The following is a 56,975-nucleotide window of genomic DNA, read 5'->3' as shown; positions in this document are numbered from 1 at the left end:
GCACCGAGACCAGGCCCAGGAACGACGACTCCTGCGGGGCCAGCACGGCGACGACGCCCGTCGGCTCGGGGGAGGACAGGTTGAAGAACGGGCCCGCGACCGGGTTGCCGCCGCCGACCACCTGGGCGATCTTGTCGGTCCAGCCCGCGTACCAGACCCAGCGGTCGATCGTCGCCTCGACCTGGTCGGCCGCCTTGGACTTCGACAGGCCCTCGGCGTCGGCGACCTCGTGCACGAACTGGCTCTTGCGGCCCTCCAGCATCTCCGCCACGCGGTAGAGGACCTGGCCGCGGTTGTACGCCGTCGCGCCCGACCAGGCGCCGAACGCCTTGCGCGCGGCCACCACCGCGTCACGGGCGTCCTTGCGGGACGACTGCGGCGCGTTGGCCAGCCACTTGCCCTTGTGGTCCGTCACCTCGTACACCCGGCCGCTCTCGGAACGCGGGAACTTCCCGCCGACGTACAGCTTGTAGGTCTTCAGTACGGAAAGCCGATCAGACATCGAGGTACGCCTCCAGGCCGTGGCGGCCGCCCTCGCGGCCGAAGCCCGACTCCTTGTAGCCGCCGAACGGCGAGGTCGGGTCGAACTTGTTGAACGTGTTGGACCAGACGACGCCCGCGCGCAGCTTGTTCGCCACGGCGAGGATCCGGGAGCCCTTCTCGGTCCAGATGCCCGCCGACAGGCCGTACGGCGTGTTGTTGGCCTTCGCGACCGCCTCGTCCGGCGTGCGGAAGGTCAGCACCGACAGCACCGGGCCGAAGATCTCGTCGCGGGCGACGGTGTGCGCCTGGGTGACGTTCGTGAACAGCGTCGGGGCGAACCAGTAGCCGGACGAGGGCAGTTCGCAGGCCGGCGACCAGCGCTCGGCGCCCTCCGCCTCGCCCTGCTCGACGAGCGTGGTGATGCGGGCGAGCTGCTCCTCGGAGTTGATCGCGCCGATGTCGGTGTTCTTGTCCAGCGGGTCGCCGAGGCGCAGCGTCGACAGGCGCCGCTTGAGCGAGTCCAGCAGCTCGTCCTGGATCGACTCCTGGACCAGCAGGCGGCTGCCCGCGCAGCAGACCTGTCCCTGGTTGAAGAAGATGCCGCTCACGATGCCCTCGACGGCCTGGTCGATCGGGGCGTCGTCGAAGACGATGTTGGCGCCCTTGCCGCCCAGCTCCAGAGTGAGCTTCTTGCGGGAGCCCGCGACCGTGCGGGCGATCTGCTTGCCGACGGCGGTGGAGCCGGTGAAGGCGACCTTGTTCACGTCCGGGTGTGCGACGAGCGCGGCGCCCGTGTCGCCGTAGCCCGGGAGGATGTTGACGACGCCCTTCGGCAGGCCCGCCTGGCGGCAGATGTCCGCGAAGAACAGCGCGGACAGCGGGGTCGTCTCGGCCGGCTTCAGCACGACCGTGTTGCCGGTGGCCAGCGCCGGGGCGATCTTCCACGCCAGCATGAGCAGCGGGAAGTTCCACGGGATGACCTGGCCGGCCACGCCCAGCGGCTTCGGCGAGGGCCCGAAACCGGCGTGGTCGAGCTTGTCGGCCCAGCCCGCGTAGTAGAAGAAGTGCGCCGCCACCAGGGGCAGGTCGGCGTCCCTCGTCTCCTTGATCGGCTTGCCGTTGTCCAGCGTCTCCAGGACGGCCAGCTCACGGCTGCGCTCCTGGATGATCCGCGCGATGCGGAACAGGTACTTGGCGCGCTCGGAGCCCGGCAGCGCCGACCACTTCTCGAACGCCTTGCGGGCGGCCTTCACCGCGCGGTCCACGTCCTCGGCGCCCGCCTGGGCGACCTCGGAGAGGACCTCCTCCGTGCTCGGGCTGACCGTCTTGAAGACCCTGCCGTCGGCGGCCTCGACGAACTCGCCGTCGATGAACAGGCCGTAGGAGGGGGCGATGTCGACGATCGAGCGGGACTCGGGCGCCGGTGCGTACTCGAATGCGGAAGACCGCTTCTCGATGCTCATGGTGATCAGTCCACCGTCACGTAGTCAGGGCCGGAGTAGCGGCCGGTGGCCAGCTTCTGACGCTGCATCAGCAGATCGTTCAGGAGCGAGGAGGCGCCGAAGCGGAACCAGTGGTTGTCCAGCCAGTCCTCGCCGGCGGTCTCGTTGACCAGGACGAGGAACTTGATCGCGTCCTTGCTGGTGCGGATGCCGCCGGCCGGCTTCACGCCGACCTGGATCCCGGTCTGCGCGCGGAAGTCCCGCACGGCCTCCAGCATCAGCAGGGTGTTCGCGGGGGTCGCGTTGACGGCGACCTTGCCGGTCGAGGTCTTGATGAAGTCGGCCCCGGCCAGCATGCCGAGCCAGCTGGCGCGGCGGATGTTGTCGTACGTCGACAGCTCGCCGGTCTCGAAGATGACCTTCAGCCGGGCCGAGGTGCCGCAGGCCTCCCTCACGGCGACGATCTCGTCGTACACCTTCAGGTACCTGCCCGCGAGGAACGCCCCGCGGTCGATGACCATGTCGATCTCGTCCGCGCCCGCCGCGACGGCGTCCTTCACGTCCGCGAGCTTCACCTCCAGCGCGGCCCGGCCGGCCGGGAAGGCGGTGGCGACGGAGGCGACCTTCACGCCGGAGCCGGCGACGGCCTCCTTGGCGACGGCCACCATGTCCGGGTAGACGCAGACCGCCGCGGTGGCGGGCGTGGTGCGGTCGGTCGGGTCGGGACGGACCGCCTTGGCGCCGAGCGCCCGGACCTTGCCCGGGGTGTCCGCGCCTTCCAGCGTCGTCAGGTCGACCATCGAGATGGCGAGGTCGATCGCGTACGCCTTGGCGGTCGTCTTGATGGAACGGGTGCCCAGCGCCGCGGCACGCGCCTCCAGGCCGACCGCGTCGACGCCGGGCAGCCCGTGGAGGAAGCGGCGCAGCGTGCTGTCGGACGACGTCACGTCCGAGAGGCTGTGGGCTGCGGTGGGTGCATTGGTGGGCATGGTCACCAGACGAGCATATCTACGCGCGTAGCGGCTGTACACCCCTGGCAGAAGGGCACGGACAAATGCCGGGCCGGGCGAGACACCTCAGAGGCCCGGGGAAGGCGTTTCTGCCACTGGAAGCGCCGGGCAGGGCGAGGCACCTAAGGGGCGCGGGGAACTGCGCGAGCAACCGCAGACGACCCGCACCCGCGTACGGCCGCCCGCGCTACGGCGCTGTGGCGTTACGCAGGGCGGCGACGGGGAAGCGCCGGCCAGGGCGAGGCACCTGAGGGGCGCGGGGAACTGCGCGAGCAACCGCAGACGACCCGCACCCGCACACGGCGACCCGCCGTCCGCGGCGACAAGGCGCCCGGCATCCCCGCGGAGCGGTACGGCACAATCGGCCTCATGAGCACCCCGCGCCCGTCCTCCCCCGCGCCGCAGGCCCCCGCGTCCCCGGACCGGATCTACCGGTCGCCCTCCGGCATCGCCGCAGGCGTCCTGCTGCTGGCCATCGCCGGCTGGCTCGGTATCGACGCGATCGTCGTCGGGCACGGCCGGACCCCCTGGCTGGCGCTCGCCGTGCTGATCCTCGTCGTGCCGGCGGTCACCGCCTTCACCCTGCGGCCCGCCGTCCTCGCCAACGAGCACCGGCTGCGCGTACGCAACCCGCTGCGGGTCATCACGCTGCCCTGGGGCCAGATCGAGATGTTCCGCTCCGGCTACACCAACGAGGTCTTCGACAAGTCCGGCACCAAGTACCAGCTGTGGGCCGTGCCGGTCTCGCTGCGCGCCCGCAAGCGCGCCGCGAGCAAGCAGGCCCGCATCGAGGCCGGGGAGCGCGGCGGCCGGGGCCGCGGCCGGGGCCTGTTCGGCCCGGGCCCGGTGGGCGTGCCCGGCGGCCCCGCGCCCGAGCCGGAGGGCCCCGCGCGCGCCGAGGGCGACCGGATCATGGACGAGCTGAAGGACCTGCTGCAGTCGCGGGGCCCGGCGGCCACGTCCCAGGGCGACGTGACCGTGCGGTGGGCGTACGAGGTGATCGCGCCGGTGATCGTCGGCGCGGTCCTGCTGGCCATCCTGTCGGCGGTGGCCTGACCCCGCCCGGCCCGACCCCACCCCGAGGGCGTTTCAGGGTGCGCTCGGCCACACCAGCGCCATGTACGCGCTGAAGTAGACCCCCGCCGCCACCGCCGCCCCCAGCATCAGCACCCGGTAGCGCGGCGTGGCCCGGAGCAGGTGGCGGGCCAGCGGCAGGAGCAGCGGGAAGGCGGGCAGCAGGAAGCGGGCGCGGGGGAAGTAGACGCCGCCGCTGCCCAGCACGATCAGCAGCAGGACGCCGGAGAACACCAGCAGCGGCAGCGGCTGGCGGTCCCACAGCGACAGCGCGAACAGCACCGCCGACCCCAGCAGCGTCGCCGTCACCAGGACCAGGAACAGCTCGGGCGTCGAGTCGTACATCAGCAGCTGCCGCATCCGGCGCAGGGTCTCCACCCCGCCGTCCCACTCGTTGTGCCACAGCCGCTGTACGGCGAAGTAGCCGTCCCAGCGGTGCAGCCGCAGGCCCACCCAGCCCACGTACCCACACCAGCCCAGCGGCGCCAGCAGGGCCGCCGCCAGCGCGCGCCCCGCAAAGCCCCGGCGCAGCGAGAGCAGCGCCGCCACCGTCACCACCGCCGCCACCGCGACGCCCGTCGGGCGCGTCAGGCCCGCCGCCACCGCCAGGCCCGCCGCCCACAGCCAGCGGCCCGTCAGGACGGCGTACAGGGCCCAGGCCGCGCACGCCGTGAAGAGGGACTCGGTGTAGCCCATCCACTGCACCAGGCCCACCGGCAGCGCCGCCCACAGGGTCGCGAGGAGCACGCCGGTGCGCCGGTCGTGCAGGTGGGCGCCGACCGCGAACACCCCCCACGCCGCCACCACCGACGCCGCCACCGCCAGGCACAGGCCCGTCGTCGCCCGGGTGCCCGGCGTGACGGCGGCGACGGCCTTGACCAGCAGCGGGTACAGCGGGAAGAACGCGAGGTTGTTCGCGTCGTAGCGGGTGCCCAGCTCATGGGCGTAGCCGTGGTCGGCGATGCCGAGGTACCAGGCGGCGTCCCACTGCGTCGCGAGGATCGGCCAGACGCCGTGGCGCTGGCGGTGCGCCCACAGCGCGAGCAGCAGCAGGCTCGTCAGACGCACGGCCAGGTACGCCGTGAGGGCGGGGGCCGCCCGCAGCAGCGCGGCCCGCAGCGCGCCCGCTCGTGCCCCGGGCAGCGGGCCGGCGTGACGCCGGGCGGCGGGGACGCGCCCGCTCGGGGCGGTATCGGGGGCGGTCGGGGACACGGCGGCGGCCTCCAGCACTCGGGCGGGCGGTACCGGTACACCGTTGCCCGGGCGGGGGCGCCGCGGCCGCGGCAGCCGTCCGAAATCACCCGATGGGGCGCCCCCGGCCGGGGGCGCCCCATCGAGGCCCTGAGGGAAACGCGCGGCGGATCAGATGCCCGCGGCCGCCGACAGGTCCCGCTTGACGGCGTCCAGCAGTCCGGCCGCCTTCGCCCGCGCCTCCGGCAGCCCGGCGTGCGACGCGACCGGCACGACGACCTCCAGGTAGCACTTCAGCTTGGGCTCGGTGCCGCTCGGGCGGACGATGACCCGCGCGCCGTCCAGGGTGTAGCGCAGGCCGTCGGTGGGCGGCAGCTTGTCCGTGCCCCGGGTCAGGTCCTCGGCGCGGACGATCGCCAGGCCGGCCAGCTCGGTCGGCGGCTGCTCGCGCAGGCGGCGCATCGCGCTCGCGATGACCGACAGGTCCTCCACGCGCACCGACAGCTGGTCGGTGGCGTGCAGGCCGTGCTCCACGGCGAGGTCGTCGAGCAGGTCGAGGAGGGTGCGGCCCTCCTCCTTCAGCTGCGACGCCAGCTCCGTGATCAGCAGCGCGGCGGTGATGCCGTCCTTGTCGCGCACGCCCTCGGGGTCCACGCAGTAGCCGAGGGCCTCCTCGTAGCCGTAGCGCAGGCCGTCGACGCGGGCGATCCACTTGAAGCCGGTGAGGGTCTCCTCGTAGGGCAGGCCCGCCTTCTCGGCGATCCGGCCGAGCAGCGAGGAGGAGACGATCGACTCGGCGAAGGTGCCGGTCACGCCCCGGCGCACCAGGTGCGCGGCGAGCAGCGCGCCGACCTCGTCGCCGCGCAGCATCCGCCAGTCCGCGCCGTCCCGCACGGCGACGGCGCAGCGGTCGGCGTCCGGGTCGTTGGCGATCACCAGGTCGGGGCCGGTCTCGCGGGCCCTGGCGAACGCCAGGTCCATCGCGCCCGGCTCCTCCGGGTTGGGGAAGGCGACCGTCGGGAACTCCGGGTCCGGGTCCGCCTGCTCGGCGACCAGCACCGGCTCGGGGAAACCGGCCCGGGCGAACGCGGCCAGCAGGACGTCCTTCCCGACGCCGTGCATGGCCGTGTAGACCGTGCGGGCCGTGCGCGGGGAGCCGGCGGCGAGGACGGCGTCCGTGCGGGCCAGATAGGCCTCCAGGACGCTGTCGTCGAGCGTCTCCCAGCCCTCGGTGGGACGCGGGACGACCGTCAGGGACGGTACGGCCGCGATCTCGGCGGCGATCTCCGCGTCGGCCGGCGGCACGATCTGGGAGCCGTCGCCGAGGTAGACCTTGTAGCCGTTGTCGCGGGGCGGGTTGTGGCTGGCGGTGACCTCCACGCCCGCGACTGCGCCGAGGTGCCGTATGGCGAAGGCGAGGACGGGCGTCGGCAGCGGGCGGGGCAGGACCGCCGCGCGCAGGCCGGCGCCGGTCATCACGGCGGCCGTGTCGAGGGCGAAGTCGGCGGACTTGTGGCGGGCGTCGTAGCCGATGACGACCAGACCGCCCTCCTGGCCCTGCTTCTTCAGGTACGACGCGAGGCCCGCCGCCGCCCGGATGACGACCGTGCGGTTCATGCGCATCGGGCCGGCGCCCAGCTCACCACGGAGACCGGCGGTGCCGAACTGCAGGGTGCCGGAGAAACGGGCGGTCAGCTCCTTGACGTCGTCGGCCTCGATCAGCCGGGCGAGTTCCGCGCGGGTGTCCGGGTCGGGGTCCTCGGCCAGCCAGGCCTGGGCCCGGGCGATGACTTCGTCGTGCACGGTCGGTTCAGCCTCTCCTCGTCGGTATTCGGCGATGCGGTTTACAGCCGGTCCAGCACCTGCGCGAGCAGCGAGCCCATCCGGGCGGCGCTGTCGCGGCCGGCCTGGAGGACCTCCTCGTGGTTCAGCGGCTCGCCCGTCATGCCGGCGGCGAGGTTGGTCACCAGGGAGATGCCGAGCACCTCGGCGCCCGCCTCACGCGCGGCGATGGCCTCCAGCACGGTCGACATGCCGACCAGGTCGGCGCCGATCACGCGGGCCATGCGGATCTCGGCCGGGGTCTCGTAGTGCGGGCCGGGGAACTGGGCGTAGACGCCCTCCTCCAGCGTGGGGTCGACCTCCTTGCACAGCGCGCGCAGCCGCGGCGAGTACAGGTCGGTCAGGTCGACGAAGTTGGCGCCGACGATGGGGGAGGTGGCGGTGAGGTTGATGTGGTCGCTGATCAGCACCGGCTGGCCGGGGCGCATGCCCTCGCGCAGGCCGCCGCAGCCGTTGGTGAGCACCACGGTCTTGCAGCCGGCCGCGACCGCGGTGCGCACGCCGTGCGCGACGGCGGCGACGCCGCGACCCTCGTAGTAGTGGGTCCGGCCCAGGAAGACCAGGGCGCGCTTGGCGCCGATGCGGTACGAGCGGATCTTGCCGCCGTGGCCCTCGACCACCGGGGGCGGGAACCCGGGCAGCTCGGTGACCTGGAACTCGGCCTCGGGGGTGCCCAGCGCGTCCACGGCCGGGGCCCAGCCGGAGCCCATCACGAGGGCGACGTCGTGGGTCTCGGCGCCCGTCAGTTCGCGCAGGCGCGCGGCGGCGGCGTCGGCGGCGGCGTGCGGGTCGCCCTGGATGTCGTCCGGAAGAAGAGATGCGTTCACGGGGTCGAGGGTAGCCGAGCTTCGCCTACGCGCGTAGATGACAGAGCTGACGGGAACGGGATCGTTGTCTTGTCGTTTCCGACGAACCGCCCCCGCGCCCCGGCCGTGCGGCGCTCAGCAGGGCCGCTTGCGCAGCTCCATGACGTAGTCGTGCGGCGCCCCCGCCGACTCCGCCGCGTCGGCGATCTCGCCCAGGTAGCGCGCCGACGGAAGGCCGCCCTCGTAGCCGTTCAGGGCGTACGCCCAGGCCTGCTCCTCGCCGTCGAGCGTGTGCACCCGCAGCCGGACCCGGCGGTAGATGTCCAGTCCGACACCCTCCCAGCGGTCCAGCGCGTCCTCGTCCATCGGGGCGATGTCGTACAGCGCGACGAAGACCTGGGAGAGCGGGTCCTCGACGATCGTCGCCAGCGCGCCCTCCCAGCCCATGTGCTCGCCCCCGAAGGTCAGCCGCCACCCGTTCAGCCAGCCGGTGGCGCGCAGCGGCGAGTGCGGGGCGCGACGGGACATCAACCGCGCGTCGAGGTTGCCGGCGTACGCGGCGTAGAGCGACATGCCGGAAGGGTACGGCAGCCGGAACTCACGCCACCCCTGTCCCCGGTGGTCCCCTTTGTAACGGACACACCACGCCCGCGCCCCCGGGGCGGTACCACCTTGAACGGTGCGGGACAATGGAGTACGTGACTCGGATCGTGATCATCGGTGGCGGACCCGGCGGATACGAAGCGGCCCTGGTGGCCGCTCAGCTCGGCGCGGAGGTGACCGTCGTCGACTGCGACGGTCTGGGCGGAGCGTCGGTGCTGACCGACTGCGTGCCGTCGAAGACCCTTATCGCTACGGCCGAGGTGATGACCACCTTCGACTCCTCGTACGAGGAGCTGGGGATCATCGTCGCCGACGACACCCCGCCCCTGGAGCAGAGCGCCCGTGTGGTCGGCGTCGACCTCGGCAAGGTCAACCGGCGTGTCAAGCGCCTCGCGCTCGCCCAGTCGCACGACATCACCGCCTCCGTCACCCGGGCCGGCGCCCGCGTCCTGCGCGGCCGCGGCCGGCTGGAGGGCATGCAGGCCCTCGACGGCTCCCGCAAGGTCGTCGTCACCGCCGCCGACGGCACCGAGGAGACCCTCACCGCCGACGCCGTGCTCATCGCCACCGGCGGTCACCCCCGCGAGCTGCCCGACGCCCAGCCGGACGGCGAGCGCATCCTGAACTGGACCCAGGTCTACGACCTCACCGAGCTGCCCGAAGAGCTGATCGTGGTCGGTTCCGGCGTCACCGGCGCCGAGTTCGCCGGCGCCTACCAGGCCCTCGGCTCCCGCGTCACCCTCGTCTCCTCCCGCGACCGCGTGCTGCCCGGCGAGGACCCGGACGCCGCGGCCGTCCTGGAGGACGTCTTCCGCCGCCGCGGCATGAACGTCATGGCCCGCTCCCGCGCCTCCGCCGCCAAGCGGGTCGGCGACCGCGTCGAGGTCACCCTCGCCGACGGCCGGGTCATCACCGGCTCCCACTGCCTGATGGCGGTCGGCGCGATCCCGAACTCCGCGGGCCTCGGCCTGGAGGAGGCCGGCGTCAAGCTGCGCGAGTCCGGCCACATCTGGACCGACAAGGTCTCCCGCACGACCGCCCCGGGCGTGTACGCGGCCGGTGACGTGACCGGCGTCTTCGCCCTCGCGTCCGTCGCCGCCATGCAGGGACGTATCGCCATGTACCACTTCCTCGGCGACGCGGTGGCCCCCCTCAACCTCAAGACGGTCTCCTCCAACGTCTTCACCGACCCCGAGATCGCCACCGTCGGCTACACGCAGGCCGACGTGGACGCGGGGAAGATCGACGCCCGCGTGGTGAAGCTGCCGCTGCTGCGCAACCCGCGCGCCAAGATGCAGGGCATCCGGGACGGCTTCGTCAAGATCTTCTGCCGGCCGGGCACCGGGATCGTCGTCGGCGGTGTGGTCGTCGCGCCGCGCGCCTCGGAACTGATCCACCCCATCTCGATCGCGGTCGACAACAATCTGACGGTCGAGCAGATCGCCAACGCGTTCACGGTCTACCCGTCCCTCTCGGGCTCGATCGCCGAGGTGGCCCGGCAGCTGCACACCCGCAAGGCGGGCGCGGAGGCCTAGGTCAGCGCCCTCATGGACGCTCACGGACGCTCGCGGCCGGAATCGACTCCCCGTCCGTCACGGGGAGTCGCCGCCCATGCGATTGGCATAGGCGGCGGGGGTAGGCCTCTATACCACCTTCCGCCGCCTTGTGCGAACAACTTCGTTTAATCGGCGCATACTGCTGAAACCAGACGGTCGCCCGCGTTACTGTCAGTTTCGTGTTCGCTGCAGAACGTCGCCAATTGATCCTCGAAATGGTGCGAGCGAACGGTGCCGTGTCGCTCCGTGAGCTCGCCCGCGTCGTCCAGACCTCCGAAGTGACCGTACGGCGGGACGTGCGTGCACTGGAGGCCGAAGGACTCCTCGACCGCCGGCACGGCGGTGCGGTACTGCCGGGCGGTTTCACGCGGGAGTCCGGCTTTCCGCAGAAGTCCCATCTCGCGACCGCCGAGAAGACGGCCATCGCCGACCTCGCCGCCAGCTTCGTCGAAGAGGGCGAGGCCATCGTGGTCGGTGCGGGAACCACCACCCAAGAGCTGGCCCGCCGGCTCGCCCGGGTGCCCGGCCTCACCGTCGTCACCAACTCGCTGCTGGTGGCCCAGGCGCTGGCGCACGCCAACCGGGTGGAGGTGGTGATGACCGGCGGCACGCTGCGGGGCTCAAACTACGCCCTGGTCGGCAGCGGCGCCGAGCAGTCCCTGCAGGGGCTGCGCGTGTCGAGGGCCTTCCTGTCGGGCAGCGGACTGACCGCCGAACGCGGCCTGTCCACCTCCAACATGCTCTCGGCCTCCGTCGACCGCGCCCTGGTGCAGGCCGCCGCCGAGGTCGTGGTCCTCGCCGACCACACCAAGCTCGGCACGGACACCATGTTCCAGACCGTGCCGACGGACCTCATCACCCGCCTCGTCACCGACGAGCCGCCGGCCCACGACGACCGCGCCGCCACCGAACTCCAGGCCCTCGCCGACCAGGGGGTGCAGATCGCCGTGGCCGGGGCGAGCGGCAACCAGGGGGGTGACGACGTCCCGGCGCGCCGCCAGCAGCGCCGGGACGTACCGCTCCCCGCGCCGCGCCGGCAGATGCCCTTGCGCTCCGCGAACGCCTTCGGCGAGCAGGCGGGGACGCAGGAGCGGGCGGCGCGGGTGGCCGACCTGAGGCGGCGTTAGCCTGCCGGCTCGGGTTTGCTCTGCCTGCTCGGGGCGCCTGGTCGCCGTAGGGCTTCAGGCGTGTGCGCGGGGGCCGGCTCGTCGGGGCTGAACGCGCAGTTCCCCGCGCCCTTCGAGACGGGCACGGGGAACGGATGCTGCGAGGACTGTCGTCAGTCCTTGATCTCGCAGATGGCGGCGCCGGAGGTGAGGGAGGCGCCGACCTCGGCGGACAGGCCCTTGATGGTGCCGGACTTGTGCGCGTTGAGGGGCTGTTCCATCTTCATGGCCTCCAGGACGACGATCAGGTCGCCCTCCTTGACCTCCTGGCCCTCCTCCACCGCGATCTTCACGATGGTGCCCTGCATCGGCGAGGTCAGGGTGTCGCCCGAGGCGACCGGGCCGGACTTCTTCGCCGCGCGCCGCTTGGGCTTGGCGCCCGCGGCCAGGCCGGTACGGGCCAGGCTCATGCCCAGGCTGGAGGGCAGGGAGACCTCAAGACGCTTGCCGCCGACCTCGACGACGACGGTCTCACGGCCCGCCTCCTCCTCCGCCTCGGCATCGGCCGGGGCGGCGAAGGGCTTGATGTCGTTGACGAACTCCGTCTCGATCCACCGGGTGTGGACCGTGAACGGGTCGGCCGACCCGGTCAGCTCCGGCGCGAAGGCGGGGTCCTTCACGACCGCGCGGTGGAAGGGGATGGCGGTGGCCATGCCCTCGACCTGGAACTCCTCCAGCGCACGGGCGGCGCGCTGCAGGGCCTCCTTGCGGGTGCGGCCGGTCACGATCAGCTTGGCCAGCAGCGAGTCCCAGGCCGGGCCGATCACGCTGCCCGACTCCACACCGGCGTCCAGGCGCACACCCGGACCCGAGGGGGCGTCGAAGCGGGTGACCGTGCCGGGGGCGGGCAGGAAGTTGCGGCCGGGGTCCTCGCCGTTGATGCGGAACTCGAAGGAGTGCCCGCGCAGGACGGGGTCGTCGTAGCCGAGTTCCTCGCCGTCGGCGATGCGGAACATCTCCCGCACCAGGTCGATGCCGGCGACCTCCTCGGTGACCGGGTGCTCGACCTGCAGGCGGGTGTTGACCTCCAGGAAGGAGATCGTGCCGTCCAGGCCGACGAGGAACTCCACCGTGCCGGCGCCGACGTAGCCGGCCTCCTTCAGGATCGCCTTCGACGCCCGGTACAGCTCGGCGACCTGCTCCTCGTTCAAAAACGGCGCCGGCGCCTCCTCGACCAGCTTCTGGTGGCGGCGCTGCAGCGAGCAGTCACGGGTGGAGACGACGACGACGTTGCCGTGCTTGTCCGCCAGGCACTGCGTCTCCACGTGACGGGGCTTGTCGAGGTAGCGCTCGACGAAGCACTCCCCGCGCCCGAACGCGGCGACCGCCTCACGCACGGCGGAGTCGTACAGCTCGGGGACTTCCTCCAGGGTGCGGGCGACCTTCAGACCGCGGCCGCCGCCACCGAAGGCGGCCTTGATCGCGATGGGCAGGCCGTGCTCCTTGGCGAACGCGACGACCTCGTCGGCGCCGGAGACCGGGTCCGGGGTGCCGGCCACCAGGGGGGCGCCGGCACGCTGGGCGATGTGCCGGGCGGCGACCTTGTCCCCCAGGTCGCGGATGGCCTGCGGGGGCGGGCCGATCCAGATCAGACCCGCGTCGATGACCGCCTGCGCGAACTCCGCGTTCTCGGAGAGGAAGCCGTAACCGGGGTGGACGGCGTCCGCCCCCGACTCCCGGGCGGCATTCAGGATCTTGTCGATGACCAGATAACTGGTGGCCGGAGTGTCACCGCCCAGGGCGAACGCCTCATCCGCGGCGCGGACATGCAGAGCGTCCCGGTCCGGGTCGGCGTAGACGGCCACGCTCGCGATCCCGGCGTCCCGGCAGGCCCGGGCCACGCGGACAGCGATTTCGCCACGGTTGGCGATGAGCACCTTGCGCACGATTGAGGCTCCCTCCTTGAAACAAGCCGAGTTTAGGGACTGCCGACACGGCACTTCGACCCGTCCCCAATGGTGAGCTTGCCCACACGGAGCGTGATGCGGGGCTCGCTCGACCCGCGAAATCCCTTGTCGCACCTCGGTACGCAGGACTCCTCCGGGAAACCCTAGCCCTCCCGTGTGGTCAAGGTCTCTGTGAGAGCGTGCCGCGCGCCACTCGGATTCTTTGTCGAGTCCCTACGAATGGCCCAATGATTCTTTGCCGGCGACCCAGCTCTTGTCCCCTGGTTTACCCTCCCCCAAGCTCTGACGAGCAGGGGGCGCCCCCATGTAGCGTTCGCGCTGTCTCGAACGTACTTGGGGTAACGCGAGCCTCGCCGAGGCCGCGGTCGGAAGTGGGTGGAGAGCGTGGTGCGCAGACCGGTGGCGTGGGTCGTGACGGTGGTGCTCTTCGCCGAGGCCTTCGGGATCGCGGCCGTCAACTGGTTCCTCGGGGTGGTCGCCGACCGGCAGCAGATGTCCCTCGCCGGCATCGATCCGGATGTCATGGCCACGTCGTCAAAGATCGGCGGGGTCGTCTTCGGCCTGTACTTCGCCCTGTGCGGCCTGGTGGCCCTCCTGGTCGCCGTCCGCGACCGCGCCCCGGCCGGCCTCGGCCGCATCCTGCTGATCAGCGCGGCGGTCGTGCACGGCCTGCTGGGCGCCTTCGCCTGGGGGCTGGTGGGCTGGACCGCCTTCCTGTTCATGATGGCGGTCCTGGGGCTGATCGTGCTGCTGCTGATGACGTACGACGGCCAGGGCGCCGCCGCCGCTTCCGGGCCGGCCGCCCCGCACGAGGACCCGGCGAACGGCACGTCGGCGGGCGGTGCCGAGCCGCAGGCGGCCGGGGGCGCCTGAGGCCCCCCGCGCCGCCCTGGGAAGGGGCCTCAGGCCTCTTCCGCCGGGGTCCACAACTCCGTGATGCCGATGCCCAGTTCGGCCAGCAGACGGCGCAGCAGGGGCAGGCTCAGGCCGATCACGTTGCCGTGGTCGCCGTCGATGCCGTCGATGAACGGGGCCGAGCGGCCGTCCAGCGTGAAGGCGCCGGCGACGTAGAGGGGCTCGCCGGTGGCGACGTACGCGGCGATCTCCTCGTCGGTGGGCTCGCCGAAGCGGACGACGGTGGAGGCGGTGCCGGAGGCGTACCGGCCGCTGACCGTGTCGTACACGCAGTGGCCCGTCTGCAGCGTGCCGGCCCGGCCGCGCATCGCCTTCCAGCGGGCGGTGGCCTCCTCGGCGTCGGCGGGCTTGCCGAGGGCCTCGCCGTCCAGGTCGAGCACCGAGTCGCAGCCGATCACGATCGCGCCCTTGACCTCGGGCTTCGCGGCCACGACGGAGGCCTTGGCCTCGGCGAGGGCGAGGGCCAGGTCGGCCGGGGTGGGGGCGGAGACGGCGTCCTCGTCGACCCCGCTGACGATCACCTCGGGGTCGAAGCCTGCCTGGCGGAGCAGCCCGAGCCGGGCGGGGGACTGGGAGGCGAGCACGAGTCGCCTGCGGCGCTGAGCAGTCATGCGGTCAGGTTAGTCACCCGGGCGGGGCGGCTCACCTCGGTCCCCGGGCCGCCCTCACCGCACTCCCAGGACGAGCATCGCCAGCAGCATGGCCACGGCCATGAGGAGACCGAGCCGCCGCAGCATCTCCTGCATGTCGCGCAGTTCCTTGGGCGGCTCGTTCTCGGGGTCGGACCACAGCATGCCCCTAGCGTGGGGCTGAGCCGTTGTGGGGCGCCTGAGTACGCGTACCTAATTAGGCGCCCCACGTTTCAGCTCTGTGCGCGGTTCCCCGCGCCCTCTGAAGGGGGGCTTCCCCTAGCTCGGCCAATAAGTGCGGGACCAGGACGCCTGGCCCGGGCTCGGCACGCGGGCCGAGGCGATCCGGGCCGGGTCGGACCACGCGTCCCTCGGGCCCTCCGCGCCGGACGGCGTGGCGGCCGCCGCCGCGGCGCGGGCCCTGACCACCGCCAGAGCGGCGGCCAGCTCCTCCGGGGTCGGGTTTCCCCTTACGACCTTGATCGTCACAGCGGCTCCTTACAGGGGGATGTTGCCGTGCTTCTTCGGAGGCAGGGATTCCCGCTTCGTGCGCAGCTGACGCAGGCCGCGGACGATGTGGGCGCGGGTGTCGGACGGCATGATCACCGCGTCGACGTAGCCGCGCTCGGCCGCGACGTAGGGGTTGAGGAGGGTGTCCTCGTACTCCTGGATCAGCCGGGCGCGCACCGCCTCCAGGTCCTCGCCGCTCGCCTCCGCCTCGGCGAGGGTGCGCCGGTGCAGGATGTTGACCGCGCCCTGCGCGCCCATGACGGCGATCTGGGCGGTGGGCCAGGCCAGGTTGAGGTCGGCGCCCAGGTGCTTGGAGCCCATGACGTCGTAGGCGCCGCCGAAGGCCTTGCGGGTGATGACGGTGATCAGCGGGACGGTGGCCTCGGCGTAGGCGTAGATCAGCTTGGCGCCGCGGCGGATGATGCCCTCGTGCTCCTGGCCGACGCCGGGCAGGAAGCCGGGCACGTCGACGAAGGTCAGCACCGGGACGTTGAAGGCGTCGCAGGTCCGCACGAAGCGGGCGGCCTTCTCCGAGGCGGCGATGTCCAGGCAGCCCGCGAACTGCATCGGCTGGTTGGCGACCACGCCCACCGGGCGGCCCTCGACCCGGCCGAAGCCGGTGAGGATGTTCGGCGCGAACAGCGCCTGCGTCTCGAAGAACTCGGCGTCGTCCAGGACGTGCTCGATCACCGTGTGCATGTCGTACGGCTGGTTCGCGCTGTCCGGGATGATCGCGTCCAGCTCGCGGTCCTCGTCGGTGACCGTGAGGTCGGCCTCCTCGGCGAAGACCGGCGGCTCGGAGAGGTTGTTGGACGGCAGGTACGACAGCAGCTGCTTGACGTACTCGATAGCGTCCTTCTCGTCCCCGGCCATGTGGTGGGCGACACCGGAGGTGGAGTTGTGGGCGCGGGCGCCGCCCAGCTCCTCGAAGCCCACGTCCTCGCCGGTGACCGTCTTGATGACGTCCGGGCCGGTGATGAACATGTGGCTGGTCTGGTCGACCATGACCGTGAAGTCGGTGATCGCGGGGGAGTACACCGCGCCGCCCGCGCACGGGCCGACGATCAGCGAGATCTGCGGGATGACGCCGGAGGCGTGGGTGTTGCGGCGGAAGATCTCGCCGTAGGCGCCGAGCGAGGCCACACCCTCCTGGATGCGGGCGCCGCCGGAGTCGTTGATGCCGATGACCGGGCAGCCGGTCTTCAGCGCGAAGTCCATCACCTTGACGATCTTCTGGCCGTAGACCTCGCCGAGCGCACCGCCGAAGACGGTGAAGTCCTGCGAGAACACGGCCACCGGGCGGCCGTCGACCGTGCCGTAGCCGGTGACGACGCCGTCGCCGTAGGGGCGGTTCTTCTCCAGGCCGAAGTTGGTGGAGCGGTGCCGGGCGAACTCGTCCAGCTCGACGAAGGACCCTTCGTCGAGCAGCAGTTCGATGCGCTCACGGGCCGTCAGCTTGCCCTTGGCGTGCTGCTTCTCCACGGCGCGGGCGGAGCCGGCGTGTGTCGCCTCCTCGATGCGGCGCTGGAGATCCGCGAGCTTGCCCGCGGTCGTGTGAATGTCGATCTCTTCCGGCTCGGACATCGGGATGCGGCTCCCTGCCTGCTCAAAAGGGGGGACGGTTACTCATCCGTAGCGTAGTGGTGCCTCCCCGCGACAGCAGTGCGGTGTTTACCACACCTAGGGTGGCTTGCATGACGCCGCGAGATGCCTCAGGAGACAACCGCTGGTCCGACCTCGACCGGCCGCCCCTCAACGCCACCGCCCTGCGGCGCGGCCTGTTGCGCGAGGGAGGCCTGTGGTCGGAGGTGGACGTCGTGCAGAACACCGGCTCCACCAACACCGATCTGGTCGCCCGGGCCGCCGCGGGCAAGGCGGCCGAGGGCGCGGTCCTCGTCGCCGAGGAACAGTCGGCCGGGCGCGGCCGCCTGGACCGCCGGTGGACGGCGCCGCCCCGCTCGGGCCTGTTCTTCTCCGTGCTGCTGCGGCCCGCCGAGGTCCCGGTGGACCGCTGGGGCTGGCTGCCGCTGCTGACCGGCGTCGCGGTGGCGACCGGCCTGTCCCGGGCCGCCGGGGTCGACACCTCACTGAAATGGCCCAACGACCTGCTGGTCACCGTGGGCGGCGAGGAACGCAAGGCCGGCGGCATCCTCGCCGAGCGGGCCGGCGACGGCGGCGTGGTCATCGGCGTCGGCGTCAACGTCACCCTCCGGGAGGACGAGCTTCCGGTGCCGCAGGCGGGCTCCCTGGCCCTCGCCGACGCGATCAGCACCGACCGGGACCCGCTGCTGCGGGCCGTCCTGCGCTCCCTGGAGGACTGGTACGGCCGCTGGCGGGCGGCCGGGGGAGACGCGGCCGCGTGCGGCCTCCAGGAGACGTACGCGGCGGGATGCGCCACGCTGGGACGGACGGTGCGGGCCATGCTGCCGGGCGACCGGTCGATCGTCGGGGAGGCGGTGGCGGTGGACGGCGACGGCCGCCTGGTGATCGCGACGAAGGAGGGCGTGCAGGAGCCGGTGGGGGCGGGCGACATCGTGCACCTGAGGCCGGCGTGATCCCGGGCGCCCGGCCCGGCCCCACCTGACGGAGTGAGCTGGCGCACACCTGCCGTACAGTTGAGGCCGGTCGATACCTGACCGCGATAGATCGGAAGGGCAGCAGGCGTGACCGTCGACGACAGGGGGGACCCCGACCCCCACGCCACGGACTCCGGCGAGGATCCGCTCGCCCTGCGCCTGGAGCAGCTCATCCTCGGCGCCGAGCGGCGCTACACCCCCTTCCAGGCGGCCCGCAGCGCCGGTGTCTCCATGGAGCTGGCGTCCCGTTTCTGGCGGGCCATGGGCTTCGCCGACATCGGTCAGGCCAGGGCGCTGACGGAGGCCGACGTGCTGGCGCTGCGCCGGCTCGCCGGTCTGGTGGAGGCGGGGCTGCTCAGCGAGGCCATGGCGGTGCAGGTGGCGCGGTCGACGGGGCAGACCACCGCCCGTCTGGCGGAGTGGCAGATCGACTCCTTCCTGGAGGGGCTGACCGAGCCGCCGGAGCCGGGCATGACCCGCACCGAGGTGACGTACCCGATCGTCGAGCTGCTCCTGCCCGAACTGGAGGAGTTCCTCGTCTACGTCTGGCGCCGCCAGCTCGCCGCCTCGGCGGGCCGGGTCGTGCAGGCCGCCGACGACGAGGAGATGGTCGACCGGCGTCTTGCCGTGGCCTTCGCCGACCTGGTGGGCTTCACCCGGCTGACCCGCCGGATGGAGGAGGAGGAACTGGGCGAGCTGGTCGAGGCCTTCGAGACCACCGCCGCCGACCTGGTCGCCGCGCGGGGCGGCCGGCTCATCAAGACCCTCGGCGACGAGGTGCTGTACGCGGCGGACGACGCCGGTACGGCCGCGGAGATCGCGCTGCGGCTGATAGAGACGATGGCGAACGACGAGACGATGCCGGAGCTGCGGGTCGGGATGGCGTTCGGCACGGTGACGACCCGGATGGGCGACGTGTTCGGCACGACCGTCAACCTCGCCTCCCGGCTGACCTCCATTGCGCCCCGGGACGCCGTCCTGGTCGACAGCGCCTTCGCCGAGGAGCTGATCCGCACCGGTGACGCCCCGGCCTCGGAGGCGGAGGCCGCCGAGGCCGCGGCCGCCGCGGAGAAGGAGGGCGAGGAGCCGCCGGCGTACCGCTTCGCGCTCCAGCCGATGTGGCAGCGGCCGGTCCGTGGCCTGGGCGTGGTGGAACCGTGGCTGCTGAGCCGCCGGGAGGGCACGCCCTAGGCGGTGTCACGCCGATCATGCCGGGCTCCCGGCGCCCTGGGGTGTCGCGTCACCCCAGGTCGAGGCACAGGTTCAGGATCGGCACGCAGAGCCCGGGGTCGTCGGGCTCGGCCGGCGGCGGTGTGGGTGTCGGCGCCGGCTGGGACGGCTGCGGCGGACGCGGTGCCGGTGCGGTGGTGGGCGCCGACGAGGTCTGCGGCGCCGGGGCCGAGCGGGACGGCGTGCCGGCGGGGGCGGTCGAGGCCCTGTCCGCCGCGGACGCCCCGGCGGGCGTGGACGCGGTCGCGGATCCGGGTCCGGGCACGGGTACCGGCCCGGCCGACGAGGCCGTGGCGGCGCTCGGCGCGGGCAGCGGGCTCCCCGTGCCCATGACGTCCGTCGCGGACGGGCTGGCCTTCGGCGCGGGGGCGGCCGGGACCGCGGTGGACCGCCCGGTGGGGTGCTCCTCACCGGTCCGATGCCGCGGCTCGGCCTCCGCGGTGCCGAGCCCGGGCACCCCGGTCTCGGGAGCGAGCCTTACGAGACTCAGGGCCCCGGCGGCCAGCACCAGGCTCCCGGCGACCAGAACGACTGTGCGCGGACGACGGCGCCGGTGACGCCCGCGGGGGCGCTCGTCGACGGAATCGGCGCGGTCCGCGCTCCCTGTGGTGTCCGTCCCCGTTCCCTGCTGGATGTCGTTCATGGTCAGGCCTCCCCATGCGCTCGCGCCCCCCGTGCGCCGTGGCGCGCAGGCTATGCGCTCCCACGGGGGGAGGACCGGGAGTCGGCGGGAATGTCACTCGAACGAGTAAGCGGGGGCGGGCGGAGAGGTTCCCCCTTCCCTCCGTCCGGGGCGGCTGCGATGATCGGGGCGAATGCCGATTGTTAACCCGCGTTAACCGGGAGGGTGTCATGAGCGAGGAGCGGTTCGGGGAGTTCGTGCTGGTGCGGCGGCACGAGCAGGGGCATGTCGCGGAGCTCGCCCTCGACCGGCCCAAGGCCATGAACGCCGTCTCCACGGAGATGGCCCGCTCGATCGGCGCCGCGTGTGCCGCGCTCGGCGCCGACCGGGACGTACGGGTGGTGGTCGTGACGTCGACCCACGAGCGCGCGTTCTGCGTGGGCGCCGACCTCAAGGAGCGGAACTCCTTCAGCGACGCCGACCTGGTCCGGCAGCGCCCGGTGGCGCGGGGCGCGTACACGGGAGTATTGGAACTGCCGATGCCGACGATCGCGGCGGTGCACGGCTTCGCGCTGGGCGGCGGCTTCGAGCTGGCGCTGTCCTGCGACCTGATCGTCGCCGACGCCACGGCGGTCGTGGGCCTGCCGGAGGTGTCCGTCGGGGTCATCCCGGGCGGCGGCGGTACGCAGCTGCTGCCGCGGCGGGTCGGCGCGGCCCGCGCGGCCGAGCTGATCTTCACGGCCCGCCGGCTGGAGGCGCCGGAGGCGCGGGAACTGGGTCTGATCGACCAGCTGGTCGACGCCGGCCGGGACCGCGAGGAGGCCCTCGCCCTGGCCGCCCGTATCGCCGGCAACTCCCCGGTCGGCCTGCGCGCCGCCAAGCGCGCCCTGCGCCTCGGTCACGGCCTCGACCTGAAGGCCGGCCTGGAGGTGGAGGACGCGGCCTGGCGGTCGGTGGCCTTCTCCGGCGACCGCGCGGAGGGCGTGGCCGCCTTCAACGAGAAGCGCAAGCCGGAGTGGCCGGGGGAGTAGGCCGGTACCGGAGAGATGCGAAGGGCCCCGGCGGAAGGTGTTCCGCCGGGGCCCACAGCTCTCGGAGCAGGCCGGGTCAGTCCGTGCCCGACTCCATCGCCGCGCGGTCCAGGGCCGTCTCCTCCTCGTCCGCGGCCTCGCCGCGGGAGGCGATGGCCTCGGCGCCGCCCTCGGGCATGGCGCCGATCAGGCCGGTGGAGGCCGCCTGGGCGGCGCCGATCGGGGTCGGGTGGGCGGTGCCGACGAGGCCGAGGCCGACGTACTGCTCCAGGCGGGCGCGAGAGTCGGCGATGTCCAGGTTCCGCATGGTCAGCTGGCCGATCCGGTCGACCGGGCCGAAGGCGGAGTCCTCGGTGCGCTCCATGGACAGCTTGTCCGGGTGGTAGCTGAGCGCCGGGCCGGTCGTGTCGAGGATCGAGTAGTCCTCGCCGCGCCGCAGCCGCAGCGTGACCTCGCCGGTGATCGCGGCGCCGACCCAGCGCTGCAGCGACTCGCGCACCATCAGCGCCTGCGGGTCCAGCCAGCGGCCCTCGTAGAGCAGCCGGCCGAGGCGGCGGCCCTCGGTGTGGTACGCGGCGACCGTGTCCTCGTTGTGGATGGCGTTCACCAGCCGCTCGTAGGCGATGTGCAGCAGCGCCATGCCCGGCGCCTCGTAGATGCCGCGGCTCTTCGCCTCGATGATCCGGTTCTCGATCTGGTCGGACATGCCCAGGCCGTGGCGGCCGCCGATCGCGTTGGCCTCCATGACGAGGTCGACCGCGGAGGCGAACTCCTTGCCGTTGATGGTGACCGGGCGGCCCTGGTCGAAGCCGACCGTGACGTCCTCGGTGTCGATCTCCACCGCCGGGTCCCAGAACCGGACGCCCATGATGGGGTCGACGGTCTCGATGCCGGTGTCCAGGTGCTCCAGGGTCTTGGCCTCGTGCGTGGCGCCCCAGATGTTGGCGTCCGTGGAGTACGCCTTCTCGGTCGGGTCCCGGTAGGGCAGCCCGTGCGAGAGCAGCCACTCCGACATCTCCTTGCGGCCGCCCAGCTCGCTCACGAAGTCCGCGTCCAGCCAGGGCTTGTAGATCCTGAGGTGCGGGTTGGCGAGCAGGCCGTAGCGGTAGAACCGCTCGATGTCGTTGCCCTTGAACGTGGAGCCGTCGCCCCAGATCTGGACCCCGTCCTCCATCATCGCGCGCACCAGCAGCGTGCCGGTGACGGCCCGGCCGAGCGGCGTGGTGTTGAAGTACGCCCTCCCGCCGGACTTGATGTGGAACGCGCCGCAGGCGAGCGCGGCCAGGCCTTCCTCGACCAGCGCCGCCCTGCAGTCGACGAGGCGGGCGATCTCGGCGCCGTACGCGGTGGCACGGCCGGGCACGGACGCGATGTCGGGCTCGTCGTACTGGCCGATGTCAGCGGTGTACGTGCACGGGACGGCGCCCTTGTCGCGCATCCACGCGACGGCGACCGAGGTGTCGAGGCCGCCGGAGAAGGCGATGCCGACCCGCTCGCCGGTGGGGAGGGAGGTGAGGACCTTGGACATAGCAAGAGTATGCATCACTATGCATGATCATGCAACACGGGTTCGGTGTGGTCCCGGGCATACGCCCACCACGGCCTCCGGCATACGCCGAAGGCGGCCACCCCGAGGGGCGGCCGCCTTCATGCGAAGCGAGGGGGCTCAGATCGCCGAGCCCGCCTTCCACTGGGCCCAGTCCATGTTCCAGCCGTTGTAGCCGTTGTCCGGCGAGACCGTCTTGTCGCCGGTGTTCGACACCACGACCACGTCACCGACGATGGAGTGGTCGTAGAACCAGGCGGCCGGGGTGTTCGGGTCGTCCGCGCCCTGCTTGTCCTGCAGGCCGACGCAGCCGTGGCTGGTGTTGACGTTGCCGAAGACCGACGGGGCGCCCCAGTAGTTGCCGTGGATGAAGGTGCCGGAGGTGGTCAGGCGCATGGCGTGCGGCACGTCCTTGATGTCGTACTCGCCCTTGCCGTCGTCGTCGGTGAAGCCGACCGTCGCGCCGTTCATCCGGGTCTCCTTGAACTTCTCGGAGATCACCATCTGGCCCTCGTACGTCTTGTTGTCGGGCGAGCCGGCGGAGATCGGGATGGTCTTGACGACCTGTCCGTCCTGCGTCACCTTCATCTGCTTGGTCTTCGCGTCGACGTAGGAGACCTGGTTGCGGCCGATGTGGAAGGTGACCGTCTTCTGCTGGACGCCGAAGACACCCTGGGCGCCCTCGACACCGTCGAGCGCGAGCTTCAGCGTGACGGTGGAGTTCTCCTTCCAGTAGTCCTGCGGACGGCAGTCCATGCGGTTGGTGTTGAACCAGTGGCAGACGACCTCCTGGCCGCTGCTGGAGGTGACGGTGACGCCCTTCTGGACGGCGGCCTTGTTGGTGATGGCCTTGTCGAAGTTGATCGACACCGGCATGCCCACGCCGACCGTGGAGCCGTCCTCGGGGGTGAAGCTGCCTATGAAGCTGTTCGCGGGGGAGACCGTCGTGAACGACGCGTTCTCGTGCGCCACGCGGCCGTCGGCGTCCGTGGCCTCCGCGGCCACCTTGTAGGTGGTCGAGCGCTCCAGCTGGACGGTCGGCTTCCAGCTCAGCTTGTCCGCCGACAGCTCACCCGCGACGGCCTTGCCGTCGGCGGTCGTCATCGTCACGGAGGAGAGCGTGCCCTTGGCCACCGTGACCGTGGCGGAGTTGTTGATGGAGGCGTTGGTCGAGCCGTCCGCCGGTGTGATCTTGATCTGGGCCTCGGAGGTCTTCTGGGCCGCCGCCTCGTCGACCTTGGACTGCGAGGTGTCGGTGCCGTTGTCCGAGGAGGCGTCGTCGCCGCCGGAACACGCCGTCAGCACCAGCACACCGCCGAGCAGTGCGGACGCGGCCACCAGGCCCCTGCGCCGCTTGCTGTCCCTCATCACACGCTTCTCCATCGTTGCCGAATCCACAAAACCCCGAGAGTCCCCCGACGAGATCTTCAACGCTACGACCGGTTCTTCCCGTTCCCCAGCCCCGTGCGTGTGGGGCTTGCCACGTCCGGCCCGTCCCGATCACCGTTCGAGCGCCCCTTGAGACGACGGAACCCCGGGCGGCGGTTGCCGTCCGGGGTCACGAATTCCCCAAGACCGTCAGCCGATGCCGTCCGCGCCGCGCTCGTCGTACGGGTCCTCGCTCGTTTCCCCGTCATCATCCTCGTCGAGGTCCCACTCCGGCGAATCGGGGTCGTAGTCGATCTGCTCGCTCGTCCAGGACGCCTGCTGGAGCTCGACCCCGGGCACCTCACTGACCAGGTCGAACGGATCCACGAGATAGGCGAGGGCCTCGGCCGTGTCTTCCGTCACAGCGCTCTGCGCGTGCGCGCGCTCCGCGTCCGGCATCCCCGACTCGGAGGCGATACGGCGCAACGCCGCTTTGGTCACCGCGTCCTTATCCTCGACCTCCAGGACCAACTCCACGCGAAGGCGGACAAATCGTGATGCTTCAGGAGTGCTCATGGCGTGAGCGTACGGCCGGGCGCTCCCATAACTTTCCCGCGACCCGCGGCTTTCATTAGCATCCCCCCACACGGCCAATTCGCCAGCGCTACAAGGGGATCGATATTCCGTGTCATCCGCTCGCCGTCCGTTGCTGACCGCCACCGCCGCGGCGACCCTGCTGGGCGCCCTGTGGTTCGTTCCGTCCGCCAACGCGACCCAGGACAACGGGGCGAGAGAGCAGTCCACGGCGACCGCGACCGCCCAGGCCAGGGCCGTGTCCCTGGCCGCCGACACCACCGCCGCCGACACCGCTGCCGACACCGCCGCGGGCACCGCCGTGGACGGGGTGGAGGAGACCCGCCTCGCCGACACCGGCAGCTTCGACAGCACGCCGTACGTCGTCGGCGGCACCCTCTTCCTGGCGGTGGGCGCGGGGTTCGTGGTTTATTCCGTTCGCCGGGAACGTCTGGGTTTTTGAACTGACTTGACGTTCCTTTGACGGAAACCTCATAGTCCGCTCATGAAGAGATCAACGGGCGTGCGGATGTGCGCCACCGCAGCTGTCGGCGCGCTGTCCCTCGCCCTTGTCACGGGGTGCTCCAGCGAGAGCGACAAGAAGACCGACGACACCAAGGCCTCCGGCTCGGCGTCCGCCTCCGCCGCGGCCCCCGCCGCCACCGCCAAGGCGCTGGCCAAGCCGGAGCTGGAGAAGCTGCTGCTGACCCAGGCCGAGGTGAAGGGGTACCGCGTCGACGACGGCGACGACACCCTGCCGAAGTCCAAGGCCGAGGTGAAGACCGACAAGCCGGCCTGCGACCCGCTGGCGTGGTCGACGGCGGGCCTGGCCCCGGGCGACAAGGACGTCAGCGCGAGCAACACCATCGCCGCGGAGCCCAAGGACGGCGCCAAGGACCTCGAGAGCGCCCTCCAGGTCGAGATGACCTTCGTGGGTCTGTCGTCGTACGACGGTGACGGCGCCGAGAAGGCGATGAAGGCCGTCTCCGACGGCGTGAAGGCCTGCTCGGGCGGCTACCGCCTGACCTCCGAGGCGGAGCAGGACGGCAAGGTCACCAAGGTGACCGCCGACCAGGGCTCCGCCCAGGGCGACGAGACGGTCGCGTTCACCCAGTCCGTCGACATGGACGGCCAGGGCACGGCCCAGTTCCGTACCGAGGTCGTGCGCAAGGGCAACACCGTCGCCACGTTCTACACGGTCAACTTCGCCGACTTCGGCGCCACGAAGGCCGCCGAGATCCCGGCCGCCGTGGTCCAGGCGCAGCTCGCCAAGATCAAGTAAGCGTCCGTCAGGCGCGCCTGACGCACGGACAGGGGGGCCCTGCCGATCCCGGCAGGGCCCCCCTGTCGCATGCCTTACTGGAGCGGGCCGGTGACGGCCTCCGCCGCCGCGACCAGCCGTCCCTCGCGCACGAACGCGTCCGCCGCCGCGAGGTCGGGCGCCAGGAACCGGTCCGGGCCCGGGCCCTGCACCCCGGCGGCCCGTACGGCCTCGATGACGGCCTGCGAGGCGGGGGCCGGGCTGAGGCCCTCGCGCAGTTCGATCGCGCGCGTGGCGGCGTACAGCTCGACGGCGATCACCCGGGTGAGGTTGTCGACGGCCGTGCGCAGCTTGCGCGCCGCCGACCAGCCCATGGAGACGTGGTCCTCCTGCATCGCCGAGGACGGGATGGAGTCCGCCGACGCGGGGACCGCCAGCCGCTTCATCTCGCTGACCAGCGCGGCCTGCGTGTACTGGGCGATCATCAGGCCCGAGTCCACGCCGGCGTCGTCCGCGAGGAACGGCGGCAGGCCGTGGCTGCGGTTCTTGTCCAGCAACCGGTCGGTGCGCCGCTCCGCGATGGAGGCGAGGTCGGCGGCGGCGATGGCGAGGAAGTCCAGCACGTAGGCGACCGGGGCGCCGTGGAAGTTGCCGTTGGACTCCACCCGCCCGTCGGGCAGCACCACCGGGTTGTCGACGGCCGAGGCCAGCTCGCGGTCGGCGACCAGACGGGCGTGGGCCATGGTGTCGCGGCCGGCGCCGGCGACCTGCGGGGCGCAGCGCACCGAGTAGGCGTCCTGGACGCGCGGGGCGTCGTCCTGGTGGTGCCCGGTCAGGCCGGAGCCCTTCAGCACGGCGAGCATGTTGGCCGCGGCGGCGCCCTGGCCCGGGTGCGGCCGGATGGCGTGCAGCTCGGGGGCGAGCACCTTCTCCGTGCCGAGCAGCGCCTCCAGGGAGAGGGCCGCGGTGATGTCGGCGGACTTGTAGAGGGTGTCGAGGTCGGCGAGGGCCATCACCAGCATGCCGAGCATGCCGTCGGTGCCGTTCAGGAGCGCCAGGCCCTCCTTCTCGCGCAGCTCGACCGGCTCGATGCCGTGCTCGGCGAGCAGCTCGGCGGCGGGCCGCACGGTCCCGTCGGGGCCCTCCGCCTCACCCTCGCCCATCAGGGTCAGGGCGCAGTGGGAGAGCGGTGCCAGGTCGCCGGAGCAGCCGAGGGAGCCGTACTCGTGGACGACGGGCGTGATGCCGGCGTTCAGCAGGTCGGCCATGGTCTGCGCGACCTCGGGGCGGACACCGGTGTGGCCCGAGCAGACGGTCTTCAGACGCAGGAACATCAGGGCCCGGACGACCTCCCGCTCCACGCGTGGGCCCATGCCGGCGGCGTGCGAGCGGACGATGTTGCGCTGGAGCTGGGTGCGCAGCTCCTGGCTGATGTGCCGGGTGGCCAGGGCGCCGAAGCCGGTGGAGACGCCGTAGACGGGGTCGGGCTTGGCCGCCAGCGCGTCCACGATCTCGCGGGCCGCGGCCAGGGCCGCGACCGCCTCCCCGGCCAGCTCGACGCGGGCGCCGTCACGCGCCACCGCGAGAACGTCGGACGCGGTCACCCCGGACGTCCCCACCACCACAGTGTGCATATCCATATTCAGGAGCGTACGCAGTGAAGACGAAGATGTCACCAGTGGTGCCCGGGTCCGCCCCTTACAGGTAGGTCACACGACAGGTAGGTCACACGCCCAGCTGCGAGGGCGGGCCTACGGCCGCCGCCCGCGGAACCGCCGCCGCTCCGGTGCGCGCGGCTCGGAGGGGGCGTCGGCCAGCCGTACGACGGGATCGTCCGGCCCCTCCCGCCCGGCGACCACCGGCCGCGTCGCCCGCCCGGCCTTGGCCTGGTACTGCGCCGCGTCCGCCAGCCGGAACAGCCGGCGCGCGTCGAGCACCGGCCCGACCGGCTCCTCGGTCGAGGCGACCCCGCAGGCCACGCCCTCGCCCAGCTCCAGCTCGGCGGCCCGCCGGCACAGCTCGTCGGCGACCTTCACCACGTCGTCCGCGGGCGGCCCCACGGCCAGCAGGCAGAACTCGTCCCCGCCGAGCCGGGCGGCCAGCGTCCCCGGCAGCATGGCGCCGCACAGTGACAGCACCGAGCCGAACCGTTCCAGCAGGCGGTCGCCGGCGGCGTGGCCCTGGGTGTCGTTCACCCGCTTGAGCCCGTTCAGGTCGCACACCACCAGGCTGACCACGCTGCCGTCCCGCCGGTGCCGCTCGATCGCCTCCTCCAGGCGAACGTCGACGGCCCGGCGGTTGGCCAGACCGGTGAGCGCGTCCGTGAACGCCAGCCGCCGCGCCTCCTGGAGCCGCTCGGTCTGCGCGAGCCCCGCCGAGACCACCGCCGCCAGCACGGTCGCGAAGTCCGCGTCACCCGGGTCGAACACGGGCGCGCCCAGCGCCCGCGCCACATACAGCTCGCCCCACGCCCGCCCGTGCAGCACGATCGGCGCGACGACACAGCAGCCCCGCCCGCGCCGCCGCAGCGCGGCGACCCGCTGGTGGCAGTAGCCCGGCTGGCCCGCCGCCGGTCCCTCGGCGGTCTCCACCCAGGCGCTCGGCCCGCCGCCACCCACCCACCGCTCGTGCAGGAACTCGGTGATCTCGGGGAACTGGTGGACGGGATAGGCCTCGTCCTCGGGGAACTCCTCCTCGTGCGCCGCCCGGTCGCCGACGTTGACCAGGACCCTGAGCCGCCCGAGGTCCCGCTCCCACACCGACAGCGCGGCGAAACTTCCCGCCAGCGCCCGGCACGCCCCGAGCGCCGCCGCCCGCCATGACTCCCGCGGAGTGTGCGCCGCCGCCATCCCCTGCGCCAGCGCCACGACCGACGCCAGCCGCCTGTCCTCACCCATTCATCCAGGCTAGGGACGTTCCGGTGGAAAGGGGACATTGATGTGGCGAACAGGTGGCCGGTCGCGAACATGGGCCGCGAGCTGCCGCCGCCCTTCTCATGGACCTCTTATCCCGGCCTCAACCCTTCATCACACGCCGTCCCTACCTTGCCGCGCATGTTCTTCACCTACCTGAGGCGCGAACTGCGCCGCCGCAGAAAGGCGGCCCTCGTCGTCGCCTCCGGACTCGCGCTGGGCATCGCGCTGGTCATCGTGGTCGACTCCGTCTCCGCCGGGATGGGCAAGGCGCAGGACAAGGTCCTCCAGTCGCTGTACGGACTGGGCACGGACATGACCGTCACCAAGGCCGCCTCCCCGACGGCGAGCGCCTCCCAGCGGCCCCGGTTCCAGTTCGACGCCCGGGATGACAGCTCCGACGAGGAGCAGAGCAGCGACCGCGTCATGGTGCGGGGCTTCCAGACCCTGTCCACCGCCACCGTCACCCGGGTCGGGCAGCAGAGCGGCGTCGCCGACGCCGTCGGCGGGCTCAGCCTCCAGGTCGTCAAGGTCAGCGGCCAGTTCACCCGCGGCCGGTTCCAGCAGGACTCCAGCGGCGGCGGACCCGGCACCCGGGGGCAGCAGCCCGGCGGTGAAGTGCAGGGCGGCAGCGCCGAGTTCGACGTCAACAACTACGCCGTCTACGGCACCGACGTCACCGAGCCCGCCCTCGGCCCGCTGACCTCCTCCAAGATCACCAGTGGCCGTACCTTCAGGACGTCGGAGACCGACGCCAAGGTCGCCGTCGCCGACTCCGCCTACGCCAAGGAGAAGAGCCTCAAGACCGGCTCCACCGTCACCATCAAGGGCGTCGGGTTCTCCGTGATCGGCATCGCCACCGCCGACAGCGGCGACGCCGCCGCCGACCTCTACATCCCGCTGACCCAGGCCCAGACGCTCGCCGACGCCAAGGACAAGGTCACCACGGTCTACGTCAAGGCGACCGACTCCCAGAAGATCGACAGCGTCAAGGCGGCCATCCAGAAGAACGTCTCCGGTACGACCGTGACGACCTCCGCCGACCTCGCCGACACCGTCTCCGGCTCCCTCTCCACCGCCTCCTCCCTCGCCGCCGGCGTCGGCAGGTGGCTGTCGGTCGTGGTGCTCGCCGCCGCCTTCCTCGTCGCCGGACTGCTCACCTCCTCCGCGGTCTCCCGGCGCGTGCGCGAGTTCGGCACGCTCAAGGCGCTCGGCTGGCGGTCGGGCCGGGTGACCCGGCAGGTCGTCGGCGAGGCCGTCGTGAACGGCCTCCTCGGCGGCGCCCTCGGCATCGCCCTCGGCCTCGCCGGCGCCTACGCCGTGACCGCCGTCAGCCCCACGCTCCAGGCCCAGTTGGGCGGCGGGGCCGCAGGCGGCGGCATGTCCGGCCCCGGCGGCCTCGGCGGCCCCGCCCGCCAGGCCGCCGCCAGGACGCTGGACGTGGCCCTCACCGCCCCGGTGAGCCTGACGACCGTCGCCCTCGCCGTCGGCCTCGCGGTGGCCGGCGGGCTCGTCGCCGGCGCCTTCGGCGGCTGGCGCGCCTCGCGGCTGCGCCCCGCGGACGCCCTGCGCCGGGTCGAGTGACCCGGGCCCGATCCGCCGACCGACCACCCGCGAACCGGAGTTGACCGTGTACGACCTCAGAAACGTCACCAAGCGCTACACCCGCGGCAAGGACACCGTCCACGCCCTCGACGGCATCGACCTGACCATCCCCGACGGCGACCGCCTCGTCATCCAGGGCCCCACCGGCGGCGGCAAGTCCACCCTGCTGCAGATGCTCGGCGGACTGGACCGCCCCACCTCCGGCGAAGTCGTCCTGGACGGCACCGACCTGGCCCGGCTGCCCGAGGCCCGCCTGACCAGGGTGCGCAGCGAGAGCATCGGCTTCGTCTTCCAGTCGTTCAACCTCATCCCGACCCTCACCGCCCAGGAGAACGTCGAGACCGCTCTCGTCCCCCTCGGCGTCAAGGCGAAGGAGCGGCGCGAGCGGGCCGCCGAGGCGCTCACGTCGGTCGGCCTCGGCGAGCGGCTCGGCCACCTGCCCGGCGAGATGTCCGGCGGCCAGCAGCAGCGCGTCGCCATCGCCCGCGCCCTCGTGAAGCAGCCGAAGGTGCTGCTCGCCGACGAACCCACCGGCAACCTCGACGAGGGCATGCGCGACGAGGTCATGGACGTCCTCGAACGCATGTGGAAGGAGCTGGGCCTGACGTTCGTCATGGTCACCCACGACTCCGCCCTCGCGAGGAAGGCACCCCGCGTCGCGACCCTGCGCAAGGGGCGCATCACGGTCAAGGAGAGCGCGCTGCCGTAAGGAACGCGCCAGTTGCGAGGTCGTGACAGACCCCGCTATTGAGGTCATTGATCACCCCCCGGCATACTGCGTGTTCCGGGGGGTTGACGCGCACGCGTACGGACATGCCCCCGGCCGGGCGATGGGGATCGAAGAGCCCGGACCTCATGAGCAGGGGGAAAGTTGCGCAGACAAGTGAAAAGGGCATGCGCGGCCACCGTGGCGACGGCGGCCGCGGTGGCGCTCGCCGCGGGAATGACCAGCCCGGCGGCGGCCAAGCCCGACCAGCGTGCGGCCACCGGTGCCGCCAAGCTCTCCGCCCAGGACCACATCACCCTCATCACCGGTGACCGGGTCGCCGTGGACGCCAAGGGCCGCGTCGTCGGCCTGGAGCGGGCCAAGGGCCGCGAGAACATACCCGTCCAGATCCGCAAGAAGGACGGCCACACCCTCGTCGTCCCGGCCGACGCGGCCCGCCTCGTCGCCTCCGGCAAGCTGGACCAGCGCCTCTTCGACATCACCGAGCTGAACAAGGCGGCGACCCGCCGGGCCCAGAAGAACGGCCTGAAGGTCATCGTCGGCTACCAGGGCGCCGCCACCGCCGCCAAGGCCGACGTGCGCGACGCGGGCACCCTGCGCCGCACACTGAAGTCGCTCAACGCCGACGCGGTGCAGACCCCGCAGGCCGAGACGCCCGAGCTGTGGGACGCGCTCACCAACGGCGGCAAGACCGCCGCCGGCATCGCGCACGTCTGGCTCGACGGCGTCCGCAAGGCCAGCCTCGACAAGTCCGTGCCGCAGATCGGCGCCCCGGCCGCCTGGTCCGCCGGGTACGACGGCAAGGGCGTCAAGATCGCCGTCCTGGACACCGGCGTCGACACCACCCACCCCGACCTGACCAACCAGGTCGTCGCGGTGAAGAACTTCACCTCCGCCGCCACCGCCGCCGACAAGGTCGGCCACGGCACCCACGTCGCGTCCATCGCGGCCGGCACCGGCGCCAAGTCCGGCGGCAAGTTCAAGGGCGTGGCCCCCGGCGCGAAGATCCTCGCCGGCAAGGTCCTCGACGACACCGGCTCCGGCGACGACTCCGGCATCCTCGCCGGCATGGAGTGGGCGGCCGAGCAGGGCGCCGACATCGTCAACCTCTCCCTCGGCGGCACCGACACCCCGGATGTCGACCCGCTGGAGGCGGAGGTCAACAAGCTCTCCGCGGAGAAGGGCATCCTGTTCGCGATCGCCGCGGGCAACGAGGGCCCCGAGTCCATCGGTTCGCCCGGCAGCGCGGACGCCGCCCTGACCGTCGGCGCGGTCGACGACAAGGACGTCCTCGCCGACTTCTCCTCCACCGGCCCGCGCGTCGGCGACGGCGCCATCAAGCCGGACGTCACCGCGCCCGGCGTCGACATCACCGCCGCCGCGGCCAAGGGCAGCGCCATCGACCAGGAGGTCGGCGAGAACCCGGCCGGCTACCTGACCATCTCCGGTACGTCGATGGCCACCCCGCACGTCGCCGGCGCCGCCGCGATCCTCAAGCAGGAGCACCCCGACTGGGGCTACACCGAGCTGAAGGCCGCGCTCGCCGGCTCCGCCAAGGGCGGCAACTACACGCCGTTCCAGCAGGGCAGCGGCCGTATCCAGGTCGACAAGGCCATCCAGCAGACGGTCCTCGCCGACCCGGTGTCGGTCGGCTTCGGTGTGCAGCAGTGGCCGCACACCGACGACACGCCCGTCACCAAGCAGCTGACGTACCGCAACCTGGGCACCCAGGACGTCACGCTCACCCTCTCCGCCACGGCCAAGGACCCCAAGGGCGCCCTCGCCCCCGCGGGCTTCTTCACCCTCGGCGCGACCCAGGTCACCGTCCCCGCGGGCGGCAAGGCCTCCGTCGACCTGACGGTGAACACCAAGCTGGGCGGCACCCTCGACGGCGCCTACTCGGCGTACGTCACGGCGACCGGCGGCGGCCAGACCGTGCGAACGGCCGCCGCGGTGCAGCGTGAGGTGGAGTCGTACGACGTCACCGTCAAGCACATCGGCAAGGACGGCCAGCCGACCGCCGACTACAACACCGCGCTGCTCGGCTACGCCGGCCTCGGCAACGGCCGCGGCTACCAGGTCCCGACGGCCGCCTCCGGCACGACGACCATGCGCCTGCCGAAGGGCACCTACCTGCTCGACGCCTGGATCGCCAAGGACTTCGTGAAGTTCACGGGCGGCCTCGACTGGCTCGTCCAGCCGCAGCTGACCGTCAACGGCGACACGTCCGTCACGATCGACGCCCGCAAGGCCACCTCGCCGCGCATCACCGTGCCGGACACCACGGCCAAGCCGCTCGGCGCGTACGCCGGTTACTGGTACGAGCCGGCCGGCATCGGCTTCGGCCTCAACCTGCCGTCCTTCGCGGACGTGCGCCTGGCCCACCTCGGCGGGACCGTCGCCGGCGGCCTGTCGCAGACCTGGTCCGGCCAGTGGAGCAAGGGCTCGGGCGCCGAGTACGACATCTCCACCTACGCCCGCACCAACAAGATCCTCGGCGGCGAGAAGGTCCGCGCCTACAAGGCGAGCGAGTTCGCCTCCGTGCAGGCCCGGCTGGGCTCCTCCACCGCCGGCAAGACCGGCGGCGTGAGCGCCTGGGCCGAGCTGCCCGAGGACCTCACGGCCGGCGCGCCCGTCACCGTCCGGCTCCCCGGCACCCGCACCTTCTACGTCTCCACCGGTGACGGCGCCAAGTGGGGCCTGGACTTCTCCCAGTACTCCGGCCGCGTCGACCCCGACGGCTTCCCGGTGCCGGAGGCCTTCTACACCCTCGGCGACCCGCAGACCTTCAAGGCGGGCACGGCGTACTCGAAGACGTTCAACTCGGCGATCTTCCAGCCGCACCTGAACCCGTACTTCGGTCTGTTCCGCGAGGGCAACCTGGTCTACGGCTACCTCCCGGTGTTCGCCGACTCCGCGGGCCACGCCGGCTCGTCGGACTTCACCTCGGTCAACACGACCCTCTACCGCAACGGCGTGAAGATCGGCTCCAACAAGGACCCGCTCTTCGGCGACGGCGTCTTCACCGTGCCGTCCACGGCCGCCACCTACAAGCTGGCCACCTCGGTCAGCCGCAGCGCCGCGGTCTCCGCCACCTCCACCCGGATCGACGCGTCCTGGACGTTCCGCTCGGCCAAGCCCAGCACGGCCGACACGGTCCGCCTCCCGGCCTCCAACGTCCGCTTCAACCCGACGACCAGCCTGGACGGCCGCGTCATCGCCAACAAGTGGGTCACCTTCCCCGTCGCGGTCCAGGGTGCGGCCGCCGGCAGCAACCTGAAGTCGCTGTCGGTGTACGTCTCCTACGACTCCGGCAAGACGTGGAAGACGGTCAAGGTCACCAACGGCAAGATCACGGTGAAGAACCCCGCCGCGGGCAAGGGCCTGTCCTTCGCGGCGAAGGTCACCGACAAGCAGGGCAACAGCGCGCAGGTCGGCATCTACAACGCCTACATCGGGCGCTGAGCCGGCCGGTCCGCGAGAGCGAGAAGCCAGAAAGGAAGGCCCCCGGACACGCGTCCGGGGGCCTTCCCCATGCCGGCGGGCGGTCACGCCACGCCTCGGGGGCCGTTACGGCGTCGTCCGCGCCGCCCGCGTCGCGTCCGCGCCCCAGCTCGCCAGCAGCCGCAGCGCCTCCGCCGACGCCGAGTCCGGCTCGGCGTGATACGTGACCAGGGACTGGTCGGAGCCGTCGGTCAGCTTGAACGACTCGAACTGCAGGGCCAGTTCACCCACGAGCGGATGCCGGAACCGCTTGATGCCGTGGCTCTTGTCCTTCACGTCGTGCTGCGCCCACAGCCGGCGGAAGTCCTCGCTCTTCACCGACAACTCGCCCACCAGCGCCGACAGCCGCGGATCGTCCGGATAGCAGCCCGCGTCCATGCGCAGCGCCGCCACGATGTCGATCGCCTTCTGCTCCCAGTCGACGAACAGCTCCCGGTACGCCGGCCGCAGGAACACCAGCCGCGCCCAGTTCCGCTCCTCCGCCGGCAGCTCCGCCCAGTCGCCGAACAGCGCCGACGCCATCCGGTTCCACGCCAGGATCTCCGCGCGCCGCCCCACGACATACGCGGGGACACCGTCCATCGCGTCCAGCAGGTGCCGCAGCGGGCCGCGCACCTGCTGTGCCCGCGCCGCCGGCTTCTTCTTCAGGTGCTTCGGCTTCGCCAGATGCGTCAGGTGCGCGTGCTCGGCGTCCGTCAGCCTGAGCGCGCGGGCGATGGCGTCCAGCACCTCCGCCGACACGTTGCGCCCGTTGCCCTGTTCCAGCCGCGTGTAGTACGCCACCGACACCCCGGCCAGCTGCGCCAGCTCCTCCCGGCGCAGCCCCGGCACCCGGCGGTGCCGTCCGAAGTCCGGCAGGCCGACGTCCTCCGGCTTCAGCCGGGCACGCCGGGTACGCAGGAACTCGCTCAGCTCGGCACGCCGGTCCAGACCGGCGCCGGCCTCCGGTGCGGATGCGGGTGCGGGGCTTTCGTCCATGCCGTCCAGTATTCCTGCCGGCCCCTGGTCGTACGACCCTCAACCTGACCCCGCCAGTGGTAGGCACAGCAGACGTACGAAAAGCCGTGACCTGGGTGGACGGAGAACCTGCGGGCACGCTGGAGGCGTACCCGGCCGGAAGGCAGGCCGGGCACGGACACCTTCGTCAGGAGAACCCCCGACATGACCACTGTTGCTGCGTACGCCGCACCCGCGCCCAAGGCTCCGCTGGAGCGCACGACGATCGAGCGCCGCGCGGTCGGTGAGTTCGACGTCCTGATCGACATCAAGTACGCCGGCATCTGCCACTCCGACATCCACCAGGCCCAGGAGGGCTGGGGCGAGGCGATCTTCCCGATGGTCCCCGGCCACGAGATCGCCGGCATCGTGGCCGAGGTCGGCCCCGGGGTCACCAAGTACCGGGTCGGCGACCGGGTCGGCGTCGGCTGCATGGTCGACTCCTGCCGCGAGTGCGACAACTGCGAGGCCGGCCTGGAGCAGTACTGCACCGGCGGCGGCATGATCGGCACGTACAACGCCGTCGGCAAGGACGGCGAGCCCACCTACGGCGGCTACTCGCAGAAGATCGTCGTCGACGAGAACTACGTCGTCCGCATCCCCGACGGCCTCTCCCTCGACGTCGCCGCGCCGCTGCTGTGCGCCGGCATCACCCTGTACTCCCCGCTCAAGCACTGGGGCGCCGGCCCCGGCAAGAAGGTCGCCATCCTCGGCATGGGCGGCCTCGGCCACATGGGCGTGAAGATCGCGCACGCGCTGGGCGCCGAGGTGACGGTGCTCTCGCAGTCCCTGCGCAAGAAGGACGACGGGCTGAAGCTGGGCGCCGACCACTACTACGCCACCAGCGACCCGAAGACCTTCGAGGAGCTGGCCGGCACCTTCGACCTGATCGTCTCCACGGTGTCCGCCCCCCTGGACTTCAACGCCTACCTGGGCCTGCTGAAGACCCGCGGCGCGCTGGTCAACGTGGGCGCCCCGGAGGAGCCCATCGCGCTGAACCTGTTCTCGGTGATCGGCGGCGGCAAGACCCTGGCCGGGTCCATGATCGGCGGCATCGCCGAGACCCAGGAGATGCTGGACTTCTGCGCCGAGCACGGTTTCGGCGCCGAGATCGAGCTGATCCGCGCCGACCAGATCAACGAGGCGTACGAGCGGGTCGTGAACAGCGACGTCCGCTACCGGTTCGTGATCGACACGTCGACGATCTGACGCGGGCGCCGGACGGGGGCCGTGCAGCGGCTCGGGGCGGGCGGCGCGAACGGCGCCGCTCGCCCCGCCGCCTGTCTCACCCCAGCCGGAACGACTCCCCGGCGGCATACGACCGTACGGCCGCCCCGCCGCCCTCGCCCGGCCGGACCACGTGCGCCCGGCCCAGCCCGGCGACGAAGGCGGGGCCGCCGGGCTCCGGCACCTCCACGACCGTGTTCTCGTCGAGCGCGACCCCGTGCGCCAGGCGTCCGCCCGCCACGGCCGCGACCAGCCGCCCGAGCGTGCCCCACTGGGCGGCGTGCACGTCCACCCCGAACGGCACGAGCCCCAGCCCGGGCCGCACCTCGACCTCCTCAAGGTCCTCGGCGGCATCCCCCGGGCACACCGGCACCCCGTCCACCAGCCAGCCCCCGACGAGCGCGTCCGCCGCGGCGAGCACCGCGCCCGCCGAGAACCCGGCGTACGGCACGCCACGCTCGGCGAGCAGCCGCCGCACCGGCTCACGGGACGCGGCGAACGCCTCCTGATAGGCCGGCGTCAGCCCGCCGCACACCAGCAGCCCGCCCAGCTCCGCGGGCACCGCACCGGGCTCGAACCGCTCCCCGAGCGGCACCAGCAGCGGCACCGGACGGCAGTCACCGGCCTTGCGCAGCGCGGCCTCGAACCGGCCGAAGTACTCCGCCCCGTCCCCCTCGTCGACGATCACACACCCGATCACCGGCGCCGGCCCCGCGGCCCGCAGAAACGGCCCGTAGACCGCCCCCACGGCCTCGGCGTCCCACCCGCCACCGATCAGAAACGTCCGACTCCCCACACACCCTCCCCGACACCAGCGCCCCCCTCCGGAACGCCCGGCCAAGTAACTCACGGACACCGGCCGGACGCCCCTGGATTTCCCGCCGGTCAGTGCGGCAGCGTCGCCGGGCTGCCGCCGTTTGCCTCGTAGCCGGCGACCGCGAGGGCGCGGTACACCGCGAACTCCGCCGCCGGGTCGGGGGACAGGGTCCAGGGCAGGGCGCCGACGTGGCCGTCGACGTGGATCAGCTGGTCCATGGCCTCCGCCCAGCGCTCCGCGCGCACCAGGAAGAACACCAGCAGGTGGCGGACGTGGGCGAGCATCGGGTCGTCCGGGCGGGCCGTGTGCACCGCGTGCAGGGCGCCGTGGATCGCCTTGGTGACGACCTCGCTCTGGTAGAAGCCGCTCACCAGGTTCACCTCGGGCAGGTGCTCGAACACGGCGAACAGCGGCATCGCGGCCAGCAGCGAGCCGCGCGGCGCCCGGGCGGCGGCGGCCTCCGCGAAGCGGTAGGCCAGCTCCCGCGAGCCGTGCCACTTCTCGCACCAGTAGTGCAGCGCGGCCAGGTGGGCGCCCATGTGGTGCGGGGCACGGTCGAGGATCTTCAGCCAGAGCTGCTCGAACTCCTCGCGCGAGTAGTGCAGCCCGCGCGCCACCGACAGCTCGACGATGTACGGCACCGGGTCGCCCGGCGCGAGCAGCGCCGCGTCGGACAGGGCCGACCGCGCCTCCTCCATGATGATCCGGAAGTCGTCCGTGCCGGGCGTCGACGTCCGCCACGCCTGCTGCACCAGGAACTCGGCGTGCACCGCCGCACCGCCCGCGTCCTTCGGCTGCTCGGCGCGCCACACCCGCAGCCACTGACCGCCCGGTATCTCCCCGACCCCACCGGGCCGCTGCTGCAGCTCCAGCGCCGCCGCCCCGGCGAACGCCTGCACCCGCTGCCAGCGCAGCTCGCCCTCGGTCTCCGTCCCCGCGAGGAGCTGCTGGGCGGCCTTGTAGTCGTGCGTGCGCTGCACCAGGTCCAGCACGTCCAGCAGGTCCTGGTCGGGGCCGGGCAGGCGGATGTCCAGCTCCTCCTCGCGCAGGAAGCCGTAGTCCGCGGGGTCGGCCGCGTCCGGATGGCCGGGCGGGACCAGCTCGATGCCGCCCCGCCTGCGCCGCAGGTACGGCAGCAGCACGAAGGCGATCAGGACCACCGCCATCAGGACCCACAGAATCTCCATGGCTCAAGCGAACCAGACACCGCCGACAATTGGCCAACCTGCCCTCCCGCCTGTGGAAAACCCCCCGCGACCGCCCCGCGCCGCGCACCGAGGCCTCATTCGGCCACCTGGCGCACTACGCTCGGTGCACATGAGCGACAGGCACATCAGTCAGCACTTCGAGACCCTGGCGATCCACGCGGGCAACACCGCCGATCCCCTCACCGGCGCGGTCGTCCCGCCGATCTACCAGGTCTCGACCTACAAGCAGGACGGCGTGGGCGGCCTGCGCGGCGGCTACGAGTACAGCCGCAGCGCCAACCCGACCCGCACCGCCCTCGAGGAGAACCTGGCCGCCCTGGAGGGCGGCCGCCGGGGCCTCGCGTTCGCGTCCGGACTGGCGGCCGAGGACTGCCTGTTGCGCACGCTGCTCAGCCCGGGCGACCACGTGGTCATCCCGAACGACGCCTACGGCGGCACGTTCCGCCTCTTCGCCAAGGTCGTCGCGCGCTGGGGCGTGGAGTGGTCGGTCGCCGACACCAGCGACCCCTCGGCGGTCCGCGCCGCCCTGACCCCCAAGACCAAGGTGGTCTGGGTGGAGACCCCCTCCAACCCGCTCCTCGGCATCACCGACATCGCCGCCGTGGCCCAGGTCGCCCGGGACGCCGGCGCCAAGCTCGTCGTCGACAACACCTTCGCCACGCCCTACCTCCAGCAGCCGCTGGCGCTCGGCGCGGACGTCGTCGTCCACTCCCTCACCAAGTACATGGGCGGCCACTCGGACGTGGTCGGCGGCGCGCTGATCGTCAACGACCAGGGGCTGGGCGAGGAGCTGGCCTACCACCAGAACGCGATGGGCGCGGTCGCCGGGCCCTTCGACTCGTGGCTGGTGCTGCGCGGCACCAAGACGCTGTCGGTGCGCATGGACCGGCACAGCGAGAACGCGACGAAGGTCGCCGACATGCTGACCCGGCACGCGCGCGTGACCAAGGTGCTCTACCCGGGGCTGGAGGACCACCCCGGCCACGAGGTCGCCGCCAAGCAGATGAGGGCGTTCGGTGGCATGGTCTCCTTCCGCGTGCAGGGCGGCGAGGAGGCGGCCGTCGAGGTCTGCAACCGGGCGAAGATCTTCACCCTGGGCGAGTCCCTGGGCGGCGTGGAGTCCCTCATCGAGCACCCGGGCCGCATGACGCACGCCTCCGCGGCCGGCTCGGCCCTGGAGGTCCCGGGCGACCTGGTCCGCCTCTCGGTCGGCATCGAGAACGTCGACGACCTGCTGGAAGACCTCCAGCAGGCACTCGGCTAGGCGAAGGCCGCGGTCACCAGTCCGTCAGCGGTGGAGTCGTGTCCGACGGCGGCTCCACCCACGGCTGGACCGTCAGCGCCCACACGGTGAAGGCGACGAGCCCGGCCACCAGCAGCAGCCACAGCAGCCGCCGTACGGCCGTACGCCGCCGCAGGAGCCGGGAGCCGCGGCGTACGACGTCCTCGTACAGGTCCGGCGGGGGCACGGGCTGCACCCGTTCCATGATCCGGCGGGCCGCCGCCTCCCGTTCGAGCCGGTTCATGACGCCGCCACCTCCGGTTCCGCGGCCGGCGGGGCCGGCTTGCGCGGGGGATGCAGGACCGTCGCCGTCGCCCGGTCGCACATGGTGTGCACGCGCTCCAGCGGCACCCCCAGCAGCGCCGCGACCTGCTCCTCGCCGACGCCCTCGAACAGGCGCAGCACCAGCACCAGCCGTTCGTGCGGGCCGAGGTGGGCCAGCGCGCTGTCGGGATGCGGGCGGGCACGGGCGAGCAGGCCGCCGTAGTGGTGCCAGGCGCCGCGGGCGAAGCGGGTGGCCAGGTACTCGCGGGTGCGGTCGTAGGGGTCCTCGCCGCGCAGCCGGTCCCAGGAGGCGTACGTGTGGGCCAGGGCGAGCGTCAGCAGCCGCCGGGCGCGCGGATTGTCGTACGGGGCTTCGCCGGTCAGCAGGGTGGCGGCGTGCAGCAGCCGCCCGGCCGCGCCCGCGACGAACGACTCGAACTCCTGGGCCCGCCGGGCGCCCTGGGACGCATGCCGTTCTCGCACCGCGCCTCCCCCCTGAGGGCGACCAAGAGGTTCGGGACCGGGCCGCCCACGGCATGCGCGACCGCGTGCGACGAGGACCCGGTCTCATCTGAGGCCAGGGGGCCCCTTTCGGTCAAGAGCCGCGCACACGGACTCCCGGATTCACGCACGCGGATCCCCGGATTCGCGCGCGCGGCTCCTGGCACAGGCGCACGCGGCTCCCGGCGCAGGCGCGCGCGGCTCCCGGTCTTCAGGAGGCCGGCGTCGGCTCCGCGCTCGGCATGCCCTGCGACGCCTGCCGGGCCGACAGGGCGTGGTTGAAGCGGGTCAGCAGCGAGCAGAACGCCTCGCGCTCCTCCGGTGCCCAGTCCTGGGTCAGCTCGGCCATCAGCTGACGCCGCGAGGAGCGCACCTCCTCCAGCCGGGACTGCCCGCGCGGGGAGAGCTGGAGGACGACCGCCCGCCCGTCCTCCGGGTGGGAGGTCCGCTTCACCAGGCCGGTGTCCACCAGCGGCGCGACCTGCCGGGTGACCGTCGAGGAGTCGATGCCCATGCTCGCGGCGAGCGCCTTGACGCCCATCGGGCCCTCCTTGTCGAGCCGGTTGAGCAGCAGGTACGCGGCGCGGTCCATGGAGTTGCGCACCTGCCCGACGCCGCCGAGCCGGGTCTGTTCGGCACGGCGGGCGAACACCGCCACCTCGTGCTGGAGGGTGTCGAGAAGACCGGTGTCACCGACGGTCGTCATGTCCATCGACATTTCAGGTGTTGTGGGCATGGCCGGGGGCTCACTTCGTGGAGGGCTGCTGGTTGGGGGACAGGGTACGCGGACGGGGCGCATGCCGTACCGGCGGTGCGCAATCCCGTCTCGCCGGTTGGTCACGGCAGCCGTCCGCGGGGGTGAACTGCGAGACTTGCGACATGACCCACCGTACGGCCGCCGCCCTGCCTCCCGTCACCCTCGACGACGTCCGCGGCGCCCAGAAGATGCTGAGCGGCGTGGCGCGGATGACCCCGATGGAGGGCAGCCGCCGGCTGTCCCAGCTGGTGGGCTCGCCGGTGCACTTCAAGTGCGAGAACCTCCAGCGGACGGGTTCGTTCAAGCTGCGCGGCGCGTACGTGCGGATAGCCGGCCTGCTGCCCGAGCAGCGGGCGGCAGGGGTCGTCGCGGCGAGCGCCGGCAACCACGCGCAGGGCGTCGCCCTCGCGTCGTCCCTGCTCGGCGTGCGTTCGACGGTGTTCATGCCGAAGGGCGCCCCGCTGCCGAAGATCAGCGCGACCCGGGACTACGGCGCCGAGGTGCGCCTGCACGGCCAGGTGGTCGACGAGACGCTGGCCGCCGCGCAGGAGTACGCGGCGTCGACGGGCGCGGTCTTCATCCACCCCTTCGACCACCCCGACATCATCGCGGGGCAGGGCACGGTCGGCCTGGAGATCCTGGAGCAGTGCCCCGAGGTCCGCACGATCGTCGTCGGCATCGGCGGCGGCGGCCTCGCGGCGGGCATCGCGGTCGCGGTGAAGGCGCTGCGGCCGGACGTGCGGATCGTCGGCGTGCAGGCGGCGGGCGCCGCCGCGTACCCGCCCTCGCTGGCGGCCGGGCATCCGGTGGTGCTGGCCAACCCGGCGACGATGGCCGACGGCATCAAGGTGGGCCGGCCCGGCGATGTGCCGTTCGGGCTGGTCGCCGACCTCGTGGACGAGGTTCGCACGGTCAGCGAGGACGAGCTGTCCAACGCGCTGCTGCTGTGCCTGGAGCGGGCGAAGCTGGTCGTCGAACCGGCCGGCGTGAGCCCGGTCGCGGCCCTGCTCAGCGACCCGGGCGCCTTCGAGGGGCCGGTGGTGGCGCTGCTGTCCGGCGGCAACGTCGACCCGCTGCTGATGCAGCGCATCCTGCGGCACGGCATGGCGGCGCAGGGCCGCTACCTGGCCGTCCGTATCCGCCTCACCGACCGGCCCGGTGCGCTGGCGGCGCTCCTCGGGGTGTTGTCAGTGGTCGACGCTAATGTCCTCGACGTGAGCCACGTACGGACCGACCCCCGGCTCGGGCTCACGGAGGCGGAGGTCGAGCTGCACCTGGAGACCAAGGGCCCCGAGCACTGCGCCGAGGTCGGCCAGGCCCTGCGCGAGGCGGGCTACACGGTCATCGCCTGAGGCGGGGGCCTAGGACTGAGGGCGCGTGTCACTCGTTCGGAAAAATCCGTTGAGAGACGCGATACATCGCGTTATGGTCTGCCTGTCGCGACCCGACTCCGCCTGCGGGCGGAACAACCCACCCATACCTAGGCTTTCCGAAGTATCCCCGAAGACGTGGAGACTCATATGCCAGGCGCCATCTACGCCGAAGGCCTGGTGAAAACCTTCGGTGACGTCAAAGCTCTGGACGGCGTCGACCTCGACGTCCCCGAGGGCACCGTCCTGGGCCTGCTCGGGCCGAACGGCGCGGGCAAGACCACCACGGTCCGCTGCCTGACCACCCTGCTGCGCCCCGACCGGGGCCGGGCGGTCGTCGCGGGCGTCGACGTCCTCAAGCACCCCAACGACGTGCGGCGCTCGATCGGCCTGTCCGGCCAGTTCGCCGCCGTCGACGAATACCTCACCGGCCGCGAGAACCTCCAGATGGTCGGCCGGCTCTACCAGATGCGGGCCAAGGCCGCGAAGGCCCGCGCCGCCGAACTGCTGGAGCAGTTCGACCTCGCCGACGCCGCCGACCGCCCCGCGAAGACCTACTCCGGCGGCATGCGCCGCCGCCTCGACCTCGCCGCCGCGCTCGTCGTCTCCCCGCCCGTGATGTTCATGGACGAACCGACGACCGGCCTCGACCCCCGCAACCGGCAACTGCTGTGGGACGTCATCAAACGCCTCGTCTCCGGCGGTACGACGCTGCTGCTGACCACGCAGTACCTGGAGGAGGCCGACCACCTCGCCCACGACATCGCCGTCGTCGACCACGGCCGGGTCATCGCCCGCGGCACCTCCGACCAGCTCAAGGCCCGCACCGGCGGCGAGCGCGTCGAGGTCGTCGTGCACGAGCGGGACGACATGCCCGCCGCCTCGGAGGTCCTGCGCGGCTTCGGCAAGGGCGACACCACCGTCGAGGAACACATGCGCAAGCTCACCGTCCCCGTCACCGGCGGCGCCAAGCTGCTCGCCGAGGTCATCCGCGAACTGGACACCCGCGGCATCGAGATCGACGACATCGGCCTGCGCCGCCCCACCCTCGACGACGTGTTCCTGTCCCTGACGGGACACGTGGCCGAGGCCAAGGACGCGAGCGACGAGCAGGAACCCGGTCAGAAGGCCGCGAAGGAGGCCGCCAAGTGAGTGCCGTCACCGACGCCGTACCGGTCAACCCGCCCGCCCACCCGGTGGTGCAGTCCGTTCGCGACTCGCTGGTGATCGCCAAGCGGAACCTGATCCGCATGAGCCGGATCCCCGAGATGGTGATCTTCGGGCTGATCCAGCCGATCATGTTCGTGGTGCTGTTCAGCTATGTGTTCGGCGGCTCCATGAACATCGGCGGCACGACCGACCCGAGCGTCTACCGCGAGTTCCTCATGGCCGGCATCTTCGCCCAGACCGTCACCTTCGCCACCGCGGGCGCCGGTGCGGGCATCGCCGACGACATGCACAAGGGCCTGATCGACCGCTTCCGCTCGCTGCCCATGGCCCGCGGCGCGGTCCTCACCGGGCGCACCCTCGCCGACCTGGTGCAGACGGCCCTCACCGTGTTCGTGCTGGCGATCGTCGCCCTGCTGGTCGGCTGGCGCACCCACACCAGCGTCGGCGAGGTGCTCGCCGCCTTCGCCCTCCTGCTCCTGCTCGGGTACGCCTTCACCTGGGTCGGCGCCCTCATCGGCCTGTCCGTGCGCACCCCCGAGGCGGCCACCTCCGGCGGGCTGATCTGGCTGTTCCCGGTCACGTTCATCTCGAACGCGTTCGTGGACTCCAGCCGGATGACCCCCTGGCTGCAGCACGTCGCGGACTGGAACCCGTTCAGCGCCACCGTCCAGGCCTGCCGCAAGCTCTTCGGCAACCCCGGGGTCTCGCCGTCGGACGCCTGGCCGATGGTCCACCCGGTGTGGGCGTCACTGATCTACTCGGTGCTGATCGTGCTGATCTTCCGCACCCTCGCGGTCCGCAAGTACCGCTCGGCCGCCGCCTGAGCAAGGCGAAGCCCCCGTGCGCCGGAAGGCACCGGGGGCTTCGCGGGGGTCCTGGAGGGGGGTCAGCCGTTGTACGGCTCGGCCTTGAGGATCTTCACCGAGGCCTTCTTGCCGTTCGGCAGCTCGTACTCCGCGTCGTCGCCGACCTTGTGGCCGATCACGCCGGAGCCCAGCGGCGACTGCGGCGAGTAGGTCTCGATGTCGGAGCTGGCGTACTCGCGGGAGGCGAGCAGGAAGGTCAGCGTGTCGTCCTCGTCACCGTCGAAGGCGATCGTGACGACCATGCCGGGCGCGACCGCACCGTTGGAGGCCGGCGGCTCGCCGACCTTCGCGTTCTCGAGGAGCTGGGTCAGCTGGCGCACGCGGAGCTCCTGCTTGCCCTGCTCCTCCTTGGCCGCGTGGTACCCGCCGTTCTCGCGCAGGTCGCCCTCCTCGCGCGCGGCCGCGATCTTGGCGGCGATCTCCGTGCGCGCAGGACCAGTAAGGTACTCAAGCTCGTCCTTGAGCTTGTTGTACGCCTCCTGGGTCAGCCAGGTGACGTTCTCGCTGGTCTGGGTCACAGGGTGCTCCTCGTCGGTACTGGGAATACAAAGCATCGCCCTACCCAGAAGAATGTTCCCTCATGGATGGGCGAAACCACGAGCCTAACAATTCAGGGCCGGAAGGGGGAGGACATAAGCCATCAGAATTGCGTCAACGCAGGTCAGCGCCTACGTATTCCGCCCGACCGCCCGCGCGTGCGGCCGCCGGTCAGTCGCCGTGGCAGCCGAGCAGCTCGGCCGTCGTGCCCGGAGCCGTCGTACGCAGCGTGACGACTCTGTCGATCCGGGTGTCCGGCCCGGAGAAGCGGAAGTCCGCCCGGCCCACCTCGGCACCGTCCGCGGACTGGGAGCGGACCGTGCAGTAGCCGGAGGCCCCGGCGTCCTTGTGGACCTCCAGATGCACCCGCACCGCCTTGTCGGTGGCCTTGAAGCTGATCACCTGGGCGCTGATCTCGCTGCCGGCGACATAGTGCCAGCCGAACCAGCCGACAATCGCCAGCAGCACGGCGCCCAGGACGGCGCCGACGACCTTGAGCGTGCGGTCGGTGCGCTGGTCGGAGGAACGGCCGTAGCGGCCCTCCGGCCTGTGCGTGCTCACCGTACTCATGATCGTCCTCTCGGCGGGGCCTTCGGAGGGATCGGACGAAGGTCCGAAAGCGGGCGCCCGGGCGGAGAACCCGGAATTATTCGCCGCCCGATTCGGTCACTATAGAAGCCGCCGATCGCACCCGCTGACACCGGGGCGCCGACATCGATGAGGATTGAGTCTTGACTGACCAGCTGCGACTGATGGCCGTCCACGCCCACCCCGACGACGAGTCGAGCAAGGGCGCGGCCACCATGGCGAAGTACGTGTCCGAGGGGGTGGACGTGCTGGTGGTGACCTGCACGGGCGGGGAGCGCGGCTCCATCCTCAATCCGAAGCTCCAGGGCGACAAGTACATCGAGGAGAACATCCACGAGGTCCGCCGCAAGGAGATGGACGAGGCCCGGGAGATCCTGGGCGTCAAGCAGGAGTGGCTCGGCTTCGTCGACTCGGGCCTGCCCGAGGGCGACCCGCTGCCGCCGCTGCCGGAGGGCTGCTTCGCCCTGGAGGACGTCGACAAGGCGGCCGGCGAGCTGGTGAAGAAGATCCGCTCCTTCCGCCCGCAGGTGATCACCACCTACGACGAGAACGGCGGCTACCCGCACCCCGACCACATCATGACCCACAAGATCTCGATGGTGGCGTTCGAGGGCGCGGCGGACACCGAGAAGTACCCCGAGGACGAGTTCGGGCCGGCCTTCCAGCCGCTGAAGCTGTACTACAACCAGGGCTTCAACCGCCCCCGCACCGAGGCCCTGCACCAGGCCATGCTCGACCGCGGCCTGGAGTCGCCGTACGGGGAATGGCTCAAGCGCTGGGACGAGTTCGAGCGCAAGGAGCGCACGCTGACCACGCACGTCCCGTGCGCCGACTTCTTCGAGATCCGCGACAAGGCGCTGATCGCGCACGCCACGCAGATCGACCCCGACGGCGGCTGGTTCCGGGTGCCGATGGAGATCCAGAAGGAGGTCTGGCCGACGGAGGAGTACGAGCTGGCGAAGTCCCTCGTCGATACCTCCCTCCCCGAGGACGACCTCTTTGCGGGCATCCGCGACAATGCCTGACATGAGCGCAAGCGTGAGCCTGGCAGCGACCCACCTCGTCTCCCTCGCCAAGGACGTCGACGAGAACAAGGTCACCCCCGGCGTCCTCGGCTTCATCGTCTTCGCGGTGATGGCCCTGGCGGTGTGGGGCCTGATGAAGTCCATGAACAGGCACATGGGCAAGGTCGACTTCAAGGAGACCCCGGACCCGGAGACGGACACCCCCAAGGGCACACCGCCGGGCGGGGCCAAGCCGCAGCACGGCTGACCGGCCGCCTCACCGCTGGACCGGCACCGGCACACCCATCACCTCCCGGGCGTGCCGGTCCGGGACCATGCCCAGGCGCCAGGCCTGCCAGCCCGCCTCCAGGGTGACGCCGCGTTCCAGCAGCAGCTGGTAGGCCTCGACGTAGTCGTCCAGTTTCCCGTCGCGGGCGGGGTGGGCCGCCCGGGTCAGCTGGGTCAGCTCCTCCTGCGCCACCGCCGTGCCGACCTCCACCCCGCCGGGGGCCGCGTACGGCAGCAGGGTGCAGCGCAGGAAGCGGGACCAGTCCTCGCCGCGGCGGTCGCCGTACGTGGCGAACAGGGCCGTCGCCTCGTCGCACAGGGCCAGCGCCTGGGCCGTACGGGCGTTGCCCGCGTCCACCACCGCCAGTTCCAGGCACGTCCACGCCTCGCCGTGGGCGACACCGATGCGCTGGAAGTCGGCGCGGGCGTCGACCAGGAGCTGGCGGGCGAAGCCGGAGTTGCGCAGGGAGCCGGTCTGGGCGGCGCGCTGGTCGCGGGTGACGCGCGCCGAATGGTGCCGGGCGCAGGCCAGGCCGTACACGTCGCGCATACGGGAGAACATCGTGCGGGCGCGTTCCAGCTCGCGCACCGCCCGGTCCAGGTCGCCGGTCTCCTCCAGGGCCTGCCCGAGGTAGTACAGGGTCCAGGCCTCGCCGCGGGCGTCCTCGTTGTCCCGGTGCCGGACCGCCGCCTGCCGCAGCGCCTCCACGGCCGGGCCCGCGTCGCCCGCGACCAGCCGGGCCCGGGCCAGCTGGGTCAGCGCCCACGCCTCGCCGCGCGCGTCGCGGGTCCGGCCGTACCGGTCGAGGGCCTGGCGCAGGTCGGCCTCCGCGCGGTCCACGTCGCCCAGGCGCAGACCGAGCTGGCCGAGCTGGAAGTGCGCCCACGCCTCGCCGTGCACCGAGCCGCCCTCCCGGTGCAGCACCAGGGAGCCGTTCAGCAACTCCAGGGCCTCCGCGAGACGGCCCCGGTCGCGTTCCACCGCCGCCAGCGCGTGCATCGTCCAGGCCCGGTCCGTGGCCAGCTCCGGCGCCTGCTGGAGGTCCAGGGCCTCCCGCAGCTTCGCCGCGGCCTCCGTGAGGTTCCCCTGGTGGTGCAGGGTGATGCCGAGCGAGCACAGCGCGCGGGCCGCGCCCGCGTCGTGGTGGGCCTCCAGGTACAGGTCGACGACCGAGGCGAGCGTCGTCCGGGCCTTGTCCAGCTCGCCCAGCTGGCGGGCGGCGATGCCGGTGCGCCACTGCACCGAGCGGACCAGCAGCCCCTGGTCCACGGCCTGGGCCAGCTCGCTGATCTCACCCAGCCGGTACAGGTCACCGCGCAGCAGGCAGTAGTCGCACAGCGCGCCCAGCAGGTTCTGCACCGCGCCCTGGTCGACGCCCTCCGCGTGCCGGAGCGTCGCCGTGATGAAGCTCGACTCGTCGTCCAGCCAGCGCAGCGCCTCGTCGAGGGAGGTGAAACCGTGCGGGCTGAACCGGTCGGAGCGGGTCGACATGTTGCCGTCGACCAGCCGCAGCACCGAGTCGGCCAGCTCGGCATAGCTGACGATCAGCCGTTCCTGCGCGGCCGTGCGCTCGGCCGGGTCCTCCTCGTCCAGCAGCCGGGCCTGCGCGAAGGCGCGGACCAGGTCGTGCAGGCGGTAGCGGCTGCCGCGCACATGGTCGATGAGGCCGGCCCGGGACAGCGCGACCAGATGCCGGGTCGCCTCCGCGCGGTCGGTGGCGAGCAGCGCGGCGGCGGCCGCGGCGCCGAGGGAGGCCCGGCCGGCCAGGGCGAGGCGTCTGAGCAGCCGGCGGGCCTGCTCCGACTGGTCGGTGTAGCGCAGCCACAGCACCCGCTCCACGGGCTCGACCGGGCCGTACGCGTCCAGGTCCGCCGCCAGCCGCCGGGGTGAGCGCGGACCCAGGGCCGAGCCCGCTACGCGCAGCGCGAGCGGCAGCGCGCCGCACAGCTCGCGGATGCGGTCGGCGGACTCGCCGTCGTACGGCCCCGGGTCGTCCTGCGCCGCCGCGCCCAGCAGCTCCTCCGCACCGGCCGCGTCCAGGGGCTCCACCGGCAGGTGGTGCACCCAGGCCGCGAGGTCGGCGGGCAGCTCCAGGGGCGTGCGCGCGGTGACCAGGACGAGGCTGTCGGAGTGCTCGGGGACGAGGGCGCGGACCTGCTCGGCGTCGGCGGCGTCGTCGAGGACCACGGTGACCGGGACGCCGGCCAGGTGCCGGTGGTACAGCTCGCCGAGGCGTTTGATCTGCTGGTCGGGGGAGGAGCGGTCGCGGAAGAGCAGTTGCTCGCGGGGTGCGCCGAGCCGGTTGAGCAGGTGCAGCAGGGCGTCCCGGGTGGCCAGCGGCGGCTCGCCCGGGCTGTCGCCGCGCAGGTCGACGACGCAGGCGCCGCGGAACTGGTCGCGCAGGTCGTGCGCGGCCCGCACGGCGAGCGTCGTACGGCCGCTGCCGGGCTGCCCGTGCAGGACGACGACCGTCGGACGGGTCCGGGTGCCGGCGCGGGCCGCCTGCACCCACTGCCGGATCCGTGCCATCTCCTGCCGCCGGCCCGCGAACGGGGCATCCGGCTCGGGGAGTTGTGCGAAGGACTGCTCCAGGACGCTGCGTCCGCGGGCGGCGGCGCTCTTGTCCGCGCCGCGCAGCCGCGGGCCGGGCTTCTTGGTGACCGGCCCGGTGGAGGCGGCCAGGACCCGCTGCTGGTCGAGGAAGGGCCGGATCCCGCGCACCTCCAGCGCCGTCAGCCACTGCAGCCGCAGCTGCTCGGGGCCGCCGGGCTGGCCCGCGGCGCCGGCGCGGTGGTGGGCGGCGGGCAGATGGGATCCGGCCACCTTCACCACGCTCGCCACGGCTCCGGCGACCCCGGCGGTGGCGCCCGCGGTCAGGGCGGTGCCGGTGCCGGAGCCGAGCGCGAGGTCGGCGACGGCCGCGGCGACGGCGGCGACCCCGGCGACGAGCAGGGGAGTGGCGCCGCCCTCACGGGCGTACCGCTGCGCGAAGCCCATCCGCCCGGCCTCGCCATCCTCCACAGCCCGCAGATAGGCGCCGTACTCCTCGGCGGCGCTCTGTGCGACGGTGTCGAGCGCGCCGCGGGCACGGCCCATCAGCACCTGCCCGTCGATCCGCCCCCCGGACCGCCGTACCTCCTCCTCCACGGCCCGCGCCAGCAACCGCTCCGCCTCGGCCCGGTGACTGTCCCGCATGCCTCGTCCCCCTCCGACGGCAACTCCGTTTCCCCTGAGTGTCCTTCGGGGTGGGCGGGAGCGCGAGGGGCTCCGCGGATCAGGGGGCGGGCGGACCGGGCGGTCCGCCGGACGCGCCGCCGAGGCGATCCAGGTGCGGCCAGAACGCGGCGTTCAGCCGGGTCCGCAGGACGGGGCTGTGGCGCAGCATGTCGGCGCAGTAGGCGCGCCAGGGTTCGAGGCTCTCACTCGCGGGCATCTTCTCGTGGGCGTGCAGGCCGGAGCAGAGGATGTCCGCGAAGGTGTCGGCCATGACGGTGACTTCGCGGTGGCGCGGGTCCTCGGGCGGGCACTCCCGGTCGTCGTAGAAGTATCCGAGCAGCTCGCGCTGGGCCAGCACGACGTGCAGCTCGCGCAGGGACGACAGGATGCTGTGGTTGACGGCTATGGCGGCCTGGTCGCGGCCGAGCCTGGTCTGCCGGGCCAGGTAGAGGATGGCCACGGCCGAGACGGTGAATCCGAGCGCATTGACGATGACTGAGTATGCGTCAGCGGACATATCCATACACGGCACGGTAGCGCGCCGGGGGCCGCTACGTCCCCCCTCTGACGGGTACTGGGGCAGGATGGACCCCATGCCGAACCGCCTGGCCCATGAGACGTCCCCCTACCTCCTCCAGCACGCCGACAACCCGGTCGACTGGTGGCCCTGGGCAGCCGAGGCCTTCGAGGAGGCACGGCGGCGAGGCGTGCCCGTGCTGCTGAGCGTCGGATACAGCAGCTGCCACTGGTGCCATGTCATGGCTCACGAGTCCTTCGAGGACCGGGCCACGGCCGACTACCTCAACGCCCACTTCGTCAGCGTCAAGGTCGACCGCGAGGAACGCCCCGACGTGGACGCCGTCTACATGGAGGCCGTGCAGGCGGCCACCGGGCACGGCGGGTGGCCCATGACCGTGTTCCTCACGCCCGACGCCGAGCCCTTCTACTTCGGCACCTACTTCCCGCCCGAGCCCCGGCACGGCATGCCCTCCTTCCGGCAGGTGCTGGAGGGTGTGGCGCAGGCGTGGCAGGAGCGGCGCGGGGAGGTCGACGAGGTCGCCGGGAAGATCGTGCGGGACCTCGCCGGACGGGAGATCAGCTACGGCGGGGACGGCGCGCCCGGCGAGCAGGAGCTGGCGCAGGCGCTGCTCGGGCTGACCCGGGAGTACGACGCGCAGCGCGGCGGGTTCGGCGGGGCGCCGAAGTTCCCGCCGTCCATGGTGATCGAGTTCCTGCTGCGGCACCACGCCCGGACCGGTGCCGAGGGTGCCCTGCAGATGGCGCAGGACACGTGTGAGCGGATGGCCCGCGGCGGGATCTACGACCAGCTGGGCGGCGGGTTCGCGCGGTACTCCGTGGACCGGGACTGGGTCGTGCCGCACTTCGAGAAGATGCTCTATGACAACGCGCTGCTCTGCCGGGTCTACGCGCACCTGTGGCGGGCCACCGGCTCCGGGCTCGCCCGCCGTGTCGCCCTGGAGACCGCCGACTTCCTCGTCCGTGAACTGCGCACGCCCGAGGGCGGGTTCGCCTCCGCGCTGGACGCCGACAGCGACGACGGGACCGGGCGGCACGTCGAGGGTGCCTACTACGTGTGGACGCCGCAGCAGCTGCGGGACGTCCTCGGTGACGACGCCGACCTCGCCGCCCAGTACTTCGGCGTCACCGACGAGGGAACCTTCGAGCACGGCTCCTCCGTCCTGCAGCTCCCGCAGAGCGAGGGCGTCTTCGACGCGGACAAGGTCGGTGACATCAAGGAGCGGCTGCTCGCCGCGCGGGCCGGGCGGCCCGCCCCCGGCCGGGACGACAAGGTCGTCGCCGCCTGGAACGGCCTCGCGATCGCCGCACTCGCCGAGACCGGCGCCTACTTCGACCGGCCCGATCTCGTCGAGGCCGCGCTCGCCGCCGCCGACCTGCTGGTCCGTGTCCACCTGGACGAGCACGGCCGGCTCACCCGCACCAGCAAGGACGGCCGCGCCGGGGCCAACGCGGGGGTGCTGGAGGACTACGGCGACGTCGCCGAGGGCTTCCTCGCGCTCGCGTCCGTGACCGGTGAGGGCGTCTGGCTGGACTTCGCCGGGCTGCTCCTGGACCACGTGCTCACGCGTTTCGCCGACCCGGAGTCCGGTGCGCTGTACGACACCGCCGCGGACGCCGAGCGGCTGATCCGCCGGCCGCAGGACCCCACCGACAACGCCGCGCCCTCGGGCTGGACCGCCGCGGCCGGCGCGCTGCTGTCGTACGCCGCGCACACCGGCTCCGAGCCGCACCGCACCGCCGCCGAGCGGGCCCTCGGCGTCGTCAAGGCGCTCGGGCCGCGCGTCCCCCGCTTCGTCGGCTGGGGCCTCGCCGTCGCCGAGGCCCGCCTCGACGGGCCGCGCGAGGTGGCCGTCGTCGGCCCGGACCTCGCCGACCCGGCCGCGCGCACCCTGCACCGTACGGCCCTGCTGGGCACCGCGCCGGGCGCGGTCGTCGCCTACGGCACCCCGGACAGCGACGAGTTCCCGCTGCTCGCCGACCGCCCGCTCAGCGGCGGCGCGCCGACGGCGTACGTGTGCCGGAACTTCACCTGTGACGCCCCGACGACCGACGCCGACCGGTTGCGTCACGCGCTGACCGCCGACTGACCGCCGACTGAGCACCGATTGACCGCCAGTTGAGCGGGGACGGGCGGGGCGCGGTCACGCGGGGGCCGGTTTCCGGCCGTTCTGCGACCGGCCCCGCTCGCCGGAGGGTTCCCCCGGGCCCGCTTCGCCCGCGCCCCTTTGACCAGCCCGAACGCCCCGCGTCCGACCCGCCGAACGTGCGGGTCCGGCACATTGTTCACCCCTGCGCCTCAATGTGAGGAAACACGCTCTTCATCGAAAGGGCCTGCGTCCTTCACAGTTCGCCCATACTCTCTGCATCGTGACGCGTGCGCATCAACTCGCCCGCGCGTCGGGGGGATTCGGGGATTCGGGGGGATCTTTTTGCTGACGTCTGTCTTCATATCGGCCGTCTCACTGGCCCTGTTCTGGATGGCGGCCTTCACCCTGTGGTGGCAGATGCACGCCTGGCGCACGCCGGAGGTGCTGGCCTCCACCCGGTTCAGCAGACCGGACGGCGACGAGCACGTGTCGTTCTCGCTGCTGCTGCCGGCCCGCCACGAGCAGGCCGTGCTGGACCACACCATCCAGCGGCTGCTGGAGTCCACGCACACCGACTTCGAGATCATCGTCATCGTCGGGCACGACGACCCGGAGACGACCGCGGTGGCCGAGCGGGCCGCGGCCCGCGACCCGCGCGTCCGCGTCGTCGTCGACACCCACGAGAAGAAGAACAAGCCGAAGGCCATGAACACGGCGCTGCCGCACTGCCGCGGCGACGTCGTCGGGGTCTTCGACGCGGAGGACCAGGTCCACCCGGAACTGCTCGCGCACGTCGACCACGCCTTCCGCACCACCGGCGCCGACGTCGTGCAGGGCGGGGTGCAGCTGATCAACTTCCACTCCAGCTGGTACAGCCTGCGCAACTGCCTGGAGTACTTCTTCTGGTTCCGCTCCCGGCTGCACCTGCACGCGCAGAAAGGATTCATTCCGCTCGGCGGCAACACCGTCTTCGTCCGCACCGACGTGCTGCGCGAGGCCGGCGGCTGGGACAGCGAGTGCCTCGCCGAGGACTGCGACCTGGGCGTACGGCTCTCCTCCGTCGGCAAGAAAGTCGTCGTCGCCTACGACCCCCGCATGGTCACCCGCGAGGAGACCCCCGGCAGCCTCATGTCGCTGCTGAAGCAGCGCACCCGCTGGAACCAGGGATTCCTCCAGGTCTACCGCAAGAAGGACTGGAAGCAGCTGCCCGGCTTCGGCCAGCGGCTGCTCGCCCGCTACACCCTCATGACGCCGTTCCTGCAGGCCTTCTCCGGCGTCATCATCCCGCTCAACGTGGCGATCGCGCTCTTCCTCGACGTGCCCGTCGGCATCGCCTTCGTCACCTTCCTGCCGGCCGTCACCGCGCTCGTCACCTTCGTCTTCGAGGTCGTCGGACTGCACGACTTCGGCAAGCAGTACGGCCTGCGCGTGCGCCTCGTCCACTACCTGAAGCTCGTCGTGGGCGGCCCCTTCTACCAGGTCCTGCTCGCGGGCGCCGCCGTCCGCGCCGTATGGCGTGAACAACGCGGCCGCAACGACTGGGAGTTGACCACTCACGTCGGCGCCCACCTGGCGACGGCCGACGGGATCCGAGAGGACGTTCCCGCGTGACCTCCACCCTTCCCGCGGCGACCGCAGCCCAGGTCCCCGCGCAGAGCACCCCTGTCCCCACGCCCGCCGACGGCCGCACACCCGCACCGCAGCGGCTGCGCTCCTCCCGCCCCGACCTGCTGCTGTGCGGTCTGCTGCTGGTGGCGATCCTCGTCGTGCAGGGCTGGAACATCGCCGACTACCCCACCCTCAGCGACGACGAGGGCACCTACCTCGCCCAGGCCTGGGCCGTCCAGCAGGGCAAGGGCCTCGCCCACTACACCTACTGGTACGACCACCCGCCGCTCGGCTGGATCCAGCTCGCCCTGCTCACCTGGATCCCCTCCGCCCTCGACCCCGGTTCGCTCACCGTCGGCTCCATGCGCGCGGTGATGCTGCTGGTCAGCGCGGTCAGCGCGGTCCTCGTCTACGTCCTCGCCCGCCGCCTGTCGCTGCCCCGCTGGGCGGCCGGCCTCGCGATGGCGCTGTTCGGGCTGTCCCCGCTGTCGGTCGTGCTCCAGCGGGAGATCTTCCTCGACAACCTCGCCGTGATGTGGACGCTGCTGGCGTTCGCCCTCGCCGCCTCGCCCTCCCGCCACCTGTGGCACCACTTCGGCGCCGGGCTCGCCGCCGCGACGGCCGTCCTCACCAAGGAGACGATGCTCGTCGTCCTGCCCGCCCTGTTCCTCACCATGTGGCGGCACAGCCACCGCGACACCCGCAAGTTCGCGCTCACCGGCGCGATCACGGCGTGCGCGCTGATCGGCTTCTCCTACCCGCTGTTCGCGCTGCTGAAGGGCGAGCTGCTGCCCGGCGGCGGCCACGTCTCCCTGTGGGACGGCATCAGGTACCAGATGACCAGACCCGGTTCGGGCTTCATCCTGGACGCCGGCTCCGGGTCGTACGGCGTGCTGCACTCCTGGCTGTACTACGACCGCGTGCTGCCCCTCGGCGGCCTCGCCGGCGCGCTGTTGCTGCTGCTCACCTGGCGCTGGTCGGTCACCGCCCGCGCCCTCGCCGGACCCGCCCTCGCCGTCGCGATCCTCGCGGCGCTCGCCCTGCGCCCCAACGGCTACCTGCCCGCGATGTACGTCATCCAGGCGCTGCCCTTCCTCGCGCTGGTCCTCGCCGGCGGCACCGCCAGCGTCGCGCACGCCGTCCTGCGCCGCTGGCGCTCCGAGGCGGAGCGGCGGTCCGTCGCCGTCGGCCGGTACGCCCTCGCCGCCGTCCTCGCCCTCGCGGCCGGCGCCTACGTCGTCCCGCGCTGGTACGACGGCGACCACACCGCCCTCACCGCCGACGCCAACGCCCCCTACCGGGCCGCCTCCAGCTGGCTCAGCACCGAGGTCGCCCACCCCGAGGACACCCGCGTCCTCGTCGACGACGCCCTCTGGCTGGACCTGGTGCACGCCGGGTACCGGCCCGGACTCGGCGTCATCTGGTTCTACAAGGCCGACCTCGACCCGGCCGTCACCAAGACCATGCCGCACGGCTGGCGGGACCTCGACTACGTGGTCGCCTCGCCGACGGTCCGCCGCGACGCCCGCGACCTGCCGGGCGTGCGCGCGGCGATGGAGCATTCGACGCCGGTCGCCGTCTTCGGCACCGGAGAGGACCGCATCGAGATCCGCCGGATCCAGCCGGCGACGGCCGGAGGCGCCCGATGACCCACGAGTACCTTGCACCCGTCCCCGCGGTGGACGCCGCCGAGGTCCCCGAGCCCGGCGCCGTCACCATCGTCGTACCGACGTACAACGAGTCCGCCAACGTACGGCGGCTGCTGCGGCTGATCACCGAGTCGGTGCCGGCCCGGCTGCCCTGCGAGGTCGTCTTCGTCGACGACTCCACCGACGACACCCCCGAGGTGATCTCCGAGGCGGCGCAGGACTGCCCCTTCCCGGTCACCGTGCTGCACCGGGAGGAGCCGGCCGGCGGGCTCGGCGGGGCGGTCGTTGAGGGCATGAAGGCGGCCGGGTCGGAGTGGATCGTCGTCATGGACGGCGACTGCCAGCACCCGCCGTCGCTGGTGCCGGAGCTGGTGGCGACCGGGCAGCGGACGAACGCCGGGCTCGTCGTCGCCTCCCGCTACCTGCCCGGCGGCAGCCGCGCCGGCCTGGCCGGCGGCTACCGCGTCGCCGTCTCACGCGGCGCGACCTGGCTGACCAAGGCGCTCTTCCCGGGCCGGCTGCGCGGCATCAGCGACCCGATGAGCGGCTTCTTCGCGGTACGCCGCGCCGACCTGACCGCCGAGACCCTCAAACCGCTCGGCTACAAGATCCTCCTCGAACTCGCGGTGCGCAGCCGCCCCCGCGCGGTCGCCGAGGTGCCGTTCGTCTTCCAGGAGCGCTACGCCGGCGAGTCCAAGTCGACCGCCCGTGAGGGCCTGCGCTTCCTGCGCCACCTGGCCGGGCTGCGCACCGACGCCCCGCTCGCCCGCATGATCGGCTTCGGCCTGATCGGTGCCAGCGGCTTCGTGCCCAACCTGGTCGGGCTGTGGGCGCTGACCGCGCTCGGCGTGCACTACCTGCCGGCCGAGATCCTCGCCAACCAGCTCGGCGTCGCGTGGAACTTCCTGCT

Annotated in this window: 51 protein-coding genes (2 of these 51 running past the window's edge); 23 read left to right on the top strand and 28 right to left on the bottom strand. The window is 72.3% G+C overall.

What is annotated here, in order from left to right:
* The 3 genes in view from IE308_RS18730 to deoC are tightly spaced (at most 5 nt apart) and all read right to left on the bottom strand, a layout consistent with a single transcriptional unit that may run on beyond the window.
* Window positions 1-502: the 5' portion of an aldehyde dehydrogenase family protein gene (locus IE308_RS18730; RefSeq protein WP_110630005.1), read on the bottom strand. It extends 386 nt beyond the left edge of the window; only the first 502 of its 888 coding nucleotides appear in the window; the start codon lies at window positions 500-502; its stop codon lies beyond the left edge, outside the window.
* Window positions 495-1,946: an aldehyde dehydrogenase family protein gene (locus IE308_RS18725; protein WP_110630006.1), complete on the bottom strand. Its 1,452-nt coding sequence runs from the start codon at window positions 1,944-1,946 to the stop codon at window positions 495-497. Before IE308_RS18725 ends, IE308_RS18730 begins: the two co-directional genes overlap by 8 nt.
* 5 nt (window positions 1,947-1,951) lie before the next feature.
* The gene (gene deoC / locus IE308_RS18720) at window positions 1,952-2,914 is read right to left on the bottom strand and encodes a deoxyribose-phosphate aldolase (protein ID WP_190218861.1); all 963 of its coding nucleotides are present in this window, start codon (window positions 2,912-2,914) and stop codon (window positions 1,952-1,954) included.
* Between the two features lie 390 nt (window positions 2,915-3,304).
* On the opposite strand from deoC, the gene IE308_RS18715 reads away from it, so the two are divergent.
* Complete coding sequence (locus IE308_RS18715) at window positions 3,305-3,991, top strand: PH domain-containing protein (RefSeq protein WP_190218781.1); 687 nt, start codon at window positions 3,305-3,307, stop codon at window positions 3,989-3,991.
* A gap of 33 nt (window positions 3,992-4,024) precedes the next feature.
* Here IE308_RS18715 and IE308_RS18710 read toward each other — a convergent pair whose 3' ends face one another.
* From IE308_RS18710 to IE308_RS18695, 4 genes are all read right to left on the bottom strand, one after another.
* The gene (locus tag IE308_RS18710) at window positions 4,025-5,221 is read right to left on the bottom strand and encodes a putative hexosyltransferase (RefSeq protein WP_190218780.1); all 1,197 of its coding nucleotides are present in this window, start codon (window positions 5,219-5,221) and stop codon (window positions 4,025-4,027) included.
* Window positions 5,222-5,371: 150 nt separating this feature from the next.
* Window positions 5,372-7,003 (bottom strand): phospho-sugar mutase, encoded by a 1,632-nt coding sequence (locus IE308_RS18705; protein ID WP_190218779.1) that lies wholly within the window; start codon window positions 7,001-7,003, stop codon window positions 5,372-5,374.
* Window positions 7,004-7,044: 41 nt separating this feature from the next.
* Window positions 7,045-7,869 carry a purine-nucleoside phosphorylase gene (locus tag IE308_RS18700; RefSeq protein ID WP_110630010.1) on the bottom strand — a complete coding sequence of 275 codons (825 nt, stop codon included), beginning with the start codon at window positions 7,867-7,869 and terminating at the stop codon, window positions 7,045-7,047.
* 114 nt (window positions 7,870-7,983) lie between these two features.
* Entirely contained in the window at window positions 7,984-8,421 is a 438-nt protein-coding gene (locus IE308_RS18695; RefSeq protein WP_110630011.1) for a gamma-glutamylcyclotransferase family protein, read from the bottom strand.
* 116 nt (window positions 8,422-8,537) lie between these two features.
* Here IE308_RS18695 and IE308_RS18690 point away from each other — a divergent pair, with 116 nt between their 5' ends.
* The gene (locus IE308_RS18690; RefSeq protein ID WP_110630012.1) at window positions 8,538-9,986 is read left to right on the top strand and encodes an NAD(P)H-quinone dehydrogenase; all 1,449 of its coding nucleotides are present in this window, start codon (window positions 8,538-8,540) and stop codon (window positions 9,984-9,986) included.
* 200 nt (window positions 9,987-10,186) lie between these two features.
* The gene (locus IE308_RS18685) at window positions 10,187-11,134 is read left to right on the top strand and encodes a DeoR/GlpR family DNA-binding transcription regulator (RefSeq protein WP_110630013.1); all 948 of its coding nucleotides are present in this window, start codon (window positions 10,187-10,189) and stop codon (window positions 11,132-11,134) included.
* 152 nt (window positions 11,135-11,286) lie between these two features.
* Here the strand turns inward: IE308_RS18685 and IE308_RS18680 are convergent, their stop codons facing one another.
* Entirely contained in the window at window positions 11,287-13,059 is a 1,773-nt protein-coding gene (locus tag IE308_RS18680; protein WP_190218778.1) for an acetyl/propionyl/methylcrotonyl-CoA carboxylase subunit alpha, read from the bottom strand.
* Window positions 13,060-13,464: 405 nt separating this feature from the next.
* Here IE308_RS18680 and IE308_RS18675 point away from each other — a divergent pair, with 405 nt between their 5' ends.
* On the top strand, window positions 13,465-13,953 hold the full coding sequence (locus tag IE308_RS18675; protein ID WP_190218777.1) for a hypothetical protein: 489 nt from the start codon (window positions 13,465-13,467) through the stop codon (window positions 13,951-13,953).
* A 29-nt stretch (window positions 13,954-13,982) separates the two neighbouring features.
* On the opposite strand, the gene IE308_RS18670 is transcribed toward IE308_RS18675, so the two are convergent.
* From IE308_RS18670 to IE308_RS18660, 4 genes are all read right to left on the bottom strand, one after another.
* Window positions 13,983-14,606 carry a nucleoside triphosphate pyrophosphatase gene (locus IE308_RS18670; protein WP_110630016.1) on the bottom strand — a complete coding sequence of 208 codons (624 nt, stop codon included), beginning with the start codon at window positions 14,604-14,606 and terminating at the stop codon, window positions 13,983-13,985.
* Window positions 14,607-14,660: 54 nt separating this feature from the next.
* On the bottom strand, window positions 14,661-14,789 hold the full coding sequence (gene mmpB / locus IE308_RS37240) for a morphogenic membrane protein MmpB (protein WP_268256483.1): 129 nt from the start codon (window positions 14,787-14,789) through the stop codon (window positions 14,661-14,663).
* A 114-nt stretch (window positions 14,790-14,903) separates the two neighbouring features.
* Window positions 14,904-15,113 carry an acyl-CoA carboxylase epsilon subunit gene (locus IE308_RS18665; RefSeq protein ID WP_110630017.1) on the bottom strand — a complete coding sequence of 70 codons (210 nt, stop codon included), beginning with the start codon at window positions 15,111-15,113 and terminating at the stop codon, window positions 14,904-14,906.
* Between the two features lie 9 nt (window positions 15,114-15,122).
* Entirely contained in the window at window positions 15,123-16,718 is a 1,596-nt protein-coding gene (locus tag IE308_RS18660) for an acyl-CoA carboxylase subunit beta (protein ID WP_110630018.1), read from the bottom strand.
* A 110-nt stretch (window positions 16,719-16,828) separates the two neighbouring features.
* On the opposite strand from IE308_RS18660, the gene IE308_RS18655 reads away from it, so the two are divergent.
* Window positions 16,829-17,689 carry a biotin--[acetyl-CoA-carboxylase] ligase gene (locus tag IE308_RS18655; protein WP_190218776.1) on the top strand — a complete coding sequence of 287 codons (861 nt, stop codon included), beginning with the start codon at window positions 16,829-16,831 and terminating at the stop codon, window positions 17,687-17,689.
* Window positions 17,690-17,797: 108 nt separating this feature from the next.
* Window positions 17,798-18,901: an adenylate/guanylate cyclase domain-containing protein gene (locus tag IE308_RS18650; RefSeq protein WP_190218775.1), complete on the top strand. Its 1,104-nt coding sequence runs from the start codon at window positions 17,798-17,800 to the stop codon at window positions 18,899-18,901.
* A gap of 49 nt (window positions 18,902-18,950) precedes the next feature.
* Here the strand turns inward: IE308_RS18650 and IE308_RS18645 are convergent, their stop codons facing one another.
* Window positions 18,951-19,583, bottom strand: coding sequence for a hypothetical protein (locus IE308_RS18645; RefSeq protein ID WP_190218774.1), 633 nt, complete (start codon window positions 19,581-19,583; stop codon window positions 18,951-18,953).
* 209 nt (window positions 19,584-19,792) lie between these two features.
* On the opposite strand from IE308_RS18645, the gene IE308_RS18640 reads away from it, so the two are divergent.
* On the top strand, window positions 19,793-20,593 hold the full coding sequence (locus IE308_RS18640) for an enoyl-CoA hydratase/isomerase family protein (protein WP_110630022.1): 801 nt from the start codon (window positions 19,793-19,795) through the stop codon (window positions 20,591-20,593).
* Between the two features lie 76 nt (window positions 20,594-20,669).
* On the opposite strand, the gene argG is transcribed toward IE308_RS18640, so the two are convergent.
* The 3 genes from argG to IE308_RS18625 all read right to left on the bottom strand — a co-directional run bounded on the left by argG (window position 20,670) and on the right by IE308_RS18625 (window position 24,083).
* Window positions 20,670-22,121 (bottom strand): argininosuccinate synthase, encoded by a 1,452-nt coding sequence (argG, locus tag IE308_RS18635; RefSeq protein WP_190218773.1) that lies wholly within the window; start codon window positions 22,119-22,121, stop codon window positions 20,670-20,672.
* 138 nt (window positions 22,122-22,259) lie between these two features.
* Window positions 22,260-23,507, bottom strand: a complete 1,248-nt coding sequence (locus IE308_RS18630; protein WP_190218772.1) for a L,D-transpeptidase — start codon at window positions 23,505-23,507, stop codon at window positions 22,260-22,262.
* Between the two features lie 210 nt (window positions 23,508-23,717).
* Window positions 23,718-24,083 (bottom strand): hypothetical protein, encoded by a 366-nt coding sequence (locus IE308_RS18625; protein WP_229908928.1) that lies wholly within the window; start codon window positions 24,081-24,083, stop codon window positions 23,718-23,720.
* A 109-nt stretch (window positions 24,084-24,192) separates the two neighbouring features.
* Here IE308_RS18625 and IE308_RS18620 point away from each other — a divergent pair, with 109 nt between their 5' ends.
* Both IE308_RS18620 and IE308_RS18615 read left to right on the top strand, forming a co-directional pair.
* Complete coding sequence (locus IE308_RS18620; protein WP_190218771.1) at window positions 24,193-24,543, top strand: hypothetical protein; 351 nt, start codon at window positions 24,193-24,195, stop codon at window positions 24,541-24,543.
* 42 nt (window positions 24,544-24,585) lie between these two features.
* Entirely contained in the window at window positions 24,586-25,362 is a 777-nt protein-coding gene (locus IE308_RS18615) for a hypothetical protein (RefSeq protein WP_110630024.1), read from the top strand.
* A 74-nt stretch (window positions 25,363-25,436) separates the two neighbouring features.
* Here IE308_RS18615 and hutH read toward each other — a convergent pair whose 3' ends face one another.
* Both hutH and IE308_RS18605 read right to left on the bottom strand, forming a co-directional pair.
* Window positions 25,437-26,975, bottom strand: a complete 1,539-nt coding sequence (gene hutH, locus IE308_RS18610; RefSeq protein WP_190218860.1) for a histidine ammonia-lyase — start codon at window positions 26,973-26,975, stop codon at window positions 25,437-25,439.
* Window positions 26,976-27,092: 117 nt separating this feature from the next.
* Entirely contained in the window at window positions 27,093-28,238 is a 1,146-nt protein-coding gene (locus IE308_RS18605; RefSeq protein WP_110630026.1) for a GGDEF domain-containing protein, read from the bottom strand.
* A 156-nt stretch (window positions 28,239-28,394) separates the two neighbouring features.
* On the opposite strand from IE308_RS18605, the gene IE308_RS18600 reads away from it, so the two are divergent.
* The 3 genes from IE308_RS18600 (at window position 28,395) to IE308_RS18590 (ending at window position 34,050) form a co-directional block, all read left to right on the top strand.
* Complete coding sequence (locus IE308_RS18600) at window positions 28,395-29,837, top strand: ABC transporter permease (RefSeq protein ID WP_190218770.1); 1,443 nt, start codon at window positions 28,395-28,397, stop codon at window positions 29,835-29,837.
* Window positions 29,838-29,883: 46 nt separating this feature from the next.
* A complete protein-coding gene (locus tag IE308_RS18595; protein ID WP_190218769.1) occupies window positions 29,884-30,567 on the top strand; it encodes an ABC transporter ATP-binding protein in 684 nt (227 codons plus the stop codon).
* A gap of 234 nt (window positions 30,568-30,801) precedes the next feature.
* Window positions 30,802-34,050: a S8 family peptidase gene (locus IE308_RS18590; protein ID WP_190218859.1), complete on the top strand. Its 3,249-nt coding sequence runs from the start codon at window positions 30,802-30,804 to the stop codon at window positions 34,048-34,050.
* A 105-nt stretch (window positions 34,051-34,155) separates the two neighbouring features.
* Here IE308_RS18590 and IE308_RS18585 read toward each other — a convergent pair whose 3' ends face one another.
* Window positions 34,156-35,067, bottom strand: coding sequence for a helix-turn-helix domain-containing protein (locus IE308_RS18585; protein WP_110630029.1), 912 nt, complete (start codon window positions 35,065-35,067; stop codon window positions 34,156-34,158).
* Window positions 35,068-35,250: 183 nt separating this feature from the next.
* Here IE308_RS18585 and IE308_RS18580 point away from each other — a divergent pair, with 183 nt between their 5' ends.
* Window positions 35,251-36,294, top strand: coding sequence for an NAD(P)-dependent alcohol dehydrogenase (locus tag IE308_RS18580; protein ID WP_190218768.1), 1,044 nt, complete (start codon window positions 35,251-35,253; stop codon window positions 36,292-36,294).
* A 76-nt stretch (window positions 36,295-36,370) separates the two neighbouring features.
* On the opposite strand, the gene IE308_RS18575 is transcribed toward IE308_RS18580, so the two are convergent.
* Window positions 36,371-37,108 (bottom strand): type 1 glutamine amidotransferase family protein, encoded by a 738-nt coding sequence (locus tag IE308_RS18575; RefSeq protein ID WP_190218767.1) that lies wholly within the window; start codon window positions 37,106-37,108, stop codon window positions 36,371-36,373.
* Between the two features lie 89 nt (window positions 37,109-37,197).
* Window positions 37,198-38,316, bottom strand: a complete 1,119-nt coding sequence (locus tag IE308_RS18570; RefSeq protein WP_190218766.1) for a hypothetical protein — start codon at window positions 38,314-38,316, stop codon at window positions 37,198-37,200.
* A 130-nt stretch (window positions 38,317-38,446) separates the two neighbouring features.
* On the opposite strand from IE308_RS18570, the gene IE308_RS18565 reads away from it, so the two are divergent.
* Window positions 38,447-39,601, top strand: coding sequence for a cystathionine gamma-synthase (locus IE308_RS18565; protein WP_190218765.1), 1,155 nt, complete (start codon window positions 38,447-38,449; stop codon window positions 39,599-39,601).
* A gap of 13 nt (window positions 39,602-39,614) precedes the next feature.
* Here IE308_RS18565 and IE308_RS36980 read toward each other — a convergent pair whose 3' ends face one another.
* The 3 genes from IE308_RS36980 to IE308_RS18555 all read right to left on the bottom strand — a co-directional run bounded on the left by IE308_RS36980 (window position 39,615) and on the right by IE308_RS18555 (window position 41,096).
* Window positions 39,615-39,863 (bottom strand): hypothetical protein, encoded by a 249-nt coding sequence (locus IE308_RS36980; protein ID WP_162655590.1) that lies wholly within the window; start codon window positions 39,861-39,863, stop codon window positions 39,615-39,617.
* Window positions 39,860-40,366 (bottom strand): sigma factor-like helix-turn-helix DNA-binding protein, encoded by a 507-nt coding sequence (locus tag IE308_RS36975; RefSeq protein ID WP_229908927.1) that lies wholly within the window; start codon window positions 40,364-40,366, stop codon window positions 39,860-39,862. Before IE308_RS36975 ends, IE308_RS36980 begins: the two co-directional genes overlap by 4 nt.
* Window positions 40,367-40,595: 229 nt before the next feature.
* Window positions 40,596-41,096, bottom strand: coding sequence for a MarR family winged helix-turn-helix transcriptional regulator (locus tag IE308_RS18555; protein WP_229908947.1), 501 nt, complete (start codon window positions 41,094-41,096; stop codon window positions 40,596-40,598).
* Between the two features lie 167 nt (window positions 41,097-41,263).
* Here IE308_RS18555 and ilvA point away from each other — a divergent pair, with 167 nt between their 5' ends.
* The 3 genes from ilvA (at window position 41,264) to IE308_RS18540 (ending at window position 44,505) form a co-directional block, all read left to right on the top strand.
* Complete coding sequence (gene ilvA, locus IE308_RS18550) at window positions 41,264-42,493, top strand: threonine ammonia-lyase (protein ID WP_110630035.1); 1,230 nt, start codon at window positions 41,264-41,266, stop codon at window positions 42,491-42,493.
* Between the two features lie 168 nt (window positions 42,494-42,661).
* The gene (locus tag IE308_RS18545; protein ID WP_110630036.1) at window positions 42,662-43,663 is read left to right on the top strand and encodes an ATP-binding cassette domain-containing protein; all 1,002 of its coding nucleotides are present in this window, start codon (window positions 42,662-42,664) and stop codon (window positions 43,661-43,663) included.
* Window positions 43,660-44,505 (top strand): ABC transporter permease, encoded by an 846-nt coding sequence (locus IE308_RS18540; RefSeq protein WP_110630037.1) that lies wholly within the window; start codon window positions 43,660-43,662, stop codon window positions 44,503-44,505. The genes IE308_RS18545 and IE308_RS18540 overlap by 4 nt, the downstream gene beginning before the upstream one ends.
* A gap of 62 nt (window positions 44,506-44,567) precedes the next feature.
* Here the strand turns inward: IE308_RS18540 and greA are convergent, their stop codons facing one another.
* Window positions 44,568-45,065: a transcription elongation factor GreA gene (gene greA, locus IE308_RS18535; protein WP_110630038.1), complete on the bottom strand. Its 498-nt coding sequence runs from the start codon at window positions 45,063-45,065 to the stop codon at window positions 44,568-44,570.
* 190 nt (window positions 45,066-45,255) lie between these two features.
* A complete protein-coding gene (locus IE308_RS18530) occupies window positions 45,256-45,654 on the bottom strand; it encodes a DUF4307 domain-containing protein (protein ID WP_190218763.1) in 399 nt (132 codons plus the stop codon).
* Between the two features lie 161 nt (window positions 45,655-45,815).
* Between IE308_RS18530 and mca the strand changes: the two genes are divergently transcribed.
* Both mca and IE308_RS18520 read left to right on the top strand, forming a co-directional pair.
* On the top strand, window positions 45,816-46,697 hold the full coding sequence (gene mca, locus IE308_RS18525) for a mycothiol conjugate amidase Mca (RefSeq protein WP_110630040.1): 882 nt from the start codon (window positions 45,816-45,818) through the stop codon (window positions 46,695-46,697).
* Window positions 46,690-46,944, top strand: coding sequence for a hypothetical protein (locus tag IE308_RS18520; RefSeq protein ID WP_110630041.1), 255 nt, complete (start codon window positions 46,690-46,692; stop codon window positions 46,942-46,944). Before mca ends, IE308_RS18520 begins: the two co-directional genes overlap by 8 nt.
* Window positions 46,945-46,953: 9 nt before the next feature.
* Here the strand turns inward: IE308_RS18520 and IE308_RS18515 are convergent, their stop codons facing one another.
* The gene (locus IE308_RS18515) at window positions 46,954-50,160 is read right to left on the bottom strand and encodes a tetratricopeptide repeat protein (protein ID WP_190218762.1); all 3,207 of its coding nucleotides are present in this window, start codon (window positions 50,158-50,160) and stop codon (window positions 46,954-46,956) included.
* 79 nt (window positions 50,161-50,239) lie between these two features.
* Window positions 50,240-50,641 (bottom strand): hypothetical protein, encoded by a 402-nt coding sequence (locus IE308_RS18510; protein WP_190218761.1) that lies wholly within the window; start codon window positions 50,639-50,641, stop codon window positions 50,240-50,242.
* Window positions 50,642-50,774: 133 nt separating this feature from the next.
* Here IE308_RS18510 and IE308_RS18505 point away from each other — a divergent pair, with 133 nt between their 5' ends.
* The 4 genes from IE308_RS18505 to IE308_RS18490 all read left to right on the top strand — a co-directional run.
* Window positions 50,775-52,808, top strand: coding sequence for a thioredoxin domain-containing protein (locus IE308_RS18505; RefSeq protein ID WP_190218760.1), 2,034 nt, complete (start codon window positions 50,775-50,777; stop codon window positions 52,806-52,808).
* 342 nt (window positions 52,809-53,150) lie between these two features.
* On the top strand, window positions 53,151-54,419 hold the full coding sequence (locus IE308_RS18500) for a glycosyltransferase (protein ID WP_190218759.1): 1,269 nt from the start codon (window positions 53,151-53,153) through the stop codon (window positions 54,417-54,419).
* Entirely contained in the window at window positions 54,416-56,065 is a 1,650-nt protein-coding gene (locus IE308_RS18495; protein WP_190218758.1) for an ArnT family glycosyltransferase, read from the top strand. Before IE308_RS18500 ends, IE308_RS18495 begins: the two co-directional genes overlap by 4 nt.
* Window positions 56,062-56,975, top strand: partial view of a glycosyltransferase gene (locus IE308_RS18490; protein WP_190218757.1) — the 5' portion only. The gene runs 256 nt beyond the window's last position; 914 of the gene's 1,170 nt are visible here — the first part of the coding sequence; its start codon is at window positions 56,062-56,064; its stop codon lies beyond the right edge, outside the window. The genes IE308_RS18495 and IE308_RS18490 overlap by 4 nt, the downstream gene beginning before the upstream one ends.

This window comes from Streptomyces griseosporeus, assembly GCF_014656055.1.
Lineage (GTDB): Bacteria > Actinomycetota > Actinomycetes > Streptomycetales > Streptomycetaceae > Streptomyces > Streptomyces griseosporeus.
This window is presented reverse-complemented; position numbering and strand designations above follow the sequence as displayed.

Coding starts and splice junctions, on each gene's coding strand:
- IE308_RS36980 (WP_162655590.1), bottom strand. CDS start 39,863: ATGAACCGGCTCGAACGGGAGGCGGCGGCCCGCCGGATCATGGAACGG.
- argG (WP_190218773.1), bottom strand. CDS start 22,121: ATGTCCAAGGTCCTCACCTCCCTCCCCACCGGCGAGCGGGTCGGCATC.
- IE308_RS18580 (WP_190218768.1), top strand. CDS start 35,251: ATGACCACTGTTGCTGCGTACGCCGCACCCGCGCCCAAGGCTCCGCTG.
- IE308_RS18690 (WP_110630012.1), top strand. CDS start 8,538: ATGGAGTACGTGACTCGGATCGTGATCATCGGTGGCGGACCCGGCGGA.
- IE308_RS18660 (WP_110630018.1), bottom strand. CDS start 16,718: ATGTCCGAGCCGGAAGAGATCGACATTCACACGACCGCGGGCAAGCTC.
- IE308_RS18600 (WP_190218770.1), top strand. CDS start 28,395: ATGTTCTTCACCTACCTGAGGCGCGAACTGCGCCGCCGCAGAAAGGCG.
- IE308_RS18555 (WP_229908947.1), bottom strand. CDS start 41,096: ATGGACATGACGACCGTCGGTGACACCGGTCTTCTCGACACCCTCCAG.
- IE308_RS18670 (WP_110630016.1), bottom strand. CDS start 14,606: ATGACTGCTCAGCGCCGCAGGCGACTCGTGCTCGCCTCCCAGTCCCCC.
- IE308_RS18570 (WP_190218766.1), bottom strand. CDS start 38,316: ATGGAGATTCTGTGGGTCCTGATGGCGGTGGTCCTGATCGCCTTCGTG.
- IE308_RS18725 (WP_110630006.1), bottom strand. CDS start 1,946: ATGAGCATCGAGAAGCGGTCTTCCGCATTCGAGTACGCACCGGCGCCC.
- IE308_RS18515 (WP_190218762.1), bottom strand. CDS start 50,160: ATGCGGGACAGTCACCGGGCCGAGGCGGAGCGGTTGCTGGCGCGGGCC.
- IE308_RS18545 (WP_110630036.1), top strand. CDS start 42,662: ATGCCAGGCGCCATCTACGCCGAAGGCCTGGTGAAAACCTTCGGTGAC.
- IE308_RS18505 (WP_190218760.1), top strand. CDS start 50,775: ATGCCGAACCGCCTGGCCCATGAGACGTCCCCCTACCTCCTCCAGCAC.
- hutH (WP_190218860.1), bottom strand. CDS start 26,975: ATGCACACTGTGGTGGTGGGGACGTCCGGGGTGACCGCGTCCGACGTT.
- ilvA (WP_110630035.1), top strand. CDS start 41,264: ATGACCCACCGTACGGCCGCCGCCCTGCCTCCCGTCACCCTCGACGAC.
- IE308_RS18590 (WP_190218859.1), top strand. CDS start 30,802: ATGACCAGCCCGGCGGCGGCCAAGCCCGACCAGCGTGCGGCCACCGGT.
- mmpB (WP_268256483.1), bottom strand. CDS start 14,789: ATGCTGTGGTCCGACCCCGAGAACGAGCCGCCCAAGGAACTGCGCGAC.
- IE308_RS18615 (WP_110630024.1), top strand. CDS start 24,586: ATGAAGAGATCAACGGGCGTGCGGATGTGCGCCACCGCAGCTGTCGGC.
- IE308_RS18585 (WP_110630029.1), bottom strand. CDS start 35,067: ATGGACGAAAGCCCCGCACCCGCATCCGCACCGGAGGCCGGCGCCGGT.
- IE308_RS18520 (WP_110630041.1), top strand. CDS start 46,690: ATGCCTGACATGAGCGCAAGCGTGAGCCTGGCAGCGACCCACCTCGTC.
- IE308_RS18605 (WP_110630026.1), bottom strand. CDS start 28,238: ATGGGTGAGGACAGGCGGCTGGCGTCGGTCGTGGCGCTGGCGCAGGGG.
- deoC (WP_190218861.1), bottom strand. CDS start 2,914: ATGCCCACCAATGCACCCACCGCAGCCCACAGCCTCTCGGACGTGACG.
- IE308_RS18715 (WP_190218781.1), top strand. CDS start 3,305: ATGAGCACCCCGCGCCCGTCCTCCCCCGCGCCGCAGGCCCCCGCGTCC.
- IE308_RS18625 (WP_229908928.1), bottom strand. CDS start 24,083: ATGAGCACTCCTGAAGCATCACGATTTGTCCGCCTTCGCGTGGAGTTG.
- IE308_RS18640 (WP_110630022.1), top strand. CDS start 19,793: ATGAGCGAGGAGCGGTTCGGGGAGTTCGTGCTGGTGCGGCGGCACGAG.
- IE308_RS18630 (WP_190218772.1), bottom strand. CDS start 23,507: ATGAGGGACAGCAAGCGGCGCAGGGGCCTGGTGGCCGCGTCCGCACTG.
- IE308_RS18530 (WP_190218763.1), bottom strand. CDS start 45,654: ATGAGTACGGTGAGCACGCACAGGCCGGAGGGCCGCTACGGCCGTTCC.
- IE308_RS18565 (WP_190218765.1), top strand. CDS start 38,447: ATGAGCGACAGGCACATCAGTCAGCACTTCGAGACCCTGGCGATCCAC.
- IE308_RS18645 (WP_190218774.1), bottom strand. CDS start 19,583: ATGAACGACATCCAGCAGGGAACGGGGACGGACACCACAGGGAGCGCG.
- IE308_RS18655 (WP_190218776.1), top strand. CDS start 16,829: ATGACGCCGCGAGATGCCTCAGGAGACAACCGCTGGTCCGACCTCGAC.
- IE308_RS18695 (WP_110630011.1), bottom strand. CDS start 8,421: ATGTCGCTCTACGCCGCGTACGCCGGCAACCTCGACGCGCGGTTGATG.